At 67.7% G+C, this 52,793-nt stretch carries 61 protein-coding genes and 1 tRNA gene; 26 read left to right on the top strand and 36 right to left on the bottom strand.

Annotated features, from left to right (window positions below):
* The first annotated feature begins 19 nt into the window (after nucleotides 1–19).
* Nucleotides 20–499 (top strand): fasciclin domain-containing protein, encoded by a 480-nt coding sequence (locus tag AC1D29_RS03310; RefSeq protein WP_477894472.1) that lies wholly within the window; start codon nucleotides 20–22, stop codon nucleotides 497–499.
* A 61-nt stretch (nucleotides 500–560) separates the two neighbouring features.
* Here AC1D29_RS03310 and glmM read toward each other — a convergent pair whose 3' ends face one another.
* The 4 genes from glmM to AC1D29_RS03290 form a co-directional block, all read right to left on the bottom strand.
* The gene (gene glmM, locus AC1D29_RS03305) at nucleotides 561–1,895 is read right to left on the bottom strand and encodes a phosphoglucosamine mutase (protein ID WP_477894471.1); all 1,335 of its coding nucleotides are present in this window, start codon (nucleotides 1,893–1,895) and stop codon (nucleotides 561–563) included.
* Complete coding sequence (folP, locus tag AC1D29_RS03300) at nucleotides 1,892–2,752, bottom strand: dihydropteroate synthase (protein WP_477894470.1); 861 nt, start codon at nucleotides 2,750–2,752, stop codon at nucleotides 1,892–1,894. Before folP ends, glmM begins: the two co-directional genes overlap by 4 nt.
* A gap of 62 nt (nucleotides 2,753–2,814) precedes the next feature.
* Nucleotides 2,815–4,719, bottom strand: coding sequence for an ATP-dependent zinc metalloprotease FtsH (gene ftsH / locus AC1D29_RS03295; protein ID WP_477894469.1), 1,905 nt, complete (start codon nucleotides 4,717–4,719; stop codon nucleotides 2,815–2,817).
* Between the two features lie 83 nt (nucleotides 4,720–4,802).
* Nucleotides 4,803–5,477 carry an RlmE family RNA methyltransferase gene (locus AC1D29_RS03290; protein ID WP_477894468.1) on the bottom strand — a complete coding sequence of 225 codons (675 nt, stop codon included), beginning with the start codon at nucleotides 5,475–5,477 and terminating at the stop codon, nucleotides 4,803–4,805.
* A gap of 20 nt (nucleotides 5,478–5,497) precedes the next feature.
* On the opposite strand from AC1D29_RS03290, the gene AC1D29_RS03285 reads away from it, so the two are divergent.
* Entirely contained in the window at nucleotides 5,498–5,974 is a 477-nt protein-coding gene (locus AC1D29_RS03285) for a YhbY family RNA-binding protein (RefSeq protein WP_477894467.1), read from the top strand.
* Here the strand turns inward: AC1D29_RS03285 and AC1D29_RS03280 are convergent.
* From AC1D29_RS03280 to AC1D29_RS03255, 6 genes are all read right to left on the bottom strand, one after another.
* On the bottom strand, nucleotides 5,952–6,398 hold the full coding sequence (locus AC1D29_RS03280) for a DUF4149 domain-containing protein (RefSeq protein WP_477894466.1): 447 nt from the start codon (nucleotides 6,396–6,398) through the stop codon (nucleotides 5,952–5,954). The two genes, AC1D29_RS03285 and AC1D29_RS03280, sit on opposite strands and share 23 nt — an antisense overlap.
* Entirely contained in the window at nucleotides 6,398–6,874 is a 477-nt protein-coding gene (greA, locus tag AC1D29_RS03275; RefSeq protein ID WP_477894465.1) for a transcription elongation factor GreA, read from the bottom strand. The genes AC1D29_RS03280 and greA overlap by 1 nt, the downstream gene beginning before the upstream one ends.
* A 158-nt stretch (nucleotides 6,875–7,032) precedes the next feature.
* Nucleotides 7,033–10,311, bottom strand: coding sequence for a carbamoyl-phosphate synthase large subunit (gene carB, locus AC1D29_RS03270; RefSeq protein ID WP_477894464.1), 3,279 nt, complete (start codon nucleotides 10,309–10,311; stop codon nucleotides 7,033–7,035).
* 10 nt (nucleotides 10,312–10,321) lie between these two features.
* Nucleotides 10,322–10,963, bottom strand: coding sequence for a leucine efflux protein LeuE (gene leuE, locus AC1D29_RS03265; RefSeq protein WP_477894463.1), 642 nt, complete (start codon nucleotides 10,961–10,963; stop codon nucleotides 10,322–10,324).
* A gap of 13 nt (nucleotides 10,964–10,976) precedes the next feature.
* Nucleotides 10,977–12,137: a glutamine-hydrolyzing carbamoyl-phosphate synthase small subunit gene (gene carA / locus AC1D29_RS03260; RefSeq protein WP_477894462.1), complete on the bottom strand. Its 1,161-nt coding sequence runs from the start codon at nucleotides 12,135–12,137 to the stop codon at nucleotides 10,977–10,979.
* 188 nt (nucleotides 12,138–12,325) lie between these two features.
* Nucleotides 12,326–12,727, bottom strand: coding sequence for a GlcG/HbpS family heme-binding protein (locus AC1D29_RS03255; protein ID WP_477894461.1), 402 nt, complete (start codon nucleotides 12,725–12,727; stop codon nucleotides 12,326–12,328).
* Between the two features lie 90 nt (nucleotides 12,728–12,817).
* Between AC1D29_RS03255 and AC1D29_RS03250 the strand changes: the two genes are divergently transcribed.
* Entirely contained in the window at nucleotides 12,818–13,510 is a 693-nt protein-coding gene (locus tag AC1D29_RS03250; protein ID WP_477894460.1) for a Bax inhibitor-1/YccA family protein, read from the top strand.
* A gap of 43 nt (nucleotides 13,511–13,553) precedes the next feature.
* Here the strand turns inward: AC1D29_RS03250 and AC1D29_RS03245 are convergent, their stop codons facing one another.
* The 6 genes from AC1D29_RS03245 to surE form a co-directional block, all read right to left on the bottom strand.
* Nucleotides 13,554–15,068: a glycoside hydrolase family 5 protein gene (locus AC1D29_RS03245; RefSeq protein WP_477894459.1), complete on the bottom strand. Its 1,515-nt coding sequence runs from the start codon at nucleotides 15,066–15,068 to the stop codon at nucleotides 13,554–13,556.
* 130 nt (nucleotides 15,069–15,198) lie between these two features.
* On the bottom strand, nucleotides 15,199–16,551 hold the full coding sequence (rlmD, locus tag AC1D29_RS03240) for a 23S rRNA (uracil(1939)-C(5))-methyltransferase RlmD (protein ID WP_477894458.1): 1,353 nt from the start codon (nucleotides 16,549–16,551) through the stop codon (nucleotides 15,199–15,201).
* Between the two features lie 109 nt (nucleotides 16,552–16,660).
* On the bottom strand, nucleotides 16,661–17,668 hold the full coding sequence (rpoS, locus tag AC1D29_RS03235) for an RNA polymerase sigma factor RpoS (RefSeq protein ID WP_477894457.1): 1,008 nt from the start codon (nucleotides 17,666–17,668) through the stop codon (nucleotides 16,661–16,663).
* Between the two features lie 43 nt (nucleotides 17,669–17,711).
* Complete coding sequence (locus AC1D29_RS03230) at nucleotides 17,712–18,599, bottom strand: peptidoglycan DD-metalloendopeptidase family protein (RefSeq protein ID WP_477894456.1); 888 nt, start codon at nucleotides 18,597–18,599, stop codon at nucleotides 17,712–17,714.
* A gap of 63 nt (nucleotides 18,600–18,662) precedes the next feature.
* Nucleotides 18,663–19,466, bottom strand: coding sequence for a protein-L-isoaspartate(D-aspartate) O-methyltransferase (locus AC1D29_RS03225; RefSeq protein WP_477894455.1), 804 nt, complete (start codon nucleotides 19,464–19,466; stop codon nucleotides 18,663–18,665).
* Entirely contained in the window at nucleotides 19,467–20,210 is a 744-nt protein-coding gene (gene surE, locus AC1D29_RS03220) for a 5'/3'-nucleotidase SurE (protein ID WP_477894454.1), read from the bottom strand.
* Between the two features lie 171 nt (nucleotides 20,211–20,381).
* On the opposite strand from surE, the gene AC1D29_RS03215 reads away from it, so the two are divergent.
* Both AC1D29_RS03215 and AC1D29_RS03210 read left to right on the top strand, forming a co-directional pair.
* On the top strand, nucleotides 20,382–21,359 hold the full coding sequence (locus tag AC1D29_RS03215) for an NADPH:quinone oxidoreductase family protein (protein ID WP_477894453.1): 978 nt from the start codon (nucleotides 20,382–20,384) through the stop codon (nucleotides 21,357–21,359).
* 100 nt (nucleotides 21,360–21,459) lie between these two features.
* Complete coding sequence (locus AC1D29_RS03210) at nucleotides 21,460–22,203, top strand: LuxR C-terminal-related transcriptional regulator (protein ID WP_477894452.1); 744 nt, start codon at nucleotides 21,460–21,462, stop codon at nucleotides 22,201–22,203.
* Nucleotides 22,204–22,705: 502 nt separating this feature from the next.
* Here AC1D29_RS03210 and AC1D29_RS03205 read toward each other — a convergent pair.
* From AC1D29_RS03205 to AC1D29_RS03190, 4 genes are all read right to left on the bottom strand, one after another.
* On the bottom strand, nucleotides 22,706–22,927 hold the full coding sequence (locus AC1D29_RS03205) for a hypothetical protein (protein ID WP_477894451.1): 222 nt from the start codon (nucleotides 22,925–22,927) through the stop codon (nucleotides 22,706–22,708).
* Between the two features lie 101 nt (nucleotides 22,928–23,028).
* A complete protein-coding gene (locus tag AC1D29_RS03200; RefSeq protein WP_477894450.1) occupies nucleotides 23,029–23,685 on the bottom strand; it encodes a DUF6988 family protein in 657 nt (218 codons plus the stop codon).
* Nucleotides 23,686–23,983: 298 nt separating this feature from the next.
* Entirely contained in the window at nucleotides 23,984–24,307 is a 324-nt protein-coding gene (locus AC1D29_RS03195) for a hypothetical protein (RefSeq protein ID WP_477894449.1), read from the bottom strand.
* 76 nt (nucleotides 24,308–24,383) lie between these two features.
* Nucleotides 24,384–25,043: a recombinase family protein gene (locus tag AC1D29_RS03190; RefSeq protein ID WP_477894448.1), complete on the bottom strand. Its 660-nt coding sequence runs from the start codon at nucleotides 25,041–25,043 to the stop codon at nucleotides 24,384–24,386.
* Nucleotides 25,044–25,734: 691 nt separating this feature from the next.
* Between AC1D29_RS03190 and AC1D29_RS03185 the strand changes: the two genes are divergently transcribed.
* From AC1D29_RS03185 to AC1D29_RS03170, 4 genes are all read left to right on the top strand, one after another.
* Complete coding sequence (locus tag AC1D29_RS03185) at nucleotides 25,735–25,896, top strand: hypothetical protein (protein WP_477894447.1); 162 nt, start codon at nucleotides 25,735–25,737, stop codon at nucleotides 25,894–25,896.
* Nucleotides 25,893–26,483, top strand: coding sequence for a hypothetical protein (locus AC1D29_RS03180; RefSeq protein ID WP_477894446.1), 591 nt, complete (start codon nucleotides 25,893–25,895; stop codon nucleotides 26,481–26,483). Before AC1D29_RS03185 ends, AC1D29_RS03180 begins: the two co-directional genes overlap by 4 nt.
* A gap of 279 nt (nucleotides 26,484–26,762) precedes the next feature.
* Nucleotides 26,763–27,434, top strand: coding sequence for a hypothetical protein (locus AC1D29_RS03175; protein ID WP_477894445.1), 672 nt, complete (start codon nucleotides 26,763–26,765; stop codon nucleotides 27,432–27,434).
* Nucleotides 27,435–28,040: 606 nt separating this feature from the next.
* A complete protein-coding gene (locus tag AC1D29_RS03170) occupies nucleotides 28,041–28,154 on the top strand; it encodes a helix-turn-helix transcriptional regulator (protein ID WP_371816375.1) in 114 nt (37 codons plus the stop codon).
* On the opposite strand, the gene AC1D29_RS03165 is transcribed toward AC1D29_RS03170, so the two are convergent.
* Together AC1D29_RS03165 and AC1D29_RS03160 are read right to left on the bottom strand one after the other, a co-directional pair.
* Nucleotides 28,134–28,832 (bottom strand): glutamine amidotransferase, encoded by a 699-nt coding sequence (locus tag AC1D29_RS03165; protein WP_477894444.1) that lies wholly within the window; start codon nucleotides 28,830–28,832, stop codon nucleotides 28,134–28,136. The genes AC1D29_RS03170 and AC1D29_RS03165 overlap by 21 nt on opposite strands.
* Before the next feature lie 29 nt (nucleotides 28,833–28,861).
* Complete coding sequence (locus AC1D29_RS03160; RefSeq protein ID WP_477894443.1) at nucleotides 28,862–29,419, bottom strand: carboxymuconolactone decarboxylase family protein; 558 nt, start codon at nucleotides 29,417–29,419, stop codon at nucleotides 28,862–28,864.
* A 98-nt stretch (nucleotides 29,420–29,517) separates the two neighbouring features.
* Between AC1D29_RS03160 and AC1D29_RS03155 the strand changes: the two genes are divergently transcribed.
* From AC1D29_RS03155 to AC1D29_RS03115, 9 genes are all read left to right on the top strand, one after another.
* Nucleotides 29,518–30,375 carry a cupin domain-containing protein gene (locus AC1D29_RS03155; protein ID WP_477894442.1) on the top strand — a complete coding sequence of 286 codons (858 nt, stop codon included), beginning with the start codon at nucleotides 29,518–29,520 and terminating at the stop codon, nucleotides 30,373–30,375.
* A gap of 10 nt (nucleotides 30,376–30,385) precedes the next feature.
* Nucleotides 30,386–30,724, top strand: a complete 339-nt coding sequence (locus AC1D29_RS03150; protein ID WP_477894441.1) for a hypothetical protein — start codon at nucleotides 30,386–30,388, stop codon at nucleotides 30,722–30,724.
* A 69-nt stretch (nucleotides 30,725–30,793) separates the two neighbouring features.
* Nucleotides 30,794–31,036 (top strand): hypothetical protein, encoded by a 243-nt coding sequence (locus tag AC1D29_RS03145; protein ID WP_477894440.1) that lies wholly within the window; start codon nucleotides 30,794–30,796, stop codon nucleotides 31,034–31,036.
* Complete coding sequence (locus tag AC1D29_RS03140; protein ID WP_477894439.1) at nucleotides 31,033–32,403, top strand: TolC family protein; 1,371 nt, start codon at nucleotides 31,033–31,035, stop codon at nucleotides 32,401–32,403. The genes AC1D29_RS03145 and AC1D29_RS03140 overlap by 4 nt, the downstream gene beginning before the upstream one ends.
* Before the next feature lie 17 nt (nucleotides 32,404–32,420).
* Nucleotides 32,421–33,797, top strand: a complete 1,377-nt coding sequence (locus tag AC1D29_RS03135) for a multicopper oxidase family protein (protein ID WP_477894438.1) — start codon at nucleotides 32,421–32,423, stop codon at nucleotides 33,795–33,797.
* 4 nt (nucleotides 33,798–33,801) lie between these two features.
* Nucleotides 33,802–34,296 carry a cupredoxin domain-containing protein gene (locus AC1D29_RS03130; RefSeq protein ID WP_477894437.1) on the top strand — a complete coding sequence of 165 codons (495 nt, stop codon included), beginning with the start codon at nucleotides 33,802–33,804 and terminating at the stop codon, nucleotides 34,294–34,296.
* Between the two features lie 18 nt (nucleotides 34,297–34,314).
* On the top strand, nucleotides 34,315–34,629 hold the full coding sequence (locus tag AC1D29_RS03125; protein WP_477894436.1) for a copper-binding protein: 315 nt from the start codon (nucleotides 34,315–34,317) through the stop codon (nucleotides 34,627–34,629).
* Complete coding sequence (locus AC1D29_RS03120; RefSeq protein WP_477894435.1) at nucleotides 34,626–34,997, top strand: hypothetical protein; 372 nt, start codon at nucleotides 34,626–34,628, stop codon at nucleotides 34,995–34,997. Before AC1D29_RS03125 ends, AC1D29_RS03120 begins: the two co-directional genes overlap by 4 nt.
* Nucleotides 34,998–35,073: 76 nt before the next feature.
* Nucleotides 35,074–35,691: a TMEM175 family protein gene (locus AC1D29_RS03115; RefSeq protein WP_477894434.1), complete on the top strand. Its 618-nt coding sequence runs from the start codon at nucleotides 35,074–35,076 to the stop codon at nucleotides 35,689–35,691.
* Between the two features lie 50 nt (nucleotides 35,692–35,741).
* Here the strand turns inward: AC1D29_RS03115 and AC1D29_RS03110 are convergent.
* The 4 genes from AC1D29_RS03110 to AC1D29_RS03095 all read right to left on the bottom strand — a co-directional run bounded on the left by AC1D29_RS03110 (nucleotide 35,742) and on the right by AC1D29_RS03095 (nucleotide 38,668).
* Nucleotides 35,742–35,829, bottom strand: a tRNA-Ser gene (locus AC1D29_RS03110).
* A gap of 48 nt (nucleotides 35,830–35,877) precedes the next feature.
* On the bottom strand, nucleotides 35,878–37,173 hold the full coding sequence (gene serS / locus AC1D29_RS03105) for a serine--tRNA ligase (protein WP_477894433.1): 1,296 nt from the start codon (nucleotides 37,171–37,173) through the stop codon (nucleotides 35,878–35,880).
* 74 nt (nucleotides 37,174–37,247) lie between these two features.
* Nucleotides 37,248–38,225 carry a 4-hydroxy-3-methylbut-2-enyl diphosphate reductase gene (ispH, locus tag AC1D29_RS03100; RefSeq protein WP_477894432.1) on the bottom strand — a complete coding sequence of 326 codons (978 nt, stop codon included), beginning with the start codon at nucleotides 38,223–38,225 and terminating at the stop codon, nucleotides 37,248–37,250.
* Nucleotides 38,225–38,668: an FKBP-type peptidyl-prolyl cis-trans isomerase gene (locus AC1D29_RS03095; protein WP_477894431.1), complete on the bottom strand. Its 444-nt coding sequence runs from the start codon at nucleotides 38,666–38,668 to the stop codon at nucleotides 38,225–38,227. The genes ispH and AC1D29_RS03095 overlap by 1 nt, the downstream gene beginning before the upstream one ends.
* Nucleotides 38,669–38,709: 41 nt before the next feature.
* Here AC1D29_RS03095 and radC point away from each other — a divergent pair, with 41 nt between their 5' ends.
* The 3 genes from radC (at nucleotide 38,710) to AC1D29_RS03080 (ending at nucleotide 40,829) form a co-directional block, all read left to right on the top strand.
* The gene (radC, locus tag AC1D29_RS03090; protein WP_477894430.1) at nucleotides 38,710–39,384 is read left to right on the top strand and encodes a RadC family protein; all 675 of its coding nucleotides are present in this window, start codon (nucleotides 38,710–38,712) and stop codon (nucleotides 39,382–39,384) included.
* A complete protein-coding gene (locus tag AC1D29_RS03085) occupies nucleotides 39,381–40,028 on the top strand; it encodes a Smr/MutS family protein (RefSeq protein ID WP_477894429.1) in 648 nt (215 codons plus the stop codon). Before radC ends, AC1D29_RS03085 begins: the two co-directional genes overlap by 4 nt.
* A 150-nt stretch (nucleotides 40,029–40,178) precedes the next feature.
* Nucleotides 40,179–40,829 (top strand): hypothetical protein, encoded by a 651-nt coding sequence (locus AC1D29_RS03080; protein WP_477894428.1) that lies wholly within the window; start codon nucleotides 40,179–40,181, stop codon nucleotides 40,827–40,829.
* Here AC1D29_RS03080 and AC1D29_RS03075 read toward each other — a convergent pair.
* The 3 genes from AC1D29_RS03075 to AC1D29_RS03065 are packed head-to-tail and all read right to left on the bottom strand — an operon-like array spanning nucleotide 40,826 to nucleotide 42,724.
* Nucleotides 40,826–41,212 carry a group II truncated hemoglobin gene (locus AC1D29_RS03075; protein WP_477894427.1) on the bottom strand — a complete coding sequence of 129 codons (387 nt, stop codon included), beginning with the start codon at nucleotides 41,210–41,212 and terminating at the stop codon, nucleotides 40,826–40,828. The two genes, AC1D29_RS03080 and AC1D29_RS03075, sit on opposite strands and share 4 nt — an antisense overlap.
* The gene (locus AC1D29_RS03070) at nucleotides 41,205–42,002 is read right to left on the bottom strand and encodes a MinD/ParA family protein (protein ID WP_477894426.1); all 798 of its coding nucleotides are present in this window, start codon (nucleotides 42,000–42,002) and stop codon (nucleotides 41,205–41,207) included. The genes AC1D29_RS03075 and AC1D29_RS03070 overlap by 8 nt, the downstream gene beginning before the upstream one ends.
* On the bottom strand, nucleotides 41,999–42,724 hold the full coding sequence (locus AC1D29_RS03065) for a GGDEF domain-containing protein (protein ID WP_477894425.1): 726 nt from the start codon (nucleotides 42,722–42,724) through the stop codon (nucleotides 41,999–42,001). Before AC1D29_RS03065 ends, AC1D29_RS03070 begins: the two co-directional genes overlap by 4 nt.
* Nucleotides 42,725–42,944: 220 nt before the next feature.
* Between AC1D29_RS03065 and AC1D29_RS03060 the strand changes: the two genes are divergently transcribed.
* The 3 genes from AC1D29_RS03060 to AC1D29_RS03050 are packed head-to-tail and all read left to right on the top strand — an operon-like array spanning nucleotide 42,945 to nucleotide 45,564.
* Nucleotides 42,945–43,796: a CheR family methyltransferase gene (locus tag AC1D29_RS03060; protein WP_477894424.1), complete on the top strand. Its 852-nt coding sequence runs from the start codon at nucleotides 42,945–42,947 to the stop codon at nucleotides 43,794–43,796.
* Between the two features lie 2 nt (nucleotides 43,797–43,798).
* Nucleotides 43,799–44,464 (top strand): chemoreceptor glutamine deamidase CheD, encoded by a 666-nt coding sequence (gene cheD / locus AC1D29_RS03055; protein WP_477894423.1) that lies wholly within the window; start codon nucleotides 43,799–43,801, stop codon nucleotides 44,462–44,464.
* Between the two features lie 11 nt (nucleotides 44,465–44,475).
* Nucleotides 44,476–45,564, top strand: a complete 1,089-nt coding sequence (locus AC1D29_RS03050; RefSeq protein WP_477894422.1) for a protein-glutamate methylesterase/protein-glutamine glutaminase — start codon at nucleotides 44,476–44,478, stop codon at nucleotides 45,562–45,564.
* Here the strand turns inward: AC1D29_RS03050 and AC1D29_RS03045 are convergent, their stop codons facing one another.
* Entirely contained in the window at nucleotides 45,565–45,909 is a 345-nt protein-coding gene (locus AC1D29_RS03045) for a hypothetical protein (RefSeq protein WP_477894421.1), read from the bottom strand. It lies immediately after the preceding gene.
* A gap of 92 nt (nucleotides 45,910–46,001) precedes the next feature.
* On the opposite strand from AC1D29_RS03045, the gene AC1D29_RS03040 reads away from it, so the two are divergent.
* A complete protein-coding gene (locus AC1D29_RS03040) occupies nucleotides 46,002–46,931 on the top strand; it encodes a LysR substrate-binding domain-containing protein (protein ID WP_477894420.1) in 930 nt (309 codons plus the stop codon).
* On the opposite strand, the gene hemW is transcribed toward AC1D29_RS03040, so the two are convergent.
* From hemW to AC1D29_RS03015, 5 genes are all read right to left on the bottom strand, one after another.
* Entirely contained in the window at nucleotides 46,903–48,084 is a 1,182-nt protein-coding gene (gene hemW / locus AC1D29_RS03035; RefSeq protein WP_477894419.1) for a radical SAM family heme chaperone HemW, read from the bottom strand. The genes AC1D29_RS03040 and hemW overlap by 29 nt on opposite strands.
* Before the next feature lie 77 nt (nucleotides 48,085–48,161).
* Nucleotides 48,162–48,767, bottom strand: a complete 606-nt coding sequence (gene rdgB, locus AC1D29_RS03030) for an RdgB/HAM1 family non-canonical purine NTP pyrophosphatase (RefSeq protein WP_477894418.1) — start codon at nucleotides 48,765–48,767, stop codon at nucleotides 48,162–48,164.
* Nucleotides 48,768–48,769: 2 nt separating this feature from the next.
* On the bottom strand, nucleotides 48,770–49,501 hold the full coding sequence (rph, locus tag AC1D29_RS03025) for a ribonuclease PH (RefSeq protein WP_477894417.1): 732 nt from the start codon (nucleotides 49,499–49,501) through the stop codon (nucleotides 48,770–48,772).
* Between the two features lie 118 nt (nucleotides 49,502–49,619).
* Nucleotides 49,620–50,522, bottom strand: coding sequence for a PP2C family protein-serine/threonine phosphatase (locus AC1D29_RS03020; RefSeq protein ID WP_477894416.1), 903 nt, complete (start codon nucleotides 50,520–50,522; stop codon nucleotides 49,620–49,622).
* A complete protein-coding gene (locus AC1D29_RS03015) occupies nucleotides 50,519–51,487 on the bottom strand; it encodes a serine/threonine protein kinase (RefSeq protein WP_056195338.1) in 969 nt (322 codons plus the stop codon). Before AC1D29_RS03015 ends, AC1D29_RS03020 begins: the two co-directional genes overlap by 4 nt.
* A 45-nt stretch (nucleotides 51,488–51,532) precedes the next feature.
* On the opposite strand from AC1D29_RS03015, the gene AC1D29_RS03010 reads away from it, so the two are divergent.
* Entirely contained in the window at nucleotides 51,533–52,447 is a 915-nt protein-coding gene (locus tag AC1D29_RS03010; protein ID WP_477894415.1) for a YicC/YloC family endoribonuclease, read from the top strand.
* Between the two features lie 94 nt (nucleotides 52,448–52,541).
* Here AC1D29_RS03010 and AC1D29_RS03005 read toward each other — a convergent pair.
* On the bottom strand, nucleotides 52,542–52,793 hold a 252-nt coding region (locus AC1D29_RS03005; RefSeq protein ID WP_477894414.1), incomplete at its 5' end, for a DUF3597 domain-containing protein.

Here is a 52,793-nt window from a genome sequence, read left to right as displayed (position 1 = left end):
ACCCCACCGGAGCCCCCGAATGATCCGCCGCACGTCCTTGATTGCACTGGCCGCCAGCGCCCTGCTGGCCGCCTGCGCCACCACTCCCGCTCCCGCGCCGTTGGCCGACACGCTGGCCCGCGACCCGCAGCTCAGCACCTTCAACCGCCTGGCCGCCCAGGCCGGTTTGACCGAGGAGCTGCGCGCCGCCGGCCCGCTGACCGTGTTCGCACCCAGCGATGAAGCCTTCAAGGCCGTGCCAGCCAAGACGATGGAAGCCCTGGCCGCCGACCGCGCACAGCTGAAGGCCGTACTGAGCTATCACATCATCGACGGCCGCATGGCCGCAGCCGATGTCCGCAACGGCGGTGCCAAGAGCCACCAGGGCGGCAACCTCACACTGGCCAAGGCGGGCAGCTTCATCACCGTGGACGATGCCGTCGTGCAGCAGGCCGACATCGTCGCGACGAATGGCGTCGCCCACGTCGTCGACCGCGTGCTGATGCCGCCGAAGAAGTAATTCCCGGCCGCATGAATGCAAAAGGCCGCCCTTGGGCGGCCTTTTGGTGGGCGACGCAAGCTCAGCCGGCCACGGCGTCGACCAGACGCTGGGCGCAGCGCTGCGCCAGTGCGGCGTCCGACGCCTCCACCATCACGCGCAGCAGCGGCTCGGTGCCGGACGCACGGATCAGCACGCGGCCCCGGTTGCCCAGCTCGGCCGTCACGGCCTTTTCCTCATCCGCCAGGCGGGTGTTGGTCTTCCAACCCTCCTGGCCAGGGGCCAGGCGCACGTTGATCAGCGTCTGCGGGAACAGGTCCACGCCTTGCAGCTGCTCGGCCAAGCTGCGCCCGCTGCGGCAGACGGCCTGCAGCACCAGCAGCGCGCTGACGATGCCGTCACCCGTGGTGTGCTTGTCCAGCGCCAGCAAGTGGCCGGAGCCCTCGCCGCCCAGCTGCCAGCCGCGCGCGGCCAGTTCTTCCAGCACGTAGCGGTCGCCCACCTTGGCGCGCACGAACTCGACGTCGCGCGAGCGCAGCGCCAGCTCGACGGCCATGTTGGTCATCAGCGTGCCAACGGCGCCGGGCACGCGCAGACCCTGGGCCAGGCGGTCCGCCACCATCGCATAGAGCAGCTCGTCGCCGTTGTACAGGCGGCCATTGGCGTCCACCAGCTGCAGCCGGTCGGCGTCGCCGTCCAGCGCCACGCCGTAGTCCGCACCGTTGGCCTTGACGGCCTCGACCAGCGCGCCGGGCGACGTCGCACCGAAGCCGGCATTGATGTTGAAGCCGTCGGGTTTGCAGCCGATGGCCACGACTTCGGCGCCCAGCTCATGAAAGACGTCGGGCGCCACGTGATAGGCCGCGCCATGGGCGGCGTCGACAACGATCTTCAGCCCCTTCAGCGTCAGGTCGGAGCCGAAGCTGTTCTTGCAGAACTCGATGTAGCGGCCGCGCGCGTCTTCCAGGCGCTTGGCCTTGCCCAGGCTGGCCGAGTCCACCCACTGCGGGGCTTCATCCAGCGCGGCCTCGACGGCCAGCTCCCAGGCGTCGGGCAGCTTTTCGCCCTTGGCCGAGAAGAACTTGATGCCGTTGTCGGCGAAGGGGTTGTGCGAGGCGCTGATGACGACGCCCAGGTCCTGGCGCAGCGCACGGGTCAGGTAGGCCACACCGGGCGTGGGCAGCGGCCCGGTCAGCAGCACGTTGACGCCGGCGGAGGCGAAGCCGGCCTCCAGCGCCGACTCGATCATGTAGCCGGAGATGCGCGTGTCCTTGCCGATCAGCACCGTGGGGCGTTTGCTGGTCTTGCGCAGCACGCGGCCCACGGCATGGCCCAGGCGCAGCATGAAATCCGGCGTGATGGGAGACTGACCGACGGTGCCTCGAATGCCGTCGGTTCCGAAATGCTTGCGGCTCATCGAGCGCTTCCTTCTTCTTTGCAGGGCGGGATTGTCGCCGCATCGACGGCCGCCCACACCTTCAGCGCGTCCACCGTGGCAGTGACATCGTGCACGCGAAGCACGTTGGCGCCTGCGCTGACCGCCCGCAGCGCTGCTGCAAGGCTGGCAGGCAGGCGCTGGTCGACGGCGCGCCCGGTGATGTCGCCCAGCGTGCGCTTGCGCGACCAGCCCACCAGCAGCGGATAGCCCAGCTCGGTCAGGCGCAGTTGCCCGGCCAGCAGCCTGAGATTGTGCTCGGCGTTCTTGGCGAAGCCGTAGCCGGGGTCCAGCGCGATGCAATCGGCCGGGATGCCCGAGTCGCACGCCGCCTGCGCGCGCTGCGCCAGGAAGGCGCCCACCTCGGCGACCACATCGCCGTACAGCGCCAGGTCCATCATGGACGCTGGTTCGCCACGCATGTGCATCAGACAGACGCCCGCGCCGCTGCCGGCGACCGCGGCCAATGCGCCCGGCAGTTGCAGCGCCTGCACGTCGTTGATGATGTCAGCGCCGGCGTCCAGTGCGCGGCGCATCACGTCGGGCTTGTAGGTATCGACCGAGACCGGCACGCCCAGCGTCACCGCTGCGGCCAGCACATCGGCGATGCGCGCCCACTCGCTGTCGGCGTCGACACGCGGCGCGCCGGGGCGCGTGGACTCGCCGCCGATGTCGAGGATGTCGGCACCCTCGGCCACCAGGCGCTCGCAGTGCGCGACGGCCGTACGCGTGTGGTCATGCCGGCCGCCGTCGGAGAACGAATCGGGCGTCACGTTGACGATGCCCATCACGCGCGGGCGGCTCAGGTCGATTCGGAAGCGGCGGGTCTGCCAGTGCATGGTCTTCTTTGCGCAATGAAAAAGGGCCCGGTGAAAACCGGGCCCGTCGTGTTTGAGGAGGATCAGGCCGCGGCCGGAGCGCCGTCGGTGCTGACCGGCGGCACGCCGCCGGTCGGGCCGCCGCTGGGCGTCGGCTTGTCATCGGGCGCGCGCGGCGGGCGGCCGGCCATGATGTCCAGCACCTGGTCGCGGTCGATGGTTTCCCACTTCATCAGCGCCTCGGTCATGGTTTCGACCTTGTCGCGGTTGTCCTCGAGGATCTTCTGCGCAACGGCGTACTGTTCGTCGAGGATGCGGCGGATTTCGGCGTCGACCTTCTGCTGCGTGCTCTCGCTGATGTTGGCCGTCTTGGTCATGCTGCGGCCGAGGAAGACTTCGCCCTCGTTCTCGGCATAGACCATGGGGCCCAGCAGGTCGCTCATGCCGTAGCGCGTGACCATGTCGCGGGCCATGCGGGTGGCGCGCTCGTAGTCGTTGGAGGCACCCGTCGAGATGTCGTTGACGAACAAGTCCTCGGCAATGCGGCCGCCGAACAGGATGCTGATGCTGTTGAGCATCTGCTTGAAGTACAGGCTGTGCTGGTCACGCTCGGGCAGCTGCCAGGTCACGCCCAGCGCCCGGCCGCGCGGCATGATGGTGACCTTGTGGACCGGATCAGTCCCCGGCAGCATCTCGGCGACGATGGCATGGCCGGACTCGTGGTACGCCGTGGCGCGCTTCTCGTCCTCGGTCATGACCATGCTCTTGCGCTCGGGGCCCATGTAGAGCTTGTCCTTGGCGCGCTCGAAGTCCAGCATCTCGACCAGGCGCCCGCCGCGGCGCGCTGCGAACAGGGCCGCCTCGTTGACGAGGTTGGCCAGGTCCGCACCACTCATGCCGGGCGTACCGCGCGCCAGGATGGACGCATTGACGTCCTGGGCGATAGGCACCTTGCGCATGTGCACGTTCAGGATCTGCTCGCGGCCGCGGATGTCCGGCAGCGTCACGTAGACCTGGCGGTCGAAGCGGCCCGGGCGCAGCAGCGCGGGGTCCAGAATGTCCGGGCGGTTGGTGGCCGCGATGACGATGACGCCGAGATTGGTCTCGAAGCCGTCCATCTCGACCAGCATCTGGTTCAGGGTCTGCTCGCGCTCGTCGTTGCCGCCGCCCAGGCCCGCGCCACGGTGGCGGCCGACGGCGTCGATTTCGTCGATGAAGATGATGCAGGGCGCGCTCTTCTTGGCCTGCTCGAACATGTCGCGCACGCGGGCCGCGCCCACGCCGACGAACATTTCAACGAAGTCGGAACCCGAGATCGTGAAGAACGGCACCTTGGCCTCGCCAGCGATGGACTTGGCGAGCAGCGTCTTGCCGGTGCCGGGAGGGCCGACCATCAGCACGCCGCGTGGGATGCGACCGCCCAGCTTCTGGAACTTCTGCGGGTCCTTCAGGAAGTCGACCAGTTCCTTCACCTCTTCCTTGGCCTCGTCGCAACCGGCGACGTCGGCGAAGGTGATGGTGTTGTTGGCCTCGTCCAGCATGCGGGCTTTGCTCTTGCCGAAGCTGAACGCCCCGCCCTTGCCGCCGCCCTGCATCTGGCGCATGAAGTACACCCACACACCGATCAGCAGCAGCATCGGCGTCCAGTTGATCAGCATGCTGATCAGGAAGCTCTGCTCCTCGCGCGGCTTGACGTCGAACTTGACGCCACTGTTGCGCAGGTCGCCGATCAGGCCACGGTCCAGGTAGGTGGCGGTCACGCGCAGCTTCTTGCCGTCGGTGGTCTCGGCCAGGATCTCGGCGCCACTGGCGCCGCCCTCGGTCAGCGTGACCTGCTTGATGCGACGGGCCTGGACCTCATCGAGAAACTCCGAGTAACCAATTTGATTACCCGATGTCGTCGCTCCACCGAACTGTTTGACGACCGTGAAAAGCACGAGGGCGATCACGATCCAGACGGCGAACTTCGAAAACCATTGATTGTTCACTGCGACTCCTTGGCCCTGATGGCCGCGTCCGGCTCAGGACAGTGGGGGCGATTTTAAGTGACGCAAGGGGCTGGCCCCTGACGTCAGCGGGGTTTCAAACCGATACCGACCAAGAAGTTCTCGGAAGATCGGATGCGCGAGGCCTTGGGCTTCACGGCTTTGACGGTCTTGAAGCGGGTCCGGAACAGGTCGACAAGCTGGCTGTAACCACTGCCGTGGAAGACTTTGGCCACCAGCGCACCCTCGGGTTTGAGGTGCTGGCCGGCGAAATCCACCGCCAGCTCGACCAGGCTGGACACGCGCGCCGCATCGGTCGACGCGATGCCGGACATGTTGGGCGCCATGTCCGACACCACCACGTCCACCCGCCGGCCCGCCAGCGCGGCCTCCAGCTGGGCGTAGACGGCGGCATCCTCGAAATCGCCCTGGATGAACTGCACGCCCTCGATGGGCTCGAATTCCAGCAGGTCCAGCGCGATGATGGCGCCATTGAGCTGGCCCACCGCCGCCCCGCCCCGTCCCGCCTCCGTGGGCGCGAAACGCCGGCGCAGGTACTGGCTCCAGGCACCCGGCGTGGCACCCAGGTCGACGACCACCTGACCGGGGCGGATCAGCTTCAGCTCCTCATCGATTTCCTTGAGCTTGTAGGCCGCGCGCGAGCGGTAGCCGTCCTTCTGCGCCTGCTGCACATAGGGGTCACTGACGTGGTTGTTCAGCCACGCCTTGTTGAGCTTCTTGCTTTTGGTTTGAGTTTTCATGCCTACGGGATAATACGGGGATGCCTCAAATCATCCTGACCCCCGCCCAGCGCAAGGACAAGCGCGCCGATGCCCATCATCTCGATCCGGTCGTGATGATCGGCGGTGACGGCCTGACGCCGGCCGTCGTCAAGGAAACCGACACCGCGCTGAAGTCACACGGTCTCATCAAGATTCGCGTGCTCGGCGACGACCGCGAAGCACGCGAGGCGATGTTCGCCCAGCTCTGCGACGAGCTGAACGCCGCGCCCATCCAGCACATCGGCAAGCTGCTGGTGCTGTGGCGCCCGATCCCTGAAAAGGCCCGAACCGAGCGCGATGACGCGATGCCCGGCCCACGCGTCGTCAAGATCGTCAAGTTCTCCAAGAGCGGCAACGGCCGCCCGCAGGTCAACAAGGTCAAGGTCATGGGCAACCAGCGCGTGACGCAGGGCGGCGAGATCAAGCGCGCCAAGAAGCGCCGCCTGACCAGCGTCAAGAAGAACGTGGTCGACTGAGCCGCCATGCCAGGGCCAGCACCGCCAGGCCCTTGACCGCAAAGAAGGCCAGCGAGGCGCCGTGCAGCGTCGCGAACGACGCCACGCCAGCACCTGCCTTCGCGTCCGCCATCAGCGGCTGCAGGCCGTAGTAGCCGGCGATGGTGCAGAACAGTGCCACAGCAGGCAGCAGCAATTCCATCGAGAACGCATCGCTTGCCGCGCCAGCTTCGACGGCATCGCGCGCAAGGCGACGCGCCAGCAGCATCAGGATCAACGCCGCGGCCAGGCTGACCTGGGCTTCGATGCCGAACAGGCGACCGACCAGCGCGCCGGCCTGGGTGCGGTCCAGCACCGCGAAGGCACTGGGCGCGGCCGCGAAGGCCACACAAAGCAAAAAGCCGCCCCACAGGGCGGCCAGCAGCGCTTGAACGCGAGCGAACATCACTCGTAGCGGACTTCGACGATTTCGTAGCGCTTGACGCCGCCGGGAGCTTGCACTTCGGCCACGTCGCCGGCTTCCTTGCCGATCAACGCACGTGCGATGGGCGAGCCGACCGAGATGCGGCCCTGCTTGATGTCGGCCTCGTCGTCACCGGTGATCTGGTAGGTCACTTCCGTGCCGCTGGCTTCTTCCTCCAGGTCCACGGTGGCACCGAAGACGACGCGGCCGCCGGCGTCCAGCGTCGAGGGATCGATGATCTGCGCGGCAGCCAGCTTGCCTTCGATTTCGAGGATGCGGCCTTCGATGAAGCCCTGCTTGTCCTTGGCGGCGTCGTACTCGGCGTTCTCGCTCAGGTCGCCCTGCGCGCGCGCCTCGGCGATGGCCTGGACGACGGCGTGACGCTCGACGGTCTTGAGTCGGTGCAGCTCGGCTTTGAGCGACTCGGCGCCGCGCTTGGTCAGGGGAATGGTCGTCATGTCGTCAGTGGCGCCCGGCCGCCCGAAGTCACTGACGACCCCCTCGGGGGGCAGCGCGCAACGCGAGCGTGGGGGCTTTGGTGATTCAGTGGCAAAAAGAGTTCCGCCGCTGCGGCCCGGAAATCCAGGCTGCGGCGGCGGAATCGATGGGCTGTAGTTTAAATCAGCTCGGCGTGCAGTTCCTGCAGGGATTGCACGGTCAGGCCGTCACGGTGTTTCATGCCTTCGACCGCGGCTTCGCAACCCGCCATCGTCGTGTAGTAGGTCACGCGGTTGGCCAGGGCCGCCTGGCGGATGTAGCGGCTGTCGGCGATGGCCGTGCGGGTCTCGTCCACCGTCGTGAAGACGAGCTGGATGTCGCCGCCCTTGAGCGCGTCGACGATGTGCGGGCGGCCGTCCTTGATCTTGTTGATCAGCTTGACCGGCACACCGGCTTCCGTGATGGCCGCCGCCGTGCCGCGGGTGGCGACGATGCCGAAGCCGAGTTCGTGCAGGTCCTTGGCGATGGCAATCGCGCGGGCCTTGTCGTTGTTCTTCACCGTGATCAGCACATTGCCCTGGCGCGGCAGGCGCGAGCCGGCGCCGATCTGGCTCTTCAGCATCGCTTCGCCAAAGGTCTTGGCCGCGCCCATCACCTCGCCGGTCGAACGCATCTCGGGGCTGAGGATGGGGTCCACGCCCGGGAACTTGTTGAACGGGAAGACGGCTTCCTTGACGCTGAAGTAAGGCGGGATGACCTCGGCCGGCACGCGGCCCTTGCGGTCACGCTGGTCGACCAGCTTCTGGCCGGCCATGCAGCGCGCCGCAATCTTGGCGAGTTGCTGGCCGGTGGCCTTGCTCACGTAGGGCACCGTGCGCGAAGCACGCGGGTTCACTTCCAGCACGTAGACCGTGCAGGCGGCGAGGCCCGCGGTCACATCGCCCTGGATGGCGAACTGCACGTTCATCAGGCCGATGACCTTGAGCGCCTTGGCCATCGCGGCCGTCTGGCGGCGCAGCTCGTCCTGCAGGTCGGCCGCCAGCGTGTAAGGCGGCAGCGAGCAGGCCGAGTCGCCGCTGTGGATGCCGGCCGCCTCGATGTGTTCCATGATGCCGCCGATCATCACGTCGCCCGTGGCGTCGGCGATGCAGTCGACGTCGACCTCGACGGCGTCCTCCAGGAAGCGGTCCAGCAGCACCGGCGACTTCTCGGACACGCGTACGGCCTCGCGCATGTAGCGCTCGAGGTCCTTGTCGCCGTGCACGATTTCCATCGCGCGGCCGCCCAGCACGTAGCTGGGGCGCACGACCAGCGGGTAGCCGATCTCGTTGGCCAGCGCGACGGCCTGCTCTTCGGTGCGCGCCGTGCGGTTGGGCGGCTGGCGCAGGCCCAGCTCGTGCAGCAGCTTCTGGAAGCGCTCGCGGTCCTCGGCGATGTCGATGGAATCAGGCGTCGTGCCGATGATGGGCACGCCGGCGCGCTCCAGGTCCAGCGCCAGCTTCAGCGGCGTCTGGCCGCCGTACTGCACGATGACGCCGACCGGCTTTTCCTTGTCGACGATCTCCAGCACGTCTTCCAGCGTGACCGGCTCGAAGTAGAGGCGGTCGCTGGTGTCGTAGTCGGTCGAGACCGTCTCGGGGTTGCAGTTGACCATCAGCGTCTCGTAGCCGTCCTCGCGCATGGCGAGCGCGGCGTGCACGCAGCAGTAGTCGAATTCGATGCCCTGGCCGATGCGGTTCGGGCCACCGCCCAGCACCATGATCTTCTTCTTGCTCGTCGGCTCGGCCTCGCACTCGGCGTCCGCGCCCTCGTAGGTCGAGTACATGTAGGCCGTCTGCGTGGCGAACTCGGCCGCGCAGGTGTCCACGCGCTTGTAGACCGGGCGCACGTTCAGCGCGTGGCGGCGTTCGCGCACGGCGTGCTGGTGAGTGCCCAGCAGCTTGGCCAGGCGCTTGTCCGAGAAGCCCTTGCTCTTCAGCAGACGCAGTTCGGCCTCAGTGATGGATTCGATGCTGCGGCCCTTCAGCTCGCCTTCGATCTGCACCAGCTGCTCGATCTGCGCGAGGAACCACGGGTCCACCGCAGTCTCCTCGTAGATCTCGTCCAGCGTCATGCCGATGCGGAAGGCGTCGGCCAGGTACAGGATGCGCTCGGGGCCGGCTTCGCCGATCTCCTGCACGATGTCTTCACGGTCGGTCGAGCGCTCGGTCAGGCCGTCGATGCCGGTCTCCAGGCCGCGCAGCGCCTTCTGGAACGACTCCTGGAAGGTGCGGCCCATGGCCATCACTTCGCCGACCGACTTCATCTGCGTCGTCAGGCGCGAGTCGGCCATCGGGAACTTCTCGAAGGCGAAGCGCGGGATCTTGGTGACGACGTAGTCGATGCTGGGCTCGAAAGACGCCGGCGTGATGCCGCCGGTGATGTCGTTCTTCAACTCGTCCAGCGTGTAGCCCACGGCCAGCTTGGCAGCGATCTTGGCGATGGGGAAACCCGTCGCCTTGGACGCCAGCGCCGAGGAGCGCGACACGCGCGGGTTCATCTCGATGACGACCATGCGGCCGTCCTTCGGATTGATGGAGAACTGCACGTTGGAGCCGCCGGTGTCCACGCCGATCTCGCGCAGGATGGCGATGCTGGCGTTGCGCAGCAGCTGGTATTCCTTGTCCGACAGCGTCTGGCTGGGCGCCACGGTGATGGAGTCACCGGTGTGGATGCCCATCGGGTCCAGGTTCTCGATGGAGCAGACGATGATGCAGTTGTCCGCCTTGTCGCGGACGACCTCCATCTCGTACTCCTTCCAGCCGATCAGGCTCTCTTCGATGAGCAGCTCGTTGGTCGGCGACAGGTCCAGCCCGCGCTTGCAGATGGTCTCGAACTCTTCGGGGTTGTAGGCGATGCCGCCGCCCGAACCGCCCAGCGTGAAGCTGGGGCGGATGACCATTGGGAAGCCCGCGCCGCCGATCTCGGCGTGGATGCGCTTCTGCACGCCCCAGGCCTCTTCCAGCGAATGCGCGATGCCCGACCGGGCCGAGCCCAGGCCGATCTTGGTCATCGCGTCCTTGAACTTGAGGCGGTCCTCGGCCTTCTCGATGGCATGCTCGTTCGCGCCGATCATCTCGACGTTGTACTTGGCCAGCACGCCGTGCTTGTGCAGGTCCAGCGCGCAATTCAGCGCGGTCTGGCCGCCCATGGTCGGCAGCACCGCGTCCGGGCGCTCCTTGGCGATGATCTTCTCGACCACCTGCCAGGTGATGGGCTCGATGTAGGTGACGTCCGCCGTGTCCGGGTCCGTCATGATGGTCGCCGGGTTGCTGTTGACGAGGACGACCTTGTAGCCCTCCTCGCGCAACGCCTTGCAGGCCTGGGCGCCGGAGTAATCGAACTCGCAAGCCTGGCCAATGATGATCGGGCCCGCGCCGATGATGAGGATGGTCTTGAGGTCTGTACGTTTCGGCATGGCGGTCTGCTTAGAGAGTGGCGGTCGCGAGCTTGGCCCCGAACCCAACGAAAAGTGCGCCGACGCTGGCGTTGGCGGTGCTGGACAGCCGGCGGCGCGCGCGGAAGGCGGCGGCCAGGCGGGCGCCGGCAAAGATCAGCGTCGAGAGATAAATGAAGCTGAGTACCTGGATGATGGAACCCAGGATCAGGAAGGTCAGCGCCGGATGCGGGTAGGCCGCGTCGACGAACTGGATGAAGAAGGACAGCAGGAAGGCGATGGCCTTGGGGTTCAGCAGGCTGACGACCAGGGCTTTGCGGAAGGGTCGGCTGGCATCGACGACGCGGGGTGCGTCATCGGTCTTGGCCTCGCCGCGCCAGGTGCTCACCGCGCCGCGCAGCAGCTGGATGCCGATCCAGCCGAGGTAGACCGCACCGACCATCTTCACGACGAAGAAGATCTGCGGGCTGGCCATCAGCAGCGAGGCGCCGCCGGCAGCGGCCGCGGTCATCAGCACCGTGTCGCCCACGAACACGCCGCAGGCCGCGCCATAGCCAGTGCGCACGCCGCGCTGCGCCGCGACGGACAACACGTAGATCGAGTTGGGACCGGGCAGCAGGATGATGAAGATCGCCGCCGCGAGGAAGGTGCCGAGGTCGGTGATGCCGAACATGTGCGGGCCTCCTTCAGGCTTTGTTCATCAGGGACACGAAACGGTCGAACAGGTAGGCGATGTCGTGCGGGCCGGGGCTGGCTTCCGGGTGGCCCTGGAAGCTGAAGGCCGGCTTGTCGGTGCGCGCGATGCCTTGCAGCGTGCCGTCGAACAGGCTGATGTGCGTCGCGCGCAGGTGGGCCGGCAGCGTGTCGGGGTCGACCGCGAAGCCATGGTTCTGGCTGGTGATGCCGACGCGGCCGCTGTCCAGGTCCTTGACCGGGTGGTTCGCGCCGTGGTGACCGAACTTCATCTTGAAGGTCTTGGCGCCGGAGGCCAGCGCCAGGATCTGGTGGCCCAGGCAGATGCCGAAGACCGGGATGCCGGACTCGATCAGCTGCGCGGTGGACTTGATCGCGTAGTCGCAGGGCTCCGGGTCACCGGGGCCGTTGGACAGGAAGACGCCGTCCGGCTCCAGGTCGAACACGGCGCTGGCGGGCGTCTGGGCCGGCACGACGGTGACCTTGCAGCCGCGCTCGGCCAGCATGCGCAGGATGTTGAGCTTGACGCCGAAGTCGTAGGCGACGACGTGGAACTTCGGTGCGGTCTGCTCGCCGTAACCGCTGCCGAGCTTCCACTCGGTCTGCGTCCAGGCCTGGTTGTCGGTGCGGCTGACGACCTTGGCCAGGTCCAGGCCAGACATGGACGGCGCGGCCTTGGCGGCGGCAACGGCGGTGTCCACGTGGGCCTGGCTCAGCGTTTCACCCGCGGGCAGCGCCAGGATGCAGCCGTTCTGTGCGCCCTTGGTGCGCAGCACGCGCGTCAGGCGGCGCGTGTCCAGGCCGGCGATGGCGACGGTGCCCTGCTCGCGCAGGTAGGCGTCGAGCGGCTTGCTGGAACGGAAGTTGGACGCGCGCAGCGGCAAGTCCTTGATGACCAGGCCCGCGGCGAACACCTTGGACGCTTCGACGTCCTCGTCGCTGATGCCGTAGCTGCCGATGTGCGGGTACGTCAGCGTGACGATCTGCTTGCAGTAGCTGGGGTCGGTCAGGATTTCCTGGTAGCCGGACAGCGCGGTGTTGAACACCACTTCGCCGACCGTCTGGCCGACGGCGCCGATGGACTGGCCTCGGAACACTGTCCCATCCGCCAATGCCAAGATTGCTTGAGGGGGGTGGAGCAGGTCAGCCAGCACAAAGGTCTCCGCAAATGGGGCGCGTGCCCAGCATCAACCCGGCCGAAGACGGGTCAACTTGGAGAAACCGAGGGGTTTTTCGCCGGGCAGCAGGTTGGTTCAGGTAAACCCATCGAGTATAGCCGACTGGGGTTAGTACGGAGGCTTCGTGACCGCCTCAAGACGGCTTCGTGACGCCTCCAAGGGCGTCAGAGTGCGGCGATCCCGGCGCGGGCGATCTCGACGTCTTCGCTGGACTTGACGCCGCTGACGCCCACCGCGCCGACCACCTGGCCATCGACGAGGATGGGCACGCCGCCTTCGAGCAGGCCTTGCAGCCCCGGCGCGCTGAGGAAGGACGCGCGGCCCTGGTTGATCATGTCTTCGTAGACCTTGCTCTCACGCCGGCCCAAGGCGGCGGTCTGCGCCTTCGCAGGGGCAATCTGCGCGGAGATCGGCGCAGCGCCATCCAGGCGCTGCAGCCACAGCAGGTGGCCACCGGCGTCGACGATGGCGATGCTGACGGCCCAGTTCTGCTGACGGGCATGGACTTCCGCAGCGGTAGCGATGCGCTTGACGTCTTCGAGTTCGAGGTGCGATTGCTGTTTCATGGTCTTGCTTTCCCAGGGACAGCCCCCAATGTAGCCGGCACGCCTCGGCCTAGAATCGGTGCGGTTTTCATTCGTTCCCGGAGGATCGCGATGCACGACAGTCTGCAAACTCAATACGGCTACGGCAGCCAAGCCCTCGCCGTCGATCGCCAGCGTGTGCTGCGCAACACCTACTGGCTGCTGGCGCTTTCGCTGGTGCCCACGGTGCTGGGCGCCTGGATCGGCGTCACCACCGGCCTGTTCGCGACGATGGGCGCGGGCACAAGCGCCATCGTCTTCCTGGTCGGCGCCTTCGGCCTGATGTTCGTCATCGAGAAGACCAAGGAAAGCGCCGCCGGCGTCGCCGCGCTGCTGGCGTTCACGTTCTTCATGGGCCTGATGCTGTCGCGCCTGATCGGCCATGTGCTGGGCTACAAGAACGGCACGTCCCTGGTCATGACGGCCTTTGGCGGCACGGCGGCCGTGTTCTTCACGATGGCCACGCTGGCCACCGTCATCAAGCGCGACCTGTCGTCCATGGGCAAGTTCCTGACGGTCGGCGCCGTCGTGCTGTTCGTCGCCTGCATCGCCAACATCTTCCTGCAGTCGTCGGCGCTGATGCTGACCATCCTGGTGCTGATGCTGGGCGTGTTCTCCGCCTTCATGCTGTACGACATCAAGCGCGTCATCGACGGCGGTGAGACCAACTACATCACCGCCACGCTGGCCATCTACCTGGACATCTACAACGTGTTCCAGAGTCTGCTGTCGCTGCTGGGCATCTTCGGCGGCGACCGGGACTGAGGCCTCACGGCCCTGTCGACAAAGGCGGCTTCGGCCGCCTTTGTCATTGAGCCGCAGGCTTGTAGTTCTTCAGCACGAAAGGCGCGCTCAGCACGACGGGCTGGCCCAGTTGCCCCAGTTGCATCGCCAGGTTGACGGTGCCGGCCGCAAAGCCCTCGGCCGCCACGCCACCGATGACGACCGCCTCCAGCTTGCTGGTCAGCATCACCTGCCCCGACACCACCGCCGTGTAGGGCGGCGCACCCAGTTGCAGCAGCATGGGCACGACGGCCTTGGCCTTGGCATCTTCGCTGTCCAGCCGCGCCCAGACGATGACTTGCAGCTTGTCGCCCTTGGCGATGCCGCCATGGACAGGCGCCACTGCACCGATGTCCCAGGGGTTGGGCTTGGCGGCCTGCAGCGCCACGCGCAGGCAGACCTTGCCGGTCGCCACGCAGGGTGTCTGCTGGCTGGACTGGCCGTCGCCGTACACGGACCAAGTCGCGACGCGTGGCGTGTTGATCAGATAGTCCAGCGCCGGGTCGCTTGTCCGCGCGGGCGCCGCCGCGCTCGCCCTCTCGGGCACCAGCGCGGCCAGGATGGGCTTGACCCAGCCGTCGGTCTTCATGTCCCACAGCACGAAGTCCGAGTCGAACTGCCAGTACGACCAGCCAAAGCCGCGCGCCTCTGCCGCACGGGCCACGGCCGCCGTCCAGGCGACGCGCTGGGCCATGCCGGCGCTCTCCAGCGCGCCGAACTCGCCCATCAGGATGGGTCGCTTCGTCCGCTCCGCCCACGACTTCACCTTGTCGAAGTCCTTCTGCAGGCGCTCCTGGTCGGCCGCCGAGCCCCAGGTCACGCCGGACAAGTCCTTGAACTGCGGCGTCCACGACGCGCCCTGGTGCGTGAATTCCATCGGCGTGTAGTAGTGGAAGGTCACGATGAGCTGACGGTCTGCCTCGGGCAGGCGCAGGCTGTCCAGCTGGTCCATCGAGTTCCAGGACTTCGGCCCGACGATGACACGGCGGCTGGGGTTGGACTCGCGGATGATGGCCAGGTTCTCGGCCAGCATGTCGTTCCACACCGCGTCGGCCGCGCCGTTGGGCTCGTTCAGGATCTCGAAGATGACCGCGTCAGGCGCACCCTTGTAGCGCGGTGCGAGCTGGCGCCAGAAGGCCTTGAGCTGCTCGCGGCAGGCGCTGATCTCCTTGGCGCACTCATTGAAGTTGTGCTCGTCCAGGATGACTTGCAGGCCGGCCTTCAACCCGGCGTCGACCAGTTCGTCCAGCTGCTTGAGCCACTGCGGCGACAGCCGGTAGCTCGCGTCCATGTGGGCGAAGGCGTGCAGGTTCAGCCGCACATGGTCGAAGCCGCCGTCACGAATGGCCTGCATGTGGCGCAGCTGGAAACGCGCCTTCGCCGGTTCGGTCCAGATCGGGTCGTAGCCGACGATGTTGACGCCACGCTTGAGCGCCACCGGCGCTGCGGCGCTATCTACCTGGGCGTGTACCGCAGCGGAAAGACCCAGCGCCAGCGACGCCAGCCCCAACAGTCGCGCGAACTTGAAACGATTGAACATGGCCTGCCTCTTGTCTCCGGATCGGTGGATTTATAGATAAACAAAACTAAACAGCAATGTTTATCTATTTTGTCCACCGCGCCGGAATCAACACCCCGGACTTACGCGGAGAGGCGGGGAGGCCGCTTGGTCAGCGCTCGAAAACGGCGATGGACTCGACGTGGGCCGTGTGCGGGAACATGTTCACCGCACTCGCCGCTGTGCAGCGGTAACCGGCCACGTTGACCAGCAGGCCCGCGTCGCGCGCCAGCGTCGCCGGGTTGCAGCTGACGTAGACGATGCGCTTGGGCGCCGTCCAACCCGGCGCGAGCGACGGGTCCTGCGCGATGTCGGCCACCGCCTTGGTCAGCGCGAAGGCACCCTCGCGCGGCGGGTCGATGAGCCAGCGGTCGGCCGTGCCGTCCTGCGCCAGCAGCTCGGGCGTCATCTCGAACAGATTGCGCGCGACGAAGCTGGTCTTGTGCGCCAGGCCGTTGGCGGCCGCGTTCTCGCGCGAGCGCTGTACCAGCGTCTCGCTGCCCTCGATGCCCAGCACCTCGCGCGCCTGCGTCGCCAGCGGCAGCGTGAAGTTGCCGAGGCCGCAGAACCAGTCGATGACCCGCTCGTCCGGCCGCACGGCCAGCAACCGCAGCGCCCGGCCCACCAGCGCGTTGTTGATGTGCGGGTTGACCTGCGTGAAATCGGTGGGCTTGAACGGCATCGTCACGCCGAACTCCGCCAGGCGATAGGCCAACTGCGGACCACCCTCGTCCAGCCGCTTGACGGTGTCCGGCCCCTTGGGCTGCAACCACCACTGCACGCCATGCTGGGCGGCGAATTCGCGCAGCAGCGCCAGGTCACCGTCCGGCAACGGGTTCAAGTGGCGCAGCACCAGCGCGATGACCTCGTCGCCCATCGCCAGCTCGATCTGCGGCAGGCGGTCGCGCTCGGCCATCGCGGTGATCAGCTCGCGCAGCGGCAGCAGCATGTCGCTGACGACCTTGGGCACGACCTTGCAGACCTGCATGTCGGCCACGTAGCGGCTCTTGCGCTCGTGAAAGCCGATCAGCACGACGCCCTTCTTCTGCACGTAGCGCACCGAGAAGCGCGCGCGGTAGCGATAGCCCCACGTCGGGCCCTCGATGGGCCGCAGCAGCACCTCGGCCTTGACCTTGCCGAGATGCCAGAGGCTGTCCTCGACGGCGCGCTGCTTCACGGCCACCTGCGCGCCGGCATGCAGATGCTGCATCTTGCAGCCGCCACAGGCACCGGCATGCAGGCCGAAATGCGGACAGCCCGGCGTCACGCGCAGCGGGCTCTCCTTCTTGATGGCCGTGAGCGCGCCCTGCTCCCAGTTGTTCTTGCGGCGGCCGATGGTGGCCTGCACCAGTTCGCCCGGCAAAGCGCCGTCGATGAAGACCACCTTGCCCTCGGCGTTGTGCGCCACGCCCTGCGCCTCCAGGTCGATGCTCTCGACCTTGAGCCATTCTGTCGTCTGATTCATAGGGCCGGATTGTCACTGAGGCCCCTCGCCCGCTGCATGCAGCGGACGATCCCCGAGGGGATGCGGGCCGGCTTGGGGCGGCCCGGCGCTCAGCCCGCGTCCCGGCAGCCTAGAAGATGCTGTCACGGTCCACGCCGTGACGCATCATGTTGCGCTTGAGCTTGGCCAGCGCCTCGATCTGGATCTGGCGGATGCGCTCGCGCGTCAGCTTCAGGCGGATGGCCAGCACGTCCAGCGTCTCGGGCTCACGGTCGGACAGGCCGTAGCGCCCGGCCAGCACCTCGCGCTCGCGGTCGTTCAGGCTGGCCAGACCATGCTGCAGCAGCTCCTCCACCTCGTGCGACAGGCGCAGGCCCATCGGGTCGATGGCCTGGTCGTCGGCGACCAGGTCCAGCATGGACTCACCGCCCTCGCCGTTGCGGTCCACCGGCGAATCCAGCGAGCTGGGCAGCTCGGCATAGGCCAGCAGCTCCGCCACCTCCTCGACGGGCCGGCCCAGCGCCTGGGCGACGTCCTCCGCGCGCACGCGGCCTTCGGCGCCGTTGGCACTCTGCAGCGCCTCCAGCGCGCGGCGCGCCTTCAGCACCTGGTTCAGCTCGCGCACGATGTGCACCGGCAGCCGCACCAGCCGGGCTTGGTGCATCAGCGCGCGCTCGATGCTCTGGCGTATCCACCAGCTGGAATAGGTCGAGAAGCGAAAGCCACGCTCGGGCTCGAACTTGCCGATCGCGTGCATCAGGCCGAGGTTGCCTTCCTCGATGAGGTCGCTCATCGGCAGGCCGCGGCCCAGGTAGTTCTTGGCGATGCTGACGACCAAGCGCAGGTTGTGCTCGATCATGGCCTGGCGGGCATCGAAGTCACCCGCCCGTGCGGCCTGGGCCGTGTCGAACTCCTGCTGCGGCGTCAGCAGCGGCGTGCGGCGGATGTCGCGCAGATAGGCCTGCAGCGCGTTGCCGACCTCGACATCGTCGCCCACGTTGCGCAGCACGCGCGTGTCTTCGTCGGGCGCGTCGGGGGTGGGTTCCGGCTCGCTGTGGTCATTCAGCGCGGACAGCAGGACGCCGGGATCGCGCACCGCGCCATCATGGCCATTGGATTTGGGCACAGCGCGTTTCATGACGTGGTCGCTGGCCCAGGGTTGGTTTCGCTAACCGGCTCTCTCAGCGGGCCGGCAACAGCTTCGCCGGGTCGACAGGCTTGCCGAGCTTGCGCACTTCGAAGTGCAACTTGACGGTGTCACTCTCGGTGGAACCCATCTCGGCAATCCTCTGACCTTTGCGTACGACTTGGTCCTGCTCGACCAGCATCGCCCGGTTGTGGGCATACGCCGTCAGGTAGGTGTTGTTGTGCTTGATGATGACCAAGTTGCCGTAGCCGCGCAACCCCGAACCAGCATAGACAACGCGTCCATCCGCAACAGCAAGTACGGGGTCCCCCGGTTTGCCGGCGAAGTCCAGTCCCTTGTTGCGCTGCTCGTCGAAACCGGCGCTGACCGACTGCGTGACGGGCCAGCCCCAGGCCAGCGTGTCCTCGTCCGACGACGACGCGGTCGACGTGCTGGTGGTGGCCGACGATGAAGGCGACGCCGGCGCACTGGCGGCGCCGACTGGCGGCTTGGCGTCCAGCGGGCGGGATTCGACCTTGGCGGCACTGGCGACCGGTTTGGCCGTCACCGCGCTCGCATCCACGCCCGGCGGCACGACGCGCAGCACCTGGCCGACCTCGATGCGGTTCGGGTTCTCCAGGCTGTTCCACTTGGCCACGTCGCGCCAGCTCTGGCCGTTGTCCAGCGCAATGCGGATCAGCGCGTCACCGGGCTTGACTGTGTGATAACCGGGCTTGCCGGCGTTCTCCGCACCGGGCAGCGGCGGCTTGACCTCGGGCGCAGAAGCTGCCGAGGCTGGCGCCGCAGGCACGGCGGGCGCCGCAACCTTGGGCTGCTGGGGATTGCGATCCTCGACCGGCGCGCGATGCAGCGACGTGCCGCAGGCGCTGAGCAGCAGCGAGGTGGTGATGAGTAGGAGAAGTTGGCGCAAGCTTGAGAGCATCGTGTGGCTAAGGCACGTTGAAGGGCCGCCCCGATTGTGTGGCGCGGTGCGCCAGCGGCCCGGTCAGACGACGCCGGATTTTAGGGGGACGAAGAGTACGGCCTCATGCTCGCTGCGCACCCAGCGGCTGACGCCGCCTTCGACGACGTGATCCAGCACCACCAGCACCTGGCCACGCCCACGCGCCGCGGTGGGCGCCACGAGTCGCCCGCCGGGGGCGAGCTGCTCGGTCCAGGCCGGCGGAATGTCCTCGCCGCCGGCCGCCGCGATGATGCTGTCAAAGGGCCCGCTGGCCGCGTGACCGACGCGGCCGTCGCCCCAGATGAGGCGCGGCTGGCGCGGCAATGCGACGCGCGGCAGGTTGACCTTGGCCTTGTCGTGCAGGCCCTGCAGCCGCTCGATGGACGTGACCTGGCGCGCCAGCATGGCGATGACGGCGGCCTGGTAGCCGCAACCGGTACCGATCTCCAGCACGCGGCCGAGCGAGCCGCGCTGGCGCGCGCCGGCGCCGGCCATCAGCAGGCCCAGCATGTGGGCCACGACCGAGGGCTTGGAGATGGTCTGGCCATGGCCGATGGGCAGGGCCGTGTCTTCGTAGGCCTGGGCGGCCAGCGCGGTGTCGACGAACTCATGACGGGGCACGGCGGCCATCGCGGCCAGCACATGCTCGTCGAACTTGCCCTCCGCGCGCAGCCGGTCGACCATGCGCTGGCGCACCGCGCCGCTGTCCAGCCCCGTGCCGCTGGGCCGCGCCAGACGCGCCGCGTCACGCGTGGCCTGGTGCAGATGGCGCTGCGGCATCAGCAGCTCACGCTGCGGCGCCGTGGCCGACTTCAGCGATGCAGGGAAGCGCTTGGCCGTGGCCATTCAGAGGCCCAGTCGCTGGGCCCAGGCGCCGAGCGAGGAATGCTCGGTCAGGTCGACCTGCAGCGGCGTGATCGACACGGCGCCGTTGGCGGTGGCGTGGAAGTCCGTGCCCTCGCCGGCCTCGCGGGCGTCGCCGGCGGGGCCGATCCAGTAAATGGTCTCGCCGCGCGGGTTGATCTGCTCGATGATGCCTTCGCTGGAGTGGCGACGGCCCAGGCGCGTGATGCGGCGTGGCAGCGTGGCGGCATCCGCCCGGTTGGGAATGTTGACGTTGAGCAGGAAGGCCTGGCCCAGGCCGCCGGCGATGACCTGCTCGACCAGGCTGCGCGCCATGCGTGCCGCCGCCTCCAGTTCGCCCCAGCCCTTCTCGGCCTGCGAGAACGCGATGGATGGGATGCCGAACAGATAACCTTCCGTCGCCGCGGCGACCGTGCCCGAATAAAGCGTGTCGTCGCCCATGTTGGCGCCGTTGTTGATGCCCGAAAGCACCAGGTCGGGCCGGTAGCCCAGCAGGCCGGTCAGCGCGAGGTGCACACCATCGGACGGCGTGCCGCTGACATAGCGAAAGCCGTTGGCAGCGCGGTGCACGTTCAAGGGCCGGTTCAGCGTCAGCGAGTTGGATGTGCCGCTGGCGTTCTGCTCGGGTGCGATGACGTCGATCTCACCGAGCCCCTGGCAGGCTTGTACGAGGGCCGCAAGGCCGGGGGCGAGGTAGCCGTCGTCGTTGGAAATCAGGATGCGCATGGGGGCCAATTGTAGGGAGAGCGTCACCTGCGAGACCGGGTGTAACCCTCTTGATTCCTATCATGGCCGCTTCACAAGAAGGCGCTGGGCCGCCCCGAGCTTTCTTGCGCCCCTCGGGGGGCAGGCCAGGCGCAGCCTGGCCGTGGGGCACCAATCACTCAGGAGATGACGATGAAGGCATGGCTGTGCGAGAACCCCGTGGGCGTCGAGGCGCTGCAATGGCGCGAGCTGCCCGCTCCCGCGCTGGGCGCAGGCCAGATCCGCGTGCAGATCAAGGCGGCCAGCCTGAATTTCCCTGACCTGCTGATCGTGCAGAACAAGTACCAGATGAAGCCGCCGCTGCCCTTCGTGCCGGGCACCGAGTTCTCGGGCGTCGTCAGCGAGGTGGCCGAAGGCGTCAAGGGCTTTGCCGTCGGCCAGCGCGTCGCGGCCTTCGGCGGGCTGGGCGGCTTTGCGACCGAGGTCTGCATCCCCGCCGCGCTGGCCATGCCGTTGCCGGACGCGTTCACGTTCGAGGACGCGGCTGCCTTCATCTGCACCTATGCCACCAGCCACCACGCACTGATGGACCGCGCCGCGCTGCAGGCCGGCGAGACCGTGCTCATCCTCGGCGCTGCGGGGGGCGTCGGCACGGCGGCCATCCAGATCGCCAAGGCGGCGGGCGCGCGCGTCATCGCCGCGGCCAGCAGCGACGCCAAATGCGCGGCCTGCAAGACGCTGGGTGCGGATGCCACCATCAACTACACCACGCAGAACCTGCGTGACGAACTGAAGGCGCTGACGGAGGGCAAGGGCCCCGACGTCATCTACGACCCCGTCGGCGGCGACATGGCCGAGGCCGCCTTCCGCTCCATCGCCTGGCGCGGCCGCTACCTCGTCATCGGCTTTGCGCAAGGGCAGATCCCCGCGCTGCCGCTGAACCTCGCGCTGCTGAAGGGCGCGTCGCTGGTGGGCGTGTTCTGGGGCGAGTTCGCCAAACGCGAGCCCGGCCGCAACGCCAGGATGCTGGGCGAGCTGGCCGCTTGGTACGCCGCCGGCAAGATCAAGCCCGTGCTGGACCGCGTGCTGCCGATGGAGCAACTGCCGGCCGCCTTCGCGCGCATGGCCGCCCGCGAGGTCGTCGGCAAGCTGGTTCTTACCCAAGCATGAAGCCTGAAACGGGGGCTTGCCCCCCCGCAGTCTCGCTCGGTTATGAGAGGGTGGGTGCGCTACATTCGGCGGTCGAATCGCCAGCCTCTGCTCCCTCGCCATGACCGTCAAAGTCCTCATCATCGAAGACAACCCCGTTGCCCGCAGCTTCCTGTGCCGCGTGGTGCGAGAGAGTTTCAGCGATGCCATGGAGATCACCGAGGTGGGCGATCTCGAGAACGCACGCCGCCAGGCCAGCAAGTTCGCCGGCAACACGCCCGAGACCGGCTTCAAGCTCATCCTCGTGGACCTGGAGCTGCCGGACGGCAACGGCATGGAGTTCCTGACCGAAATGGCCGGCTCGTCGGCGATCAAGATCGTCACGACGCTGTACTCCGACGACGACCATCTCTTCCCCGCGCTGCAATGCGGCGCCGACGGCTATCTGCTGAAGGAAGACCGCTTCGAGGTGCTGGTGGAAGAGCTGCAGCGCATCGTGCGCGGCCAGCCGCCGCTGTCGCCGGCCATCGCGCGCCGCCTGCTGTCGCACTTCCGCCCCGCGTCGGGCGAGAGCGGCACGATGCCGCTGAACTCGGGCTTCGGCTCGCTGTCGTCCTCGCACGCGCCCTTTGCCAGCAGCCGCGGCGTCGCGCTGGACCCGCCGCCCGAGTGGGAGCGCCTGACGCCGCGCGAGAGCGAAGTGCTGACCTATCTGAGCAAGGGCTTCACGATCAAGGAGATCGCGAACCTGATGGGCATCAAGTGGTTCACCGTCAACGACCACATCAAGAGCATCTACAAGAAGCTCAACGTGTCCAGCCGCGCCGAAGCCGCCGTGCTGGCGTCCAAGCAGGGCCTGGTCTGATTTGCCTGTGAAGGCAACGACTTAGCCTCTGTCGGGCTTCTTCTCTCTGTGCCACCAATGTCTGCCTCGGATGAAGCAGGCGGCATTCAAACACAGCCTTCGAGGCCCTGCAACGGGCTCTTTTTGGCACAGGTTTGGCACATAGTTGGCACAAGCTTCCCTCCGACAGGACCACCCCCACAAAGTCCGACTCGTCGGCGATGCGCTGCAATCTCTCTAGGAATCTGCCATCGCGAAACTCGGTCACGCAGGCGGCATTGGTGAACGGCAGTTCGCATTCGCCACACCTTCGTGACAACCGTTGACGGCATGCCGGGGGTTCAGCGCGTGGTCATGCAGCGGTATGTAGGGCACAAGCCCCGGGACATCACCGACCAGCACTATCAGGACATCACGCCCGCACAGTTGCTGGAGGTCGCCAAGGTGGTCAGCTACAGGGTCACGGTGGAGCTACGGATGCACCAAGAGCTGGGCCTCGCTCTTGACACAAAGAGACCATGCGTCAGGCCAACGGCATCGCCGTGAAGTTCAGCTTGGCGACGTTGTCGTTCAAGAAGTCGGCGACCGCCTGGGCCTGCTCGTGGCTCGTGCCAGGCTTGAGGTCAAAGCCATACAGACCCGAAGGCAGCCCCTCACCGCGCAGGGCGGCACCCTCAAAGGCGAGCCAGGGGGTGCCGCTGGCGCTCTCTTTCACGGCAAACGTAATTTCGGTTCTGACGGTCATAGCTGCTCCTAAGCCGCGCCTGGCGCAGCGTGCCAGCTATGTAACGGCGCGGGTAGGTCATTTCAAGTGCTCCACCGGAAACGTCGCGGCGGTGTCGTCGGTCAGATACCCATAGCTTCGGCCGCAGACTGAGGCGGGTTGTCGGCTCCCGCTTCGTAGCGCGGCGGCATGCGCGCCTTCGACTCTTGCAGCACCTCACGCCACAGGTCTGGCTGGTCTGACAGTGTCGCGACGCCAGCTATCGTCAGAACCCCAATGCGTGCCGCAAAGTCCAGGATGCGGCCAACGTCGTCCTCGGTGAAGGCAGGCTCTAAAACCCCATCCTGGTTCCACTTGCCGAAGTGCTCTGCCCCCGCGTGGGTCATGCCGCACATAGCCTTCCAATTGCGTTTGTAAAGGATGCTGAGGTTGCTCACCTGCCCCTCAGGGAGACCCTTATCTAGTGCGGCAATAAGGCTGGCCGTGTCCGGAATTTTCCCCTCGTGATAGCTGTCCACTTGGTCGTCAGTGGCGAAGTGAGCCAGCCACATCCCGCGCAAGTAGCCTTCAAACAGAGGTCGCGCGAGAGCAAACACGCTGGCATGCAAGGGCTGCTTCAGGGTGCACAGGGAAACCATCGCCACGTGATGTTCCTGCGCGACTCCGAAACAGACCGCAGCGGTCAGCGCCCTGCCATCACTCCTCATCTTCAGCCCGCCCACTTTCGAGGCGAGCCACTCCACTAGCTTCATCGACGTGACGATTGATTCCTGCGACATGCAATGGCCTCCTTGCCATAGGCGCGAATGTTCTCCGGAAAAATGTCAGAGGGCATCGGATGAGCGATCCAGGCCAGCTTCCCCCCTCTACCCCCTCGGTTCCTGCATGGGACTGCGAGGGCCTCAAGAGCCCCAGGAGGCCGCGCACGGGGGCCGGCAAGGGCGAGGTTCTAGTGAGCCTGGCGGATGCCTCCAGCGCACCGACGGGGGAACTGGTGGAGCGCTCATCCCACTGGGACCGGGCCTACTGGACCGGCTAGCTGGTCTTCGACGCCTGGCGAAGATTCACTTCTGACGGTCACTTCATAGCTGCATTGCGCTTGGCCACTAGCTCGGCAAAAAGGGCGACACCACCATCGGCGACTGTCTTTAGTGGATTGGCACGACAGTAGTTGTCCATCCACAGAAAGAGTTGCTCGGCCGAACTCACTTGGTCGAGGGGGTCTTTGGCCTGAAAGTACGGGTCCTTAATGACATCGCGATAGCCGACATGCTGCGCGTTCTGGCCTGACATAAATCCCATGAGCCAGGTCTTGTACTGCGCGCTCGGGGTATTTACCCACTTGCCGCAGTCGGGCCCGCCGAAGAGCGTGTATGCCTGGGCGTGCGGGGACAGAAGCACAGCGGCGACAGTCAGGCAACCGAGCAGAGAGGAAATTCTCATAGTTGGACGCCCCCTTGAATCAACAAATTGTCGGTCAAGACGTCGCTGGCGCTTCACTGTTGCCACGTAGGTTTACCGCTCGCAGAATGGTGGAGCGGCTGGCCTTCGTCAGCTCCTGCACCTGGCCCCAGGTCTTCCCCGCGTCGAGCAGCGCAAGGATGGTGGCATGCCGCGCCTCGTCCACCTGGCGGCCCCTGTAGAGCCCCGAAGTCTGCGCCTTGGCGATGCCCTCAGCCTGACGGCGGCGGCGGTCTGTGTAGTCCTTCCGCGCCATCACGGCCAGCATGTCCAGCAGCATCGCATTGACGGCCTGAAGGATCAGCTCTGTAGGGTCGGCCTCCTGACCGGCTGCGCGGGGCGGCAACGCCCGCATTGCGCTGTGGCTGGTGGGTAGGTCCAGCGCGACCACCCGGACCCCCTTTGCCTTAATGGCGTCCTTCAGGGCCTCCCAATTCTCCACGCTGAGGCGCGAGAGGCGGTCCACCTGCTCGACCAACAGCACATCCCCAGGGTGGCAGTCCGCCAGGAGTCTGAACAGCTCAGGCCGGCGCAGCTTCGCCCCTGATTCGTTCTCGGCGTACCACGAGGCCACCACGCGGCCCTGTGAGGCGGCGAACTGGGCCAGCGGCAGCCGGGCCCGCTGTGCGTCTTGGTCTTCAGTGCTGGCACGAAGGTAGGCGCGGACGTGAGACATGCTGAACCCCTCTGGTTTCGTTTGAGTGGTTCGCATAATGACGGTTTCGTTTGAGTAGGTCAACAGCGGAAACGGAACTCTCCGGGGGTCTCCTGGCGGAGTCGCAGGCTGGTATCGCTGAGGCATACCCAAAGCGAACTCACGTCTAAAACCCACCCTACGCAATAACTCAACGTCCCCGAGCTTGGCCAGCACTTGACGATGTACTCCGCCGGCCAGCGCTCGGGCCAGCAGTCGCAGCGGCCAGGGGCCGCTTCCGTGCGCGTTGATCTGCAAGCAGTTGCGCCCCTAAACCCTGCCCCTCGCTAAAGCTGAAAGTCGCCGCGTGCCGGTGGGTGCAGCCATGCCCGCTAAACCCCGGCCTTAGCAATTCATCGAAAAGCGCCTGAACTTGGTCACCACCTGGAGAACCCCTGACACCGCCCTGAGCACCACCACCACCCACAACCACGCCCCGCCACCCCTGCCCGAACCACTGGGCTTGCCGGGGCTGAGCGCCTAAACCCTCCCCTTAGCAAAAGCTCATCGTCGCCGCCTGCCCGGTAGCGCAGCCATGCCGCTTAGATCCCGGCTAGAGCAGAACCTCAAGAACGCCCACTCGGGCGTTGCCCCTGCGGCCCACGCACCACCCCTCGCCATATCGACACCAACGTCGTGACCCGGCATCACCTCCACCTGAAGAGAGAAGACTATGAAGAACGAAACGAAGTCCACCCAGCGCGCCCAGGCGGTGGAACACGGGCAGCAGCTCACCCTGAACCAGGTCGTGGCGCTCACCATCCATGAGCACAGGAAAAAGGGCGCAGTGCGCGAAGGGCGTCTGCCAGGGCCGCGCTGCCCTCGGGCGGATTGACCACGGCGGCCCAGCAGGAGGCCCGCGACAGGTTCGACCTCGAAGTGGCGCTCGCTCTGCTGCCGCCCCCATCGCCACCCAGCGCACTAGGCGTGTTCGGCAACGTGGGCCAGCGGCTGCGGGCCGACCTGAGAACCACGACCCCGGAGCCGGTCCTGCGCATGCTGGCCCGTGAGTCCCTTGGGGCCACCCGCATGTCATCCAAGTACCTGGAGGCGCTGCGGGTGGTCCTGGGGAACCAGGCCGAGGCTGAGCGGCGGGGTTACCTGGTGGAACTGAACGTCCGCACCTCCTTCGCCACGGAGAGGACCATGCGGACCATCCTCGACCAGTTGCAGGGCGCTGGGGCCATCTTCACCAAGACCGTCAGTCTCGGCCCCGGCCGGTGCCAGGAGGTCAAGTGCTTCGGCCGGCGCAGGGCGGAGTGCGGCAGTGCTGATGCCCCCGAAGAGCTGGAGCGCAGTTACCGGGCGACCGAGGCTACATGTCGAGCAGCGCCACCGCTGCCACCGGACGGAAGCCCGCTGGGCCTCGTCGAGCACGAGGTCGCAGGCTCGCTTAACGACACAGTATTAGGGTGCACCTGAAGAGTAAATCCAGCTGATTCCTGGCTGGTGTCCTTCCTGTCTGACTGCCGTTGCCATCAGGGACCACAGCGGTGGGCCGTCTACCCAGACGCGCCCGCTGGCTGACCTCATGCGGCTGACGCCGCTGCCGACCACCCCAATCCTTTCCCTGCCTGTGTCCCTGGGTGGTCGTGGTCTGAATGTCAGCCCCTGCCTGCCTTCCCTTCCGTCCCCATCACGGCCACCTGTCGGCCCCCACCAGGGCCACCGGCTGGCTTCACTTTCCATGACCACCATTCCATGACTCCCTTCTGCATCATCCCCAACTGCGGTCAGCCCAAATCGGGGCGGTCGAACAAGTGCAACGCCCACAAGCTGGCCCTGCGCCGCCACGGGCACCCCCTACAGAGCGGCATCAAGGTCACCGAATACGGCCCCTACCGGGACGCCATCCGGCGCCTGTGGGATGCAAATGAGGATGCCCCGCTGTGGCAGGTCATGCGAGCCCGCTGGGGTCGCTGTATCGACCACGCCAAGGCCCTGACTGTTCACCGAGACCGGGGGGGCGCCTACGCCCGCCATGAGGTCAGGGCAGCGGATGCACTGCTGGCGCTGGACTGCAATGTCGCCTTCCAAGAGGTCGCCTCCACGGCGCTGGCGCTGTACGTCTACGCGGCTGACCGTCCCCATCGGTTTGCCGATGACCAAGCCCTCCGCTTCCAGTTGGTCCGCAAGGTGCGCGCACTGGATGAGCTGGCGGTAGGCAAGACCTGGAACCACAAGACTCGGGCCATGCACCGGGTCTACCAAGACATGCCCCCGAGGGCTGTGAGAGTGCTGGCCGACTACCTCGGAGCGGTCTTCGCTGAAGCGGGGCTACGGCTGCGGGACCACGCCAAGGCCAGGCCGAAACCCCGCCTGGAGGTCACCGAGGCCAAGCTCATGGCCGAGTCGGTGAGGTCACTGCGGTGATGGTCACTGCCCTGAAGAAGCCGAAGCGGTCCCGTCCATGGAACCCACAGGCTGCCCCTGTCTCGCGTGAGCTGACCTACCGCCTCCCGGCTGGACTGCGCTGGGCGGCCGGGGGCCTGCGGTGGGAGCTGCCCCTCGGTGGCCGGCCTGTGGTCATCCCCGTGGCACGCGCATGGGGCACTGAGGTGGGCAACGCGGCCCATGGAAGCGCCTCGTAAGCGTCCCAGTGACGTTTGTAGTACGGTGCCCCGCGCAGCTTCGCCCCAACGGTCTTCCGGTACTCCTGAACAGCTTCCCGGAGGGTCGGTGCCGGCGCTTTCTCGGGCACCCATAGGCCCGCTTCAAGTTCTGCCTGAGTCTTACGCCCCCACCGCTCCGCGTCGCTGCGCCGCTGAAACGTCTTGGAGACCGCCGGGGCGCCTTGGACGCGGACGCGCGCGAGGAATCGCCCTCCCCGTTCGACGATTGATGCCATGCCAATGTTCCTTTTCGATCAAGTCGTTGGAACATTGGTGGCACAAACGCCCAAAAGAGCCCTTTTCGGTCATTTCCCGCGAGCCCTCGACGCCGCCAAGCTGTTGATTCCAAATAGGAATCGCGAACCTGATGGGCATCAAGTGGTTCACCGTCAACGACCACATCAAGAGCATCTACAAGAAGCTCAACGTGTCCAGCCGCGCGGAAGCAGCCGTGCTGGCATCAAAGCAGGGCCTGGTCTAACCAGCGGTCCATCAGCCGCGTCAGCGCGGCTCTCAAACCCGAAGCCTCACGCGCCATCGCGGCGCGCAACTCGTTGGGCGAGATGCCGGCGTGCTCAAGCTCGTCGATATGGCCGATCAGCCATTGCTCGAAGCGATGCGGGTCGACCTCGGGGTGGAACTGCAGGCCCAGTGCCTTGCGATGCGGCGCGAAAGCCTGGTGGGCACAGAGGGCCGTCGTTGCCAGCGACTCGGCGCCTGCAGGCAGGTCGAATTGATCGCCATGCCAGTGCAGCATGGGCTGGCTGCCCAGCTCTGCCAGCGCGCTGCCCTGCCCGGCCGCGGTCAGCATGACCGGCGCAAAGCCGATCTCCTTCACACCCATGGGCCGCACGCGCGCACCCAGTGCGCGCGCCATCAACTGCGCCCCCAGGCAGACGCCGAGCAGCGGCTGCTGCGCATCCAGCCGCTGGCGTATCAGCGCGACCTCGTCGACCAGCCAGGGGAAACGCTCCTCGTCCTCCACGCTGATGGGCCCGCCGAGCACGATGAGCAGATCGACCTTGGCCAGGTCGACGGCCGCGCAGTCGTCGACCCCGGCCTCGACATAGCGCACATGGAACCCGCGCTCACGCAGCAGCGGCTCGATGAGGCCGAGGTCTTCGAAGGCGAGATGGCGCAGCGCCAGGGCGGTTTTCATCATTGCCATCATCTCCTGCGAAATGCCGCTCAGGCGGCGGCGCGCAGCTTCACGCCGGGGAAGTCCACCGGCACCGCGAACGCGACATTCACGTAGTTGGTGAAGAGGTTCAGCGCGACATGGGCCAGGATCTCGACGATCTGGCCGTCGCCAAAGCCGGCGGCACGCAGCGCCGCCACGTCGGCGTCACCCACCTGGCCGCGCTGCTCGACCAGCTTCAGCGCAAAGCGCAGCGCCGCGGCCGTGGCCGGGTCGACGGATTCCCCCGCCTGCGCGGCCGCCATCTCGGCCGGCGTCGCGCCCGCCTTGCGGCCCAGTGCGGTGTGCGCGGCCAGGCAGTACTCGCAGGCATTGCGGTCGGCCACGGCAACGGCGATCTGCTCGCCCAGCTTGGCGGGGATGGCGCCACCGCCCAGGGCGCCGAAGAAGCCCCACATGGCCTGCAGCGCCGCCGGCGAGTTGGCCACGGCGCGGAACATGTTGGGCGTCGCGCCAAAGGCGCCGTGGACGGCGTCCAGCGTGGCCCGGCTGGCCGCAGGGGTGTCGGTGGCGGAGACGAGGGGGACACGGGATGTCGGGGCGTTCATGGATCACCTTTCGGGTGCAGTGGATGAAGGCCTCCACTGTGACGCCCTGACTGGGACGGAAAGTATCATCCCGTCTCCGATTCAATCCAATTCGTCCGATGGCCGACGCCGCCCCGCTGGACCGCCTCAGCCCGCTGTTCGAGCGCCTGCGGGTGCGCGCCAGCCTCTTCCACGCCGGGCCGCTGTGCGGCGTGACGCACTTCGACGCCCGGCCCGGCCGCGGCTTCCTGCATGTGATGCGCAACGGCACGATGGACGTGCGCCACGCGGCCGGCACCGGCCTGGTGAAGCACCTCGTCGTCAGCGAGCCCAGCCTGGTCTTCTACCCCAGGCCTTTGGCGCACGACTTCCACAACGCACCGACGGAAGGTGCCGACTTCGTCTGCGCGACGCTGGACTTCGACCAGGGCGAGGATCACCCGCTGGTGCAGGCGCTGCCGCCACTGGTCGTGCTGCCGCTGGCGCAGGTGGAAGGCATTGCTGCGACGCTGACGCTGCTGTTCGGCGAAGCCGAGCGCGTGCGCTGCGGCCAGCGCCTGCTGGCGGACCGGCTGTTCGAGGTGCTGCTGCTGCAACTGCTGCGCTGGATGCTGGACCAGCGCGACGCGACGCTGCCGCTGGGCCTGCTGCGCGGTCTGGCCGACCCACGGCTGGCCCGCGCTTTGACCGCCTTGCACGCGCGCCCCGGTGAAGGCTGGAGCCTGGCGCGCATGGCCGCGGAGGCCGGCATGTCGCGCAGCCGCTTTGCCGAGGCTTTTCGCGACGCGGTGGGGCAGACGCCGGCCGACTACCTCGCAGGCTGGCGCCTCACCATCGCGCGCGGCGAGCTGCGCGCCGGCAAGCCGATCAAGCAGCTGGCCACCGAGCTGGGCTATGCCAACGCATCGGCGCTGAGCCGCCTGTTCGCCCAGCGGCACGCGGGGTTGTCGCCACGGGCCTGGCTGCGGCAAGGTTAAAGTGCCGGCCATGCGTCGCCCCGGCCGCTTCCTCGTCCTCTGCCTGCTGCTCGTGTTGCTGCCGCTGCGCAGCCTGCTCGCGGCCGGCCAGCTGGGCTGCGAACCGCCACCAGTGCCGACGCAGGAACAGCACGCCAGCCACGCGCACCACGCCAGCCAAGGCGACACCCACGACCACGCGGCCAAGCCCTGCAAGCTGTGCGCGCCCTGCTGCCTGGCCGCGGCGCCGCCGCCGGTGCTGGCCATGAGCGCCACGCCCGTGGCCCCCGCCGCGCGAGTGGCCTTGGCGCCCGCGCAGGCCTGGGCGAGCATCGTGCCGCCGCTGCCCGACCCACCTCCCCGGGCCTGAGCCTTTCTCCCCGCAGCCCCCACCGCCTTGCCGGCCGGTGGGGTGTTTCACCTGCCTAGAGAGGCTGTCATGCCCCCTGCCCTGCCCCTGGCGGCGCTGCTGCTCCTGCTCGGCGCCAGCGCCCAAGCGCAGCCGCGCCCCGATCCGCTGGATGCGCGCGCGCCCGTGCCGCCCATCGTCCACAAACCCGTGCCGCCCAAGCCGGCGGACGACCCGCCGCCCGCCGACTGGCGCGCCGCCAACGAGCGCGTCGCCCGCGTGGGCGGCTGGCGCACCTATGCCCGCGAGAAGTTGCCGGAGGCACCGCGATGAAGCCCTTGCTGACCGCCGGCCTCGCGCTGGCCTTGAGCGGCTGCGCCAGCGTCGACCCTGGCGCCCACCTCGGCGAGGTCAACCGCCTGACGCAGGCCCACACCGGCCAGGCGCTGGCGCTGGAGCCGCTCACACAACAACAGCTGGCAAACACGCTGCGCGAGCCGCTGTCCGCCGACGCCGCCGTGCAGCTGGCGCTGAAGAACAGCCGTGGCCTGCAGGCACGCCTGGCGCGGCTGCAGGTGACGGCGGCCGAGGTCGCCGAGGCCGGCCGCCTGCCCAACCCGGGCTTTCGCTTCAGCCGGCTGACGCGCGGCAGCGAGGTGGAGCTGGAGCGCGGCTGGCACATCGACCTGGCGCGGCTGCTGACGCTGCCGCTGGTGCGTGCCGCCGAGCAGCGCCGCCTGCAGGCCGGCCAACGCGAGGCCGCCGCCGACGTGCTGGCCCTGGCCGCCGACGCCCGCCGCGCCTGGGTGCGCGCCGTCGCGGCCGAGGAGACGCTGCGCTACCGCCGCCAGGTCGTCGAGGCCGCCGAGGCCGGTGCCGAGCTGGCCCGGCGCATGCAGGCCGTCGGCAACTTCAACGCACTGACGCGCGCCCGCGAGCAGGGCTTTGCGGCCGAGGCCCGGCTGGCCCTGGCCCGCGCCGAGGCGCAGCAGCTGGCGGCCCGCGAGCGCCTGGTGCGGCTGCTGGGCCTGTGGGGTGCGGACGCCACCGCGCTGCGCCTGCCCGAGCGCCTGCCCGAGCTGCCGGCCACGCCGCGCGAGCAGCCCGATGTCGAGGCGCTGGCCTTGGCGCAACGCCTGGACGTGCAGGCCGCGCGGCTGACGCTGGAGCAGGCCGGCCGCCAGCTGGACCTGGCGCGCACGACGCGCTGGGTGTCGATGCTGGAGCTGGGCACGGTGCACAACAGCGCCAACGAGGCGCCGACGCAGCGCGGCTGGGAGGTCGCGCTGGAGCTGCCGCTGTGGGGCCCGAGCCCGCTGCCTCGTGCCGACGCGCTGGCCGCGCAAGCCGCGCACGAGGCCGCCGACACGGCCATCCGAGCCCGCTCCGAGGTGCGCGAGGCCTACGGCCTGTACCGCAGCGCCCACGACATCGCCCGCCAGCACCGCGACGAGCTGCTGCCGCTGGCGCGGCGCATCTCCGAAGAGCAGCTGCTGCGCTACAACGGCATGCTGATCGGCGTGTTCGAGCTGCTGGCCGATGCGCGTGCCCAGGTCGCGGCCGTCAGCGCCACGCAGGACGCGCTGCGCGACTTCTGGCTGGCCCAGGCCGACCTCGACCAGGCCCTGCTCGGCCGCGCGACACCGTCGCTGCCCGAGGCCGGCGCCGCACCCGCTGCCGCCACGGCGGCGGCCCACTGAACCCCGAGGACATGCCCATGTTCAACCGACGCTCCCTGCTCGCGGGGTCGACCTTGGCGTCTCTGGCGGCGGTCTCGAAGGCGGCCATGGCCGCCCTGCCCGAGCCCGTCACGCAGACCTCGCCCGACACGCAAGCCCCGCTCGTTCCGCCCAACGGGCGGCCCTACAACCCCGTCGTCACGCTGAACGGCTGGACGGCGCCCTGGCGCATGAAGGACGGCGTCAAGGAGTTCCACCTCGTCGCCGAGCCCGTCGTGCGCGAGATGGCGCCCGGCTTCAAGGCCCACCTGTGGGGCTACAACGGCCAGAGCCCCGGGCCCACCATCGAGGTCGTCGAGGGCGACCGCGTGCGCATCTTCGTGACCAACCGCCTGCCCGAGGTCACCAGCATGCACTGGCATGGCCAGCGCCTGCCCAACGGCATGGACGGCGTGACCGGCCTGACGCAGCCGCCCATCCCGCCGGGCAAGACCTGGGTCTACGAGTTCGTCGCCCGCCGGCCCGGCACCTTCATGTACCACCCGCACGCCGACGAGATGGTGCAGATGGCCATGGGCATGATGGGCTTGTGGATCACGCATCCCAAGGCCAAGCACCCGCAAATCGCCGACGTGGACCGCGACTACGCCTTCCTGCTGAACGCCTACGACATCGAGCCCGGCAGCGCGACACCCAAGGTCATGACGATGCTGGACTTCAACCTGTGGAGCTGGAACAGCCGCGTGTTCCCCGGCATCGCGCCGCTGGTCGCGCGCCAGGGCGAGCGCGTGCGCATCCGCATCGGCAACCTGACGATGACCAACCACCCCATCCACATCCACGGCCACGAGTTCGAGGTCACCGGCACGGATGGCGGCCCAGTGCCCAGGACGGCGCGCTGGCCGGAGGTGACGACGGACATCGCCGTGGGCCAGATGCGCCAGCTGGAGTTCATCGCCGACGAGGAAGGCGACTGGGCCTTCCACTGCCACAAGGCGCACCACACGATGAACGCGATGGGGCACAACCTGCCGACCATGATCGGCGTGGACCACAGCGGGCTGGCCGCCAAGATCCGCCAGCTGGTGCCGGACTACATGGTCATGGGTGAACGCGGCATGCACGACATGACCGAGATGAGCATGCCGCTGCCCGACAACACGGCGCCCATGATGGCGGGCGAAGGCCCGTTCGGCCCGGTGGCCATGGGGGGCATGTTCAGCATGCTGAAGGTGCGGCGCGGCCTCAAGCGCGGCGACTACAGCGACCCCGGCTGGTTCCAGCACCCGCCCGGCACGCTGGCGCGCGAGGTGGGCGATGCGCCACCCGCACCCAGCGCGCCCGCCGCACCCGCCTCGCGCCCGACAGACGTCGAGGTGCAGGTCCGCAAACCCCAAGGCCATGCCGGCCACTGACGCCATGAAAACAACCACCATTCTTCTGTCGCTCCTGCTCGCCCTCGCGGCCGGCGGCGCCCAGGCCCACGGCGACGCCCACACCGCCAGCGCGCCGCATGCCGCCGTCAAGAAGGAGCAAAAGCCCTGGGGCATCGCTGGCGAGCGCCGCGCGGCCAAACGCACGGTGCAGATCGCGATGAGCGACGACATGCGCTTCACACCGACGCGCATCGACGTGCGCCAGGGCGAGACGGTGCGCCTGGTCATGCGCAACACCGGCGCCGTGCTGCATGAACTCGTCATCGGCACGCCCAAAGAGCTGGAGGAGCACGCCGCGCTGATGCTGAAGTTCCCTGGCATGGAGCACGACGAGCCCTACATGGCCCATGTGCCGCCGGGCCAGACCGGCGAGATCGTCTGGACCTTCAACCGGGCGGGCGAGTTCGACTTCGCCTGCCTCATCGCCGGCCACTTCCAGGCCGGCATGCGCGGCAAGCTCATCGTGCGCCCGCGCTGACCCAAGGAGCCCTTCCTCATGAAAACCATCTTTCTGTGGGCCGCGCTGCTGGCGTCGCCCCTGCCGCTGCTGGCCGCCGAGCCTCCCGCGGCCGCCGCGTCGGCTGCCGACACGATGACCGAGGCCGAGGTCCGCAAGGTCGATCTCGCCACGGCCAAGGTCACGCTACGCCACGGCGAGATCAAGTCGCTGGACATGCCCGCCATGACCATGGTCTTCCAGGCCCGCGACAAGCGCCTGCTCGACGGCCTGAAGGTCGGCGACAAGGTGCGCTTCAAGGCCGCCCACGAGGGCGGCCAGTTCTTCGTCACCGAACTTGAGCCCGTCAAATGAAACACCTCGCCCTGCTCTGCCTCGCCGCCCTCGGCGGCCCCGCCCTCGCAGCCGCGCAGGTGGTGGACATCACGTGGACGCCCGAAGGCCGCTTCGAGCACAAGACGACGCTGGCGCCCAAGCAGCTGCTGGAGGTCTGCGGCAGGCTGGTGCCGGGCGGCACGGTCAGCTGGTCCTTCGAAAGCTCGGCCGCCCTGCCGTTCAACATCCATGTCCACCAGGGCAAGGACGTTCTCTACCCGGCCAAGCTCGAACGCGCCGAGCGCGCGCAGGGGCGCCAGGTCTTCGAGGCCGAGGCGGCGCATTGCTGGATGTGGACCAACAAGACCGCCGCCGACGTGGTCGTCAGCGTCGAACTGAGGCGCTGAAAGTCCCAGGGGGCGGGCCCAAGATGCCCCGATATGCTCGGCCACCCTGGACATTTCAGCAAAGGCCTCCGCCCCCATGAGCAGCTCGTTTCGCATCCACCGCGCACGGCTTGAGACCCTGGTCGATGGCGTGTTCGCCATTGCGATGACCATCCTCGTGCTGGAGGTCAAGGTGCCTGAACTCGCCGACCGGGGTTCGGCCGACGAGTTGTTCCACGCGCTGCTGCACCACGGCTATGTGATCGGGGCCTATGTCGTCAGCTTCGCGATGCTGGGCTTGTTCTGGGTCTGGCACCACCGCCTGGCCGAGCAGGTGCGGGAGATCGACCTGCCACTGCTGGTGTGCGCATTGACCTTTCTTGCTTTGGTCTGCTTCTTCCCTTTCGCCTCGGCGCTGCTGGGGCGCTATCCCAGCAACCTGGCCGCACTGCTGGTCTACGTGCCGGTGATCGGGCTGATCCTGTTGGTGCAAACCTTGTTCTTCTGGCTCGCCATGCGGCGCCACCTGGTCACGGAGCACTGCTCGCCCGCCAAAGCGCTGGCGACCCACCAACGCAACCTGATGGGCCTGGCGGTCTTCTGTTTTGCCTGCATACCCACGCTGATGCGGCTGAACGCCTATGCGCCGCTGCTTGGCATCGTGCTGGGCGCCGTGTTGCTGTGGCGCGCCAAGCGGCGCGTCCCGGCCGCGTAGATGCGCGGCCAAAAGCAAAAAGGCCAGTCCGGTTGGACTGGCCTTGGTGCTGGAGGAGAGGGGGGGATTCGAACCCCCGAGACGTTACCGTCCGCCTGATTTCGAGTCAGGTACATTCAACCACTCTGCCACCTCTCCGAATCTGGTGCGAGCTGAGCCCAGCATTATAGCCAGGCTTTTTCAGCTTCAACCGCGCAGCGTGTCGACGCCACCCAGATAAGGCCGCAGCGCCTCGGGCACCGTGATGCTGCCGTCGGCGTTCTGGTAGTTCTCCAAGACGGCAACGAGCGTGCGGCCCACCGCCAGGCCTGAGCCATTCAGCGTGTGCACGAACTCGTTCTTGCCCTGCGCGTTCTTGAAGCGCGCCTGCATGCGGCGGGCCTGGAAGGCGCCCATGTTCGAGCAGGAGCTGATCTCGCGGAAGGTGTTCTGCGCCGGCAGCCAGACCTCCAGGTCGTAGGTCTTGGTCGAGCCGAAGCCCATGTCGCCGCTGCACAGCAGCACCGTGCGGTACGGCAGGCCGAGCTTTTGCAGCACGGCTTCGGCATGGCCGGTCATCTCTTCCAGCGCGGCCATGCTGTTGTCGGGCAGCTCGATACGCACCATCTCGACCTTGTCGAACTGGTGCTGGCGGATCAGGCCACGCGTGTCACGGCCGGCGGAGCCCGCTTCCGAGCGGAAACAGGGGCTGTGCGCCGTCAGCTTGACGGGCAGGTCCTCGGCCTTCAACACGCTCTCGCGCACGGTGTTGGTCAGCGAGATCTCCGACGTGGAGATCAGGTACTGCTCGACCTGCTCCTCGTCGCCGCCGCGCAGCACCCAGAACATGTCTTCCTTGAACTTGGGCAGCTGGCCCGTGCCCTCCAGGATCTCGCGGTTGACGATGTAGGGCGTGTAGCACTCGGTGTAGCCGTGCTCGTCGGTCTGCACGTCCAGCATGAACTGCGCGAGCGCACGGTGCAGCTTGGCGGCCGGGCCTTTCAGGAAGGCGAAGCGCGAACCCGACAGCTTGGCGCCCATCTCGAAGTCCAGGCCCAGCGGTGCGCCCAGGTCGACATGGTCCTTGACCTCGAAGTCGAACGTACGCGGAGTGCCCCAGCGGCGCACTTCGACGTTGCCGGTTTCGTCCGCACCGGCGGGCACGCTGGCGTCCGGCAGATTGGGCACGCCCATCAGCATCTGGTTGAGCTCGACCTGGATGGCCTCCAGGCGCTCGCCGCCGGCCTTCAGTTCGTCGGCAATGCTGCCCACCTCGGCCATCAGCGCCGACGCGTCTTCGCCCTTGCCCTTGGCCATGCCAATCTGCTTGGACAGCGCGTTGCGACGGGCCTGCAGCTCCTCGGTGCGCACCTGCACCGAGCGGCGTTCGCCTTCCAGCGCGCTGAACCGCGCGACGTCGAGGAAGGGCTGGGGGTTCTTGCGCGCGTTCAGGCGCTCGACGACGGCGTCGAGGTCCTTGCGCAGCTGGGTGATGTCGAGCATGTGAGAAAACCTTCAGAAATCGAATGTGAAAACGGCGCCGATGTCAGCGCCGCCGGATGCATCAGGCACCGGCTTCAGGATCGAGACGCGCTCACCTCGGCCATGGACTTGTCGCCCAGGCCCAACGGCAGCGGGAAGCGCACATGCTCCTCCACGCCCGCCAGACTGCGCACCGAAGTCGCCCCCAGCGCGCGCAGCCGGTCGATGACGGCCTGCACCAGCACGTCGGGCGCCGACGCGCCGGCCGTCAGGCCCACGCGGGCGCGGCCGTCCAGCCATTCGGGCTTGAGGTCTTCGGCGGCGTCGACCATGTAGCCCGGCGTGCCCAGCCGCTCGGCCAGCTCGCGCAGGCGGTTGCTGTTGGAACTGGTGGGGCTGCCGACGACGATGACCACGTCGACCTGCGGCGCCAGCACCTTGACGGCGTCCTGACGGTTCTGCGTGGCGTAGCAGATGTCCTGCTTCTTGGGCTCGCGCACCTGCGGGAAGACGCGCTTCACCTCGGCCAGGATCTCGGCCGCGTCGTCCACGCTGAGCGTTGTCTGCGTGACGACAGCCAGCTTGGTTTGATCCTTGACTGACACCTTGGCCACGTCCTCGACGTCTTCCACCAGGAAGATGCCCTCGGACAGCTGGCCCATCGTGCCTTCGACCTCGGGGTGGCCCTTGTGGCCGATCATGATGAATTCGTAGCCCTCGCGGTGCAGCTTGGCCACCTCCACGTGGACCTTGGTGACCAGCGGACAGGTCGCGTCGAAGACGTTGAAGCCGCGCGCGGCAGCCTCGCGGCGCACCTCCTGGCTGACGCCGTGGGCGCTGAACACCAGCGTCGCGCCGGGCGGCACGTCGGCCAGGTCCTCGATGAAGATGGCGCCACGCGCCTTCAGGTCGTTGACGACGTAGGTGTTGTGGACGATCTCGTGGCGCACGTAGATGGGTGCGCCGAACTTGACGAGCGCGCGCTCGACGATCTCGATGGCGCGGTCCACGCCGGCGCAAAAGCCCCGCGGCTCGGCCAGCAGCACTTCCTGGGGATGCACGACAGCATTCATCACAGCACCCCGATCACTTGCACCTCGAAGCTGACCGGCTGGCCAGCAAGCGGGTGATTGAAGTCGAACAGCAAGGCCTCATCGCCCAGTTCGCGCACGACACCGGCGTAGCCGCCCTGCCCGTCCGGGCCGGGGAACTGCACCACGTCGCCGACGTTGTAGACCTCGTCCGGGTCGCCCAGCTGGCGCAGCAGCGTCAGCTTCACGCGTTGCAGCAGCTCTGGGTTGCGGTCGCCGAAGGCCTCACCGGGCGCGAGCTGGAAGCGCTCGTGCGCGCCCTCGGGCAGGCCGATCAGGCGCGCCTCGATGGCCGGCGACAGCTGGCCGGCGCCCAGCGACAGCGTCGCCGGCTTGTCGTCGAAGGTGTTGACGATGTCGGCGCCGTCCGGGCCCGAGAGCCGGTAATGCAGCGTGAGGAAAGAGCCGGCCTGGATGGGAGTCATTCGAGAGAGGTTGGGGAGCGCTTGGCTAGACTGCCGATTTTATGCCGTTGACCCACCTGCCCCCCGACGCCCGCCCGCGCGAGAAGCTGCTCGCCCGTGGCCCGCAGGCGCTGGCGGACGCCGAACTGCTGGCCTTGCTGCTGCGCACGGGCATCCAGGGCACGCCGGTGCTGCAGCTCGCGCAGAGCCTGCTGGACCGCTTCGGCGGCTGGGCGGGGCTGCTGGCGGCCAGCGTGCAGGACCTGGGCAAGGTCAAGGGCCTCGGGCCGGCCAAGCGCGCCGAGATCGCCGCCGTGCTGGAGATCGCGCGGCGCTCGCTGAACCAGCAGCTGGTCGAGAAGTCGACGATGAACGACGTCGACACGGTCAAGACCTACGTGCGCCTGCACCTGGGCAGCCTGGGCCACGAGGTCTTCGCGGTGCTGTTCCTGGACACGCAGCTCAAGCTGATCGCGATGGAGACGCTGTTCCAGGGCTCGCTGTCGTCGACGACGGTGCATGCCCGCGAGGTCGTGAAGCGCGCGCTGGCGCTGGGCGCCGGCGCGGCCATCCTGGCGCACAACCACCCCAGCGGCCACCCCGAGCCCTCCAAGGCGGACGAGCTGCTGACGAAGCAGCTGAGCCAGGCGTTGGCGCTGGTGGACGTGCGGGTCGTGGACCACCTCGTCGTCGGCGCGAACGACGTCGTATCCTTCGCCGAACGAGGGTTGCTGTGACCAAGCCCGTCGTGCGCAGCCTCGCCGACCTGAAGCCGCTGGCCCGCGAACTGGCGGCGGCGCGGCTGGCTGCCGAGGTCGAGCGCGAACGCCTGGCGGCGGCGATGCGGCTGGCTGAGCAGGAACGCCGCGTGTTCGAGCTGACCGTCGGCCCCGTCACGCCGCTGCGCCATGTCGAGCGCGTGCTGCACGACCGCGAACTGCCGGCGCCCGAGCCGCGCCAGCGCGAGGCCGACGAGCGCGCCGTGTTGCTGCAGGCGCTGTCCGACGACATCGACGTCGACACGCTGCTGGACACCGACGAGACGCTGTCCTTCCGCCGCGAAGGCATCGGCGTGGAGGTGGTGCGCAAGCTGCGCCGCGGCCACTGGGCGCTGCAGGCCCAGCTCGACCTGCACGGCCTGCGCCGCGACGGCGCGCGCGAGGCCCTGGGCCAGTTCATCCACGACAGCGCCCGCCGCGGCCTGCGCTGCGTGCGCGTCGTGCACGGCAAGGGTCATGGCTCGCCAGGCCGGGAGCCGGTGCTGAAGGGCCGCGTGCGGCGCTGGCTGGTGCAGAAGAACGAGGTGCTGGCCTTCGTGCAGGCGCGCGCCAGCGACGGCGGCGCTGGCGCGCTGATGGTGCTGCTGGCCGGATCGGGCTGACGAGCCGCTGACAGCGCCTGACCGCACGCTGGCGCGTCGCGCCGCGCTGACGCGTGAACACTGCCATTGACCCGCCGCGTTAGGCCGGCGTAGTCTGGGCTCAACGACGCTGCGAAAGCGCGACACCCGGTTTCACCACGAGGAGAGCCCATGGACCTGTCCCGCCCCTTCCCCAACCGCGCCCCCACGCCGGCCCGCTACGCCGGCATCGGCATGGTCGTCGCACTCCATCTGGCCGGCATCTACGCGTTGAGCGCCGGCCTGATCAATCCGCCGGCCAAGCAACGTGAGATCACCGAGCTGAAGCGACTGCCGCCTGAGCCGCCACAGACACCGCCCGTGGTCGAACCGCTGCGCCCGACCCAGCCCACGCTGCACACGCCGCAGCCCATCCCCGTGCCGATGCCGGACATCGACATCGCGCCCACCACCGAGGCACCGCTGATCAGCACGACGACGCTGCGTGGCGACCCCACCCCGGTGGTCACGGCGGGATTGGCAAAAACGGACGTGGCGCCGCCGCCGACCGTGCAGCCGCAGATCAGGGCGCCCGGCGCCGTCTGCTCGGTGATGCCGCGCCCCGAGGTGCCCGCCATCGCCTGGAGCGGTGAAGCGGTGCTGCAGGTGATGGCCACCGTGCGCGGCGGCCGTGTCGTCGGCAGCGAGTTCCGCGTCACCCAGGGTGCGCTGGACAGCAAGTCGCGGCGCGCGCTGCAGCGCTCGGTCGAATCAGCGCTCGCCGGCTATCAATGCCAGGGCGACGCGATGTTCCAGCAGGACTTCGCGTTCAGGGTCGACTAAACGTTGCGCATCCAGTCGGCCGTGCCCGCGAAGGACTCGGCCAGCCGGGCGTGCAGGGCCGGGTCCACCCCGGTCTCCTGCATGGCCTGGCCCATGCAGGCCAGCCACTCGTCGCGCTCGGCGATGCCGATGCGAAACGGCATGTGGCGAGCCCGCAGCCGCGGGTGGCCGAAACGGCTGATGTAGTGGTCGGGCCCGCCCAGCCAGCCGCACAGGAACCAGAACAGCTTGTCGCGCGCGCCGTCCAGGCTGTCGCCATGCGCGGCGCGCAGCCGCGCGTAGGCCGGCTCCAGGTCCATCAAATCGTAGAAGCGGTCGACCAGCTCGCGCACGCGCGCCTCGCCGCCGACCCATCCGAACGCGGTGGCGGGTGCGTCAGCCAAGGAGCTTGGAGGCCAGGGCCTTGATGGCCTGGGCCGCGTCGCTGCCCGGGTAATGTTCGAGCACCAGCTGGCGCTTCAGCACGGCCTGCTTGACGGCCGGGTCGGCCTTGATTTCGGCGAAGAGTTCCAACCGGAAGGTCTGCCCCGGCTGCGGGCCGACGAAGCGCTGCAGCACCTGCTGCAGCTGGCCGCAGATCAGCTTGCCCTCGCCGACCCGGTTGGCCTGGTTGACGATCAAGCCCACCTGGCGGCGCTCCTGCTGCGTGGCCAGCACCTTGATGGTCGCGTAGGCGTCGGTCAGCGACGTGGGCTCGGGGGTGGCGACGACGAGGACGTCGGTGGCTAGCGAGATGGCGTACAGCACGACGTCGGAGATGCCGGCGCCGGTGTCCAGCAGCACCCAGTCGAAGCGCGGCTTGACCAGGTCGATGATGTGCAGCAGTTTGTCGCGCACCTCGGGCGTCAGCCGCGAGTACTCGACCATGCCGGAGCCCGCCAGCAGCACGGAGAAGCCACCCGGCGCGGGCAGGATGGCCTGCTCCAGCGTGGCCTTTTCGGTGAAGACGTCGTGCAGCGTCAGCTTGGGGTGCAGGTTCAGCACCACGTCGAGGTTGGCCAGACCCAGGTCGGCGTCCAGCACCAGCACCTTCTGGCCACGCGCGGCCAGCGCCGCGGCGAGGTTGGCGGTGACGAAGGTCTTGCCGACGCCGCCCTTGCCGCTGGTGACGGCCAAGGTGCGCGCGACGGGGCGCCCGGGGCGGGGTGCAGCAGGATCGGTAGTCGTGCTCATGGCAGGTCCTGTTGCGTATCGAGATTCAGGGAGGCGAACAACATGCCCTTTTCTTCGGCACTGACCAGGGAGTCGATCTGGGGTTCGAGGCAGGCGCGGTTGCGGCCTTCGGCCTTGGCGCGGTAGAGCTGGCGGTCGGCACGCTCGGTCCACAGCAGGGGCGACGAACGCACCCATTGCGGCGCGAACGCGCCACCGAGGCTGACGGTGACGTGAAGCATCTGGCCCTGACCGACCTCGATGGCCAGTTCGGACACACGCTCTCTCACGCGCTCGGCGACCGCCAGGCCCACGTGCGTCGCGCAATTGGGCAGGATGATGGCGAACTCCTCGCCGCCCACGCGGGCGACGAGATCCATGGGCCGCACGGTCTGCGCGACGGCCTTGGCAACGGCGCGGATGACCTGGTCGCCTGCGCCATGGCCGTGCGTGTCGTTGACGGCCTTGAAGTGATCGATGTCCAGCATCAGCAGCAGCGCGGCCTCGCCGGAGCGCGCGACGCGGTCGACCTCGCGGGCCAGCGCCATCTCGAAGCTGCGGCGGTTGACGAGGTCGGTCAGCGCGTCGCGGCTGGAGAGGTCGCAGAGCGCGTCCAGCACTGCCTGCAGCCAGGCCGCACTGTGCGGCGCCTCATCCGGAAGCAGCGCCCCAGCTTGCTGCAACAGCTGCAGGGCCTGGTCCAGAACGAGCGTTTCGGCGTCGATCAGGGTGGGTTGGGGCAAGCGGTGTTCCAAGGCTGAGGGCGGACGAGGCGGATGAATGGATTCTGGATGCGGGGCAGTCTAGCAGCGCCCCTCCCATGACCAGGTCGTGAAACAGGCACGTTCCTGCGGCCTGTTTGCACTATGCTGGACCGCACCAGGGCCGTACAAAGGCCCTGCGGTGCAGAATCGGCGCGCCACGCCAGAACTGCTGCGAGCACCAACAAATCTGATTCTCGACATGCCCGCACCCGACCTCGCCTCCGGCAACGATTCCCTGGATCACGAGTTCAGTTTCAGCAAGGCCGACTTCGACCGCGTCCGCGAGCTGATCTACAAGCACGCCGGCATCAGCCTGCACGACGGCAAGCATGCGATGGTCTACAGCCGGCTGTCGCGTCGCCTGCGCGAGACCGGGCACAAGAGCTTCGGCAGTTACCTGCAGTGGCTGGAGGCGTCGACCGGCCCGTCGGGCGCTGCCGAGTGGCAGGAGTTCGTCAACTGCCTGACGACCAACCTGACCTCCTTCTTCCGCGAGGAACACCACTTCCACGCGCTGAAGGACGACCTCAAGCCCTATGTCGGCAAGCCGGTGCGCATCTGGTGCTGTGCCGCTTCCACGGGCGAAGAGCCCTACTCCATCCTGATGACCTGCAGCGAGGCGCTGGGTGCCAGCGCCTCCGTGCAGCTGGTGTCCAGCGACATCGACACCAATGTGCTGGCCACGGCCAAGCGCGGCGTCTACAACGCCGACGCCCGCGGCCTCGACCAGAACCGGCTGAAGAACTTCTTCATGCGCGGCACCGGCGCCAACTCCGGCAAGATCCGCGTCAAGCCCGAACTGCAGCGCTGGGTGGAGTTCCGCGCGCTGAACCTGATGGATCACCAGTGGCAGCTGGGCGATCCCTTCCACATGGTGTTCTGCCGCAACGTGATGATCTATTTCGATGCGGCAACCCAGCGCAAGGTGCTGGAGCGCATCCACCGCGTCATGCGCCCGGGCGGTCTGCTCTTCGTCGGGCACTCCGAGAACTTCACCGAATCGCGCGACCTGTTCAAGCTGCGCGGCAAAACCATCTACGAGCGAGTCTGAGCATGAGCACACCCCTCGCTTCGACGTCGGCCATCGGCCTGGGCAACCCGGTCGCGGTCGCCAAGGTCAACCACCTCAAGGCCCAGCCGCGCAAGCAGGGGGAAGCCTCGTTCTTCTTCTACGACGCCCACTTCAAGAACGCGGCCGTCAAGATCCTGCCGGGCGAGTACTTCGTCGACCAGGAAGACCTGCTGGTCATGACGACGCTGGGCTCGTGCATCGCCGCCTGCCTGTGGGACCGCGTGGCCAAGGTCGGCGGCATGAACCACTTCATGCTGCCCGAGGGCAACGGTGACTCGGGCCGCTACGGCTCGTTCGCGATGGAACTGCTGATCAACGAGATGATGAAGCGCGGCGCCAGCAAGAGCCGCATGGAAGCCAAGATCTTTGGCGGCGGCGCCGTCATCTCGGGCATGAACTCGCTCAATGTGGGCGAGCGCAACACCAACTTCGTCATCGACTTCCTGAAGCTGGAGCGCATCCCCATCGTGTCCAAGGACGTGATGGACGTGTACCCACGCAAGGTGTGTTTCCTGCCCGCAAGCGGCAAGGCCATGGTCAAGCGCCTGGCACCGACGAATACCGATGCGCTGGTCCAGCAAGACCGCGCCGCGATCCAAAAGGTGCAGCCCGTCGCCAGCAGCGGCGGCTCCATCGATTTGTTCTGAGGAGGCCAACGATGGCCAAGACCAAGGTCGTGGTGGTGGACGATTCAGCGCTGGTGCGCTCCATCCTCACCGAGATCATCAACCGCCAGACGGATATGGAATGCATTGGCGCAGCGGCCGACCCGTTGGTCGCGCGCGAAATGATCCGCAACCTCAACCCCGACGTCATCACGCTGGACGTGGAGATGCCGCGCATGGACGGGCTGGACTTCCTGTCCCGCCTGATGCGGCTGCGGCCCATGCCGGTGGTGATGGTGTCCACGCTGACCGAGCGCGGCGCCGAGGTCACGCTGAAGGCGCTGGAACTGGGCGCGGTGGACTTCGTCGCCAAGCCCAAGATCGGCGTGGCCGACGGCATCCGCCAGCTGGCCCAGGACATCACGGACAAGATCCGCATCGCGTCCAAGGCCCACATCCGTCGCGCCCCCGCCGCGCCGGCGCCGGGGACACCCGCCGCGGCACCGGTCAAGGCCGTCACGATGGCCAGCCTGGGCCGCGCGTCCACTGAAAAGATCATCTTCATCGGCGCCTCCACCGGCGGCACCGAGGCGACCAAGGACGTGCTGATCAACCTGCCGGCCGACAGCCCGGCGGTCGTCATCACGCAGCACATGCCGCCCGGCTTCACGAAGAGCTACGCGGCGCGGCTGGACGGCCTGTGCAAGATCCGCGTGAAGGAAGCGCAGGACGGCGAACGCATCCTGCCCGGCCACGGCTACATCGCGCCGGGCGGCCTGCACCTGACCGTGGAGCGCAGCGGCGCGAACTACATCGCCCGCGTGCAGGACGGCGAGCCCATCAACCGCCACAAGCCATCGGTCGAGGCGTTGTTCCTGTCGGCCGCCAAGCTGGTCGGCCCGAATGCGATCGGCATCATGCTGACCGGCATGGGCGCCGATGGCGCGCGCGCGATGAAGGTCATGAAGGACGCCGGCGCCTACAACTACTGCCAGGACGAGGCCAGCTGCGTCGTGTTCGGCATGCCGCGCGAGGCCATCGCGGCCGGCGCGGCGGACGAGGTGCTGCCGCTGAACCAGATCGCCACCAAGGTGCTGGAACGGCTGCGCGCGACGTCGGGCCTGTCGCTGAACCGGGTCTAGTCAGCGCTTGGCGACGGCCGTGGCCGGCACCTCGGCCCGGGCCAGCGTCTGGGTTCGTGCCTGGGCCTGCGTCTGAGACTGGGCATGGGCTTGGGCCATCGCCAGCCCCATCGCGCGTTCCGGCGGCAACACCGGCTTGAAGCTGTCCAGTGACTTCGCCGACGGCGGCACCCAGGCCGTCTGCACGGGCGCCGCAGCCTTGCCAGTGACGACGACGCGCGCGTGACGGTCTGCCGTGGCCTCCTTCACCTCCGCATTCGAGTCGGTGAAGGCGCGCGCCGACGTGGCCAGCGTGAGAACGGCGGCAAACGATGCGAAAGCAATCCAGCGAGGCAGTGAGTTCATGATGGCTCCTTGAATGCTGGTTATGCTAGCCACCCAGCGAAGCGCATAAAAGCGCTTATTTCTTCACTGACTGGTTGGAATTTCTTACCAGCATGGCTTCACTTGACCGCTTTCCGCTGCACTACCTCGCCGCCTTCCGCGCCGCGGCCCAGACCGAGAACCTGCGCGCCGCGGCCGAGAGCCTGCATCTGACGCACAGCGCCGTCAGCCAGCAGATCCGCGGGCTGGAGGCCCAACTGGGCTTCGAGCTGTTCACGCGACAGGGGCGGCGGCTGGCGTTGAACCCGGCGGGCCAGGCCTTCCAGCACGGCGTGACGCAGGTGTTTGCCGCCTTGCAGGCCGGGCTGCTGGCCGCGGCGCAGGCACACGGCAGCGTCGCGCAGACGCTGCGCGTGACTGCCCTGCCCTCGTTCGCCCAGCGCTGGCTGCTGCCGCGCCTGCCGCGCTGGCAGGCCTTGCAGCCCTGCATCACGCTGGACCTGCATTCGTCCCAGCAGGTGGTGGACCTGGAGCGCGAGGGCTTTCACATCGGCCTGCGCATCGGGCGCGGCGGTTGGCCGGGGCTGGTCTGCGAGCCGCTCTTCCACTCGCCGCACATCGTCGTCGCCGCGCCGCTGCTGGCGCAGCGCCTGGTGGGCGCAGGGCCGGAGTTGCTGGCGCAGCAGCCGTTGATGGGCGACACCGACCTGTGGCGGATGTGGTTCGCCGAGATCGGCTACACCGGCACCGTGCCGACGCCGGTGGCGACCTTCAACGACGCCGCGATGCTGGGGCAGGCGGCCGAGCAAGGCATGGGCGTGGCCCTCACCCGCGAACTGTTTGCCGCCGATGCGTTGCTGGACGGGCGGCTGGTGCGGCTGTCGGCGCTGGCCATCGACGAGGACGCGACGCGCGACTACCAGGTCGTCTACCCCGAGGTGCTGCGCGACGACCCGGCGGTGCGCATCTTCTGCGACTGGCTGCACGCCGAGGTCGCGGCCTTGCAGCAACGACTCAAAGAAACAGCTGCTGCAGATCGCTGAGAAAGTCGAACCCGCGCTCGGTGGGCTGGATGCGCGCCGGGTCGGCCGCCAGCAGCCCGCGGCCGCGAGCCGCCTGCAGGCCACCCGAGATGGCCGACACCGGCAGGCCGGTCCGCTCCAGGAACTGCGTCATCGTCACGCCGTCCTTCAGCCGCAGCGCGTTCAGCATGAACTCGAACGGCAGATCCTTGCGCGGCACTTCGTGCTCGTTGCTGACCTTGACCGGCTGCGCCATGAAGGCTGCCGGCTCACGCCAGCGCACCTGGCGCAGCACGCGGTTCGGGAAGCTCAGCTTGCTGTGCGCGCCGGCACCAATGCCCAGGTAGTCGCCGAACTGCCAGTAGTTCAGGTTGTGCACGCAGCGATGGCCATCGCGCGCGTAGGCCGACACCTCATAACGCGCCAGACCCTCGGCGCCGGTGCGGGCGGTGATCAGGTCCAGCATGTCGCTGGCCAGGTCGGCGTCGGGCAGGCCCGCCGGCGTGCGCGTCGCGAACACCGTGTTGGGCTCGATGGTCAGGTGATAGATGGACAGGTGCGGCGGCTTGAAGCTCAGCGCCGTGTCCAGCTCGCGCGCCAGGTCGTCCAGCGTCTGGCCGGGCAGCGCGTACATCAGGTCGAGGTTGAAGGTCTCGAAGGCCGAGGCCGCTTCGGTCAGCGCCTCGCGCGCCTGGTCCGCGCTGTGCACGCGGCCCAGCGCCTTCAGCTGCGCATCGTCGAAGCTCTGCACGCCCACGGACAGCCGCGTGACGCCTGCGGCGCGAAAGCCCTTGAAGCGCTCGCGCTCGAAGGTGCCGGGGTTGGCCTCCAGCGTGATCTCGCAACCTGCCTCCAGCGGCAGCCGCGCGCGGATGTCCGAGATCAGCTCGCCGATCTGCTCGGGGTTGAAGAGGCTGGGCGTGCCGCCACCGATGAAGATGCTGACCACCGGCCGGCCCCAGATCAGCGGCAGCGCGGCTTCCAGGTCGGCGCGCAGCGCGGCGAGGTAGGCGGCCGCCGTGTCGGGGGACAGGCCGGACTTCATCTCGTGCGAGTTGAAGTCGCAATACGGACATTTGCGCAGGCACCAGGGCAGGTGCACGTACAGCGCAAGCGGGGGCAGCGCGGGCAGCTGCAACGTGCCCGGACGCATCAGGTGGAGCAGCTCAGCCATGGCGCCGGGCCGTCCCAAGCCATGGCTGCGCGCCCTCGGGGGGCAGCACGCGAAGCGGGCGTGGGGGCTTCATGTCGTCAGCCAAGCCGCCAGACCTCGCGGAATTGCGCGATCAGATCAGCAGCAGCGAGCGCGCGGTGGCTGATCGCGTTCTTCTCGGCCGCGCTCAGGTCGGCCACGGAGCGGCCTGCAGCCGGAATGAACATCAACGGGTCGTAGCCAAAGCCGCCCTCGCCACTGGGCATGCTCAGGATCTCGCCTGCCCAGCGGCCCATTGCGATCAACGGTTCCGGGTCATCGGCGCTGCGCACGCCCACCAGCGCGCAGACGAAACGGCCGCGTCGATCTGACTTGCCGGCCAGCTCGCGCAACAGCCGCTCGTTGTTGGCCGCGTCGCTCTTCTCGCCGCCGGCGTCCAGTGCATACCGCGCCGAGCGCACGCCGGGCGCACCGCCCAGCGCCTCGACGCTCAACCCCGAGTCATCGGCCAGCGCCGGCAGGCCGCTCAGCCGCGCCGCATGACGGGCCTTGGTCAGCGCGTTCTCGACAAAAGTGTCGAAGGGCTCCTCGGCCTCCGGAATGCCCAGGCTGCCCTGGGTCACCAGCTCGATGCCCAGCGGCGCGAACAGCGCCTGCAATTCGGCGAGCTTTTTCGCGTTGTTGGAGGCGAGAACCAGCTTCATGCTCAGGCCTTCAACGCCGCTTGCTGCGCTGCCAGCAGGTCGCGGACGCCCTGGTCGGCCAGGTCCAGCAGCGCGTTCATTTCCGAGCGCGTGAACACGACACCCTCGGCCGTGCCCTGCAGTTCCACAAAGCCGCCGGAGGCGGTCATGACAACGTTCATGTCCGTGTCGCAGGCGGCATCCTCGACGTACTCCAGGTCCAGCAGTGGCACGCCGTCGACGATGCCCACCGAGATGGCCGCCACGGCTTCCTTGATCGGCGAGCGGGCCAGCTTGCCGTCGGCGATCAGCTTGTTGACGGCATCCTGCGCAGCAACGAAGGCGCCGGTGATGGCCGCCGTGCGCGTGCCGCCATCGGCCTGCAGCACGTCGCAATCCAGCGTGATGGTGCGCTCGCCCAGGGCGGCGAGGTCGAACACGGCGCGCAGCGAGCGGCCGATGAGGCGCTGGATCTCCTGCGTGCGGCCGCTCTGCTTGCCGCGCGCGGCCTCGCGGTCGCCGCGGGTGTGGGTGGCGCGCGGCAGCATGCCGTACTCGGCCGTCACCCAGCCTTCGCCCGAGCCGCGCTTGTGCGGCGGCACGCGCTCCTCGACGGAGGCCGTGCACAGCACGCGTGTCGCACCGAACTCGATCAGCACCGAACCCTCGGCATGCACGGTGAAACCGCGGGTGATGCGCACGGGGCGCAACTGGTTGGCTGCGCGGCCTGCGCTGCGCGTGAAGGTCTTGGTCATGAGGTGCTTGTCAAAAAGGCGCTACGACTGATGCGCGGCACCGAAGCGAGGATTCTTACTCAGCAGCGCTGAGAGGGGCTTTGGCGCCCCCAGGGCACCAAAGCGGCCAGGCGCAGGGCTATCGCCGCGCTCGACCGGACTGGCGGATGACCTCGTTGATCTCGCGCACCGAGCGCTCGATCTCCTCGTCGTCCATGCCGGCGACGAGGTCCAGATCCAGCGCGCCCTGCATGGTGGACGCGAAACCGGAGTTGCCAAGGTTCTGCGTCGTCTCGCCGCTGGGTTCGCCCTCGCCTTCCCATTCGACGGCAAGCACTGTGACGTTGTCGCTGCGCGCACCGCCGGCACGCAAGGCCTGCTCGACAAGCTCGGGCGCGGCCTCGGAAATGGTCTGGTCGGCCAGGTGCTGGACGATCTCGGCGTCCTCTACGCTGCCCCACAGGCCGTCCGAGCACAGCAGCAGGCGGTCAGAGGGTTCCAGCACCAGCGGGCCCTGGCAGTCCACCATGGGCTTGCCCGGGCTGCCCAGGCAGGTGAAGAGCACATTGCGATTGAACGGCTCGCCATTGCGCGCGACGCGGCCGAGGGCTTCCTGCAGCTCGGAGTAGGAATGGTCGCGGGTGCGGGCGATCAGCTTGCCGGCGCGCACGAGATACAGGCGCGAATCGCCGCAATGCGCCCACCAGGCCTGGTTGCCCTGCAGGATGCAGGCAACGACCGTCGTGCGGGGCGTGTCGTTCAGGCCCTTGCTGGCGGCGTAGCGCAGCAGCTGCTGGTGGGCGATGACGACGGACTCCTGCAGGAAGCGCTGGGGATCATCCAGCACCGGGCGGGCGTCCTGCTGGAACAGCGCGGCCAGCGTCTGCAGCGCGATCTCGGCGGCAACTTCGCCCTCGGGATGGCCGCCCATGCCGTCGGCGAGCGCGAACAGACCCGCCTCCCGCGTGAAGCAATAACCCATGCGGTCTTCATTGGTCTCGCGGCCACCGCGACGACTGACTTGGAAGACGCTGAACCTCACGCTTTGGCCCCGGATTTGAGATTTTCGAGTTGCAGTTTGAGGCGTTCGCTAAAGGACAGCTTGGTGTAGCGTCTTTCGGTCTCGCGGGCGAGTTCCTTTTGCAGCGCGAACACGCTCTGCGGGCGCGACAGCGCGTCCAGCGACATGCACCACTCCGTCACTTCGAGCAGGTTGTCGGAGTACACATTGCGCAGGCGCGACAGGCTCAGCGACAGGCGGTCCTTCTCCAGGCGCTGCGGCGCGTCGTTGGGCGGATAACCCTGCATGCAGGCGTAGATGCAGGCGCCGATGGCGTAGATGTCGGTCCAGGGGCCCAGCGAGCCGTCGCGGCGGTACATCTCCGGCGCGGCAAAGCCCGGCGTGTACATCGGGCGGATGAAGTTGCCTTCCTTGCTCAGCACTTCGCGCGCGGCGCCGAAGTCCAGCAGCACGGCCTTGTTGTCGTTGGTGATGAAGATGTTGGCCGGCTTGATGTCCAGGTGCAGCATCTTGTGCTGGTGGACGATGCGCAGGCCGCGCAGGATCTCGTCGAAGAGGCTGCGGATGGTCGATTCGCGAAAGACCTTGTCGCGCTTCATGTCGCGCGCGGTCACGATGAAGTCCTGCAGCGTGTCGCCCTGCAGGTAGTTCATGACCATGTAGACGGTCTCGTTCTCGCGCAGGAAGTTCAGCACCGAGACGACGCTGGGGTGCGAGATCTGCGCGAGCGAGCGGCCCTCCTCGAAGAAGCTCTTCAGGCCAAGGCGGTACAGCGGCTGCTTCTCGGGCTTGACGCGAGGCGTCAATTCGCCGGGCGAACGTTCGGCCAGCGATGAGGGCAGATATTCCTTCAGTGCAACCAGGTGGTGGTCAGGATCCTCGGCGAGGTAGACCACGCCAAATCCGCCTGCCGCCAGTCGCTTGATGATCTGGTAGCCCCCAACCACCGTGCCTGCAGGCAAGGGCGCCGGCTTCGGCTTGGACATAATCGCGCTAAATCTCTTGTTAACGTCTGTTTTTACAGGTACGAAATGCCAGTCTACAGCATGACCGGGTACGCCAATTCCCTGGCGCAACCCCCTAAAGCCGAGGACGGCAGCACGGCTTCTACGGGCTCGGTGAGCGTCGAGATTCGTTCCGTCAACGGGCGATTTCTCGACCTGGCCATGCGCATGCCGGAGGAGATGCGCGGGCTTGAGCCGCAGCTGCGCGACCTGGTGGCCGCGCGCGTCAAGCGCGGCAAGGTCGAAGTGCGCATCAACGCCCAGCGTGAAGGCGACGGCGGCTGGCCCCAGCCCCAGCCGGAACAGCTGAACCGCCTCGCCAACCTCGAATCCAAGGTGCGCTCCTGGCTGCCCCAGGCCGCGCCGTTGTCGGTTCACGAAGCGCTGAACTGGTGCAAGAGCGGCGGCCAGGCGCCAGCCCAGCTGGACGCCGTCACGTTGGAGGCGGCCCAGGCCTGCGTGCAAGGCCTGGTCGAGGCGCGCGAGCGCGAGGGCGAGAAGCTGGTGGCCATCCTGAGCGAGCGCATCCAGCGCCTGCGCCAGCTGGCCGACGAAGCCGAGCCGCTGCTACCGGCCGTGGTGGCGCGGCAGCAACAACGCTTCCTGGAGCGCTGGCAGGAGGCGCTCAACACGACCGGCGCGGCGTCCAGCGTGCCCAAGGAGGCGCTGCAGGAACGCGCGCTCAATGAAGCAGCGGCATTCGCCATCCGCATCGACGTGGCGGAGGAACTGGGGCGGTTGCGCGCCCACCTGGAAGAACTAACCCGCCTGCTGAAAAAGGGCGGCGAATTGGGCAAACGGCTGGATTTCCTGATTCAGGAACTGCACCGCGAAGCCAACACCCTGGGCTCGAAATCCGCCGCGCTGGAGCTGACGAACATCTCCGTCGAAATGAAGGTTGCCATCGAGCAGATGCGCGAGCAGGTGCAGAACATCGAGTAGCGTTTCGGCGGCCAACGATTCGCACGGCGATCCGGAAGTACCCGCCAACTGGCGCGTCGCGGCCGAGAACCAGAGATTCACGGCCGCGTTGACTTCAATCAAGCAGCGACTTGGGTAGCGTGCCGCCATTGACGGCGATCTTCGCGAGCACCATCTTGTGCAGCCAGACATTCATTTTTGCCGAGTCCTGCATCAGTTCAGGAGGGCAATGCAATTCGACAGCCAGTTCCTTGCGCGACTCCAGGCTGGAATCGAGCTCCAGCAGCTTCAACAGGTCCACGATGGACGTGCGCCAGTTGAGCTTCTGGCTGTTGCTCGCGGCTCGTTTTTCCAGTTGTGCCTCGAC

Source organism: Roseateles sp. P1_C6 (assembly GCF_056406315.1).
This window is presented reverse-complemented; position numbering and strand designations above follow the sequence as displayed.

What these genes read in the sequence shown, in the direction of transcription:
- rph (WP_477894417.1), bottom strand. Translation starts at nt 49,501, where the DNA reads ATGACCAAGACCTTCACGCGCAGCGCAGGCCGCGCAGCCAACCAGTTG.
- AC1D29_RS03060 (WP_477894424.1), top strand. Translation starts at nt 42,945, where the DNA reads ATGCCCGCACCCGACCTCGCCTCCGGCAACGATTCCCTGGATCACGAG.
- AC1D29_RS03185 (WP_477894447.1), top strand. Translation starts at nt 25,735, where the DNA reads ATGAAGAACGAAACGAAGTCCACCCAGCGCGCCCAGGCGGTGGAACAC.
- rpoS (WP_477894457.1), bottom strand. Translation starts at nt 17,668, where the DNA reads ATGAAACGCGCTGTGCCCAAATCCAATGGCCATGATGGCGCGGTGCGC.
- AC1D29_RS03280 (WP_477894466.1), bottom strand. Translation starts at nt 6,398, where the DNA reads ATGTTCGCTCGCGTTCAAGCGCTGCTGGCCGCCCTGTGGGGCGGCTTT.
- hemW (WP_477894419.1), bottom strand. Translation starts at nt 48,084, where the DNA reads ATGGCTGAGCTGCTCCACCTGATGCGTCCGGGCACGTTGCAGCTGCCC.
- AC1D29_RS03045 (WP_477894421.1), bottom strand. Translation starts at nt 45,909, where the DNA reads ATGAACTCACTGCCTCGCTGGATTGCTTTCGCATCGTTTGCCGCCGTT.
- AC1D29_RS03215 (WP_477894453.1), top strand. Translation starts at nt 20,382, where the DNA reads ATGAAGGCATGGCTGTGCGAGAACCCCGTGGGCGTCGAGGCGCTGCAA.
- AC1D29_RS03070 (WP_477894426.1), bottom strand. Translation starts at nt 42,002, where the DNA reads ATGAGCACGACTACCGATCCTGCTGCACCCCGCCCCGGGCGCCCCGTC.
- AC1D29_RS03285 (WP_477894467.1), top strand. Translation starts at nt 5,498, where the DNA reads ATGCCTCAAATCATCCTGACCCCCGCCCAGCGCAAGGACAAGCGCGCC.
- AC1D29_RS03095 (WP_477894431.1), bottom strand. Translation starts at nt 38,668, where the DNA reads ATGACTCCCATCCAGGCCGGCTCTTTCCTCACGCTGCATTACCGGCTC.
- rdgB (WP_477894418.1), bottom strand. Translation starts at nt 48,767, where the DNA reads ATGAAGCTGGTTCTCGCCTCCAACAACGCGAAAAAGCTCGCCGAATTG.
- AC1D29_RS03080 (WP_477894428.1), top strand. Translation starts at nt 40,179, where the DNA reads ATGGACCTGTCCCGCCCCTTCCCCAACCGCGCCCCCACGCCGGCCCGC.
- AC1D29_RS03120 (WP_477894435.1), top strand. Translation starts at nt 34,626, where the DNA reads ATGAAACACCTCGCCCTGCTCTGCCTCGCCGCCCTCGGCGGCCCCGCC.
- AC1D29_RS03155 (WP_477894442.1), top strand. Translation starts at nt 29,518, where the DNA reads ATGGCCGACGCCGCCCCGCTGGACCGCCTCAGCCCGCTGTTCGAGCGC.
- ispH (WP_477894432.1), bottom strand. Translation starts at nt 38,225, where the DNA reads ATGAATGCTGTCGTGCATCCCCAGGAAGTGCTGCTGGCCGAGCCGCGG.
- radC (WP_477894430.1), top strand. Translation starts at nt 38,710, where the DNA reads ATGCCGTTGACCCACCTGCCCCCCGACGCCCGCCCGCGCGAGAAGCTG.
- AC1D29_RS03170 (WP_371816375.1), top strand. Translation starts at nt 28,041, where the DNA reads ATGGGCATCAAGTGGTTCACCGTCAACGACCACATCAAGAGCATCTAC.
- AC1D29_RS03050 (WP_477894422.1), top strand. Translation starts at nt 44,476, where the DNA reads ATGGCCAAGACCAAGGTCGTGGTGGTGGACGATTCAGCGCTGGTGCGC.
- glmM (WP_477894471.1), bottom strand. Translation starts at nt 1,895, where the DNA reads ATGAGCCGCAAGCATTTCGGAACCGACGGCATTCGAGGCACCGTCGGT.
- AC1D29_RS03310 (WP_477894472.1), top strand. Translation starts at nt 20, where the DNA reads ATGATCCGCCGCACGTCCTTGATTGCACTGGCCGCCAGCGCCCTGCTG.
- AC1D29_RS03115 (WP_477894434.1), top strand. Translation starts at nt 35,074, where the DNA reads ATGAGCAGCTCGTTTCGCATCCACCGCGCACGGCTTGAGACCCTGGTC.
- AC1D29_RS03250 (WP_477894460.1), top strand. Translation starts at nt 12,818, where the DNA reads ATGCACGACAGTCTGCAAACTCAATACGGCTACGGCAGCCAAGCCCTC.
- cheD (WP_477894423.1), top strand. Translation starts at nt 43,799, where the DNA reads ATGAGCACACCCCTCGCTTCGACGTCGGCCATCGGCCTGGGCAACCCG.
- AC1D29_RS03040 (WP_477894420.1), top strand. Translation starts at nt 46,002, where the DNA reads ATGGCTTCACTTGACCGCTTTCCGCTGCACTACCTCGCCGCCTTCCGC.
- AC1D29_RS03140 (WP_477894439.1), top strand. Translation starts at nt 31,033, where the DNA reads ATGAAGCCCTTGCTGACCGCCGGCCTCGCGCTGGCCTTGAGCGGCTGC.
- AC1D29_RS03245 (WP_477894459.1), bottom strand. Translation starts at nt 15,068, where the DNA reads ATGTTCAATCGTTTCAAGTTCGCGCGACTGTTGGGGCTGGCGTCGCTG.
- AC1D29_RS03135 (WP_477894438.1), top strand. Translation starts at nt 32,421, where the DNA reads ATGTTCAACCGACGCTCCCTGCTCGCGGGGTCGACCTTGGCGTCTCTG.
- AC1D29_RS03130 (WP_477894437.1), top strand. Translation starts at nt 33,802, where the DNA reads ATGAAAACAACCACCATTCTTCTGTCGCTCCTGCTCGCCCTCGCGGCC.
- AC1D29_RS03015 (WP_056195338.1), bottom strand. Translation starts at nt 51,487, where the DNA reads ATGTCCAAGCCGAAGCCGGCGCCCTTGCCTGCAGGCACGGTGGTTGGG.
- serS (WP_477894433.1), bottom strand. Translation starts at nt 37,173, where the DNA reads ATGCTCGACATCACCCAGCTGCGCAAGGACCTCGACGCCGTCGTCGAG.
- folP (WP_477894470.1), bottom strand. Translation starts at nt 2,752, where the DNA reads ATGCACTGGCAGACCCGCCGCTTCCGAATCGACCTGAGCCGCCCGCGC.
- rlmD (WP_477894458.1), bottom strand. Translation starts at nt 16,551, where the DNA reads ATGAATCAGACGACAGAATGGCTCAAGGTCGAGAGCATCGACCTGGAG.
- AC1D29_RS03190 (WP_477894448.1), bottom strand. Translation starts at nt 25,043, where the DNA reads ATGTCTCACGTCCGCGCCTACCTTCGTGCCAGCACTGAAGACCAAGAC.
- AC1D29_RS03145 (WP_477894440.1), top strand. Translation starts at nt 30,794, where the DNA reads ATGCCCCCTGCCCTGCCCCTGGCGGCGCTGCTGCTCCTGCTCGGCGCC.
- AC1D29_RS03165 (WP_477894444.1), bottom strand. Translation starts at nt 28,832, where the DNA reads ATGAAAACCGCCCTGGCGCTGCGCCATCTCGCCTTCGAAGACCTCGGC.
- surE (WP_477894454.1), bottom strand. Translation starts at nt 20,210, where the DNA reads ATGCGCATCCTGATTTCCAACGACGACGGCTACCTCGCCCCCGGCCTT.
- AC1D29_RS03150 (WP_477894441.1), top strand. Translation starts at nt 30,386, where the DNA reads ATGCGTCGCCCCGGCCGCTTCCTCGTCCTCTGCCTGCTGCTCGTGTTG.
- AC1D29_RS03010 (WP_477894415.1), top strand. Translation starts at nt 51,533, where the DNA reads ATGCCAGTCTACAGCATGACCGGGTACGCCAATTCCCTGGCGCAACCC.
- AC1D29_RS03230 (WP_477894456.1), bottom strand. Translation starts at nt 18,599, where the DNA reads ATGCTCTCAAGCTTGCGCCAACTTCTCCTACTCATCACCACCTCGCTG.
- AC1D29_RS03290 (WP_477894468.1), bottom strand. Translation starts at nt 5,477, where the DNA reads ATGAAAACTCAAACCAAAAGCAAGAAGCTCAACAAGGCGTGGCTGAAC.
- AC1D29_RS03210 (WP_477894452.1), top strand. Translation starts at nt 21,460, where the DNA reads ATGACCGTCAAAGTCCTCATCATCGAAGACAACCCCGTTGCCCGCAGC.
- AC1D29_RS03175 (WP_477894445.1), top strand. Translation starts at nt 26,763, where the DNA reads ATGACTCCCTTCTGCATCATCCCCAACTGCGGTCAGCCCAAATCGGGG.
- AC1D29_RS03255 (WP_477894461.1), bottom strand. Translation starts at nt 12,727, where the DNA reads ATGAAACAGCAATCGCACCTCGAACTCGAAGACGTCAAGCGCATCGCT.
- carB (WP_477894464.1), bottom strand. Translation starts at nt 10,311, where the DNA reads ATGCCGAAACGTACAGACCTCAAGACCATCCTCATCATCGGCGCGGGC.
- greA (WP_477894465.1), bottom strand. Translation starts at nt 6,874, where the DNA reads ATGACGACCATTCCCCTGACCAAGCGCGGCGCCGAGTCGCTCAAAGCC.
- AC1D29_RS03125 (WP_477894436.1), top strand. Translation starts at nt 34,315, where the DNA reads ATGAAAACCATCTTTCTGTGGGCCGCGCTGCTGGCGTCGCCCCTGCCG.
- AC1D29_RS03205 (WP_477894451.1), bottom strand. Translation starts at nt 22,927, where the DNA reads ATGACCGTCAGAACCGAAATTACGTTTGCCGTGAAAGAGAGCGCCAGC.
- leuE (WP_477894463.1), bottom strand. Translation starts at nt 10,963, where the DNA reads ATGTTCGGCATCACCGACCTCGGCACCTTCCTCGCGGCGGCGATCTTC.
- AC1D29_RS03200 (WP_477894450.1), bottom strand. Translation starts at nt 23,685, where the DNA reads ATGTCGCAGGAATCAATCGTCACGTCGATGAAGCTAGTGGAGTGGCTC.
- AC1D29_RS03225 (WP_477894455.1), bottom strand. Translation starts at nt 19,466, where the DNA reads ATGGCCACGGCCAAGCGCTTCCCTGCATCGCTGAAGTCGGCCACGGCG.
- AC1D29_RS03160 (WP_477894443.1), bottom strand. Translation starts at nt 29,419, where the DNA reads ATGAACGCCCCGACATCCCGTGTCCCCCTCGTCTCCGCCACCGACACC.